This is a genomic window from Pseudomonas sp. A39 (genome assembly GCF_058145955.1).
This window is the reverse complement of the sequence record NZ_JBYVMD010000022.1, coordinates 1-54,236: the sequence shown is the minus strand read 5'-3', so window position 1 is coordinate 54,236 and position 54,236 is coordinate 1. Positions and strand designations below refer to the sequence as shown.

58 protein-coding genes and 3 pseudogenes are annotated in these 54,236 nt (G+C 58.1%); 25 read left to right on the top strand and 36 right to left on the bottom strand.

The window, feature by feature from the left end; translation table 11 throughout:
* Window positions 1–72: 72 nt before the first annotated feature.
* The 8 genes from AC3ZU9_RS17810 to AC3ZU9_RS17775 form a co-directional block, all read right to left on the bottom strand.
* Window positions 73–558 carry a GNAT family N-acetyltransferase gene (locus AC3ZU9_RS17810; protein WP_490091136.1) on the bottom strand — a complete coding sequence of 162 codons (486 nt, stop codon included), beginning with the start codon at window positions 556–558 and terminating at the stop codon, window positions 73–75.
* Window positions 558–1,007: a GNAT family N-acetyltransferase gene (locus AC3ZU9_RS17805; RefSeq protein WP_490091125.1), complete on the bottom strand. Its 450-nt coding sequence runs from the start codon at window positions 1,005–1,007 to the stop codon at window positions 558–560. The genes AC3ZU9_RS17810 and AC3ZU9_RS17805 overlap by 1 nt, the downstream gene beginning before the upstream one ends.
* On the bottom strand, window positions 1,004–2,044 hold the full coding sequence (locus AC3ZU9_RS17800) for a hypothetical protein (RefSeq protein WP_490091124.1): 1,041 nt from the start codon (window positions 2,042–2,044) through the stop codon (window positions 1,004–1,006). The genes AC3ZU9_RS17805 and AC3ZU9_RS17800 overlap by 4 nt, the downstream gene beginning before the upstream one ends.
* A 22-nt stretch (window positions 2,045–2,066) precedes the next feature.
* The gene (locus AC3ZU9_RS17795; protein WP_490091123.1) at window positions 2,067–3,011 is read right to left on the bottom strand and encodes an alpha/beta hydrolase fold domain-containing protein; all 945 of its coding nucleotides are present in this window, start codon (window positions 3,009–3,011) and stop codon (window positions 2,067–2,069) included.
* Window positions 3,011–3,451, bottom strand: coding sequence for a tryptophan-rich sensory protein TspO (gene tspO, locus AC3ZU9_RS17790; RefSeq protein ID WP_046036618.1), 441 nt, complete (start codon window positions 3,449–3,451; stop codon window positions 3,011–3,013). Before tspO ends, AC3ZU9_RS17795 begins: the two co-directional genes overlap by 1 nt.
* A gap of 65 nt (window positions 3,452–3,516) precedes the next feature.
* The gene (locus AC3ZU9_RS17785; protein WP_046036617.1) at window positions 3,517–4,077 is read right to left on the bottom strand and encodes a nucleotidyltransferase family protein; all 561 of its coding nucleotides are present in this window, start codon (window positions 4,075–4,077) and stop codon (window positions 3,517–3,519) included.
* A 184-nt stretch (window positions 4,078–4,261) separates the two neighbouring features.
* The gene (locus AC3ZU9_RS17780; protein WP_046036616.1) at window positions 4,262–4,495 is read right to left on the bottom strand and encodes a hypothetical protein; all 234 of its coding nucleotides are present in this window, start codon (window positions 4,493–4,495) and stop codon (window positions 4,262–4,264) included.
* Between the two features lie 106 nt (window positions 4,496–4,601).
* On the bottom strand, window positions 4,602–5,543 hold the full coding sequence (locus AC3ZU9_RS17775) for a hypothetical protein (protein WP_490091122.1): 942 nt from the start codon (window positions 5,541–5,543) through the stop codon (window positions 4,602–4,604).
* A 128-nt stretch (window positions 5,544–5,671) separates the two neighbouring features.
* On the opposite strand from AC3ZU9_RS17775, the gene AC3ZU9_RS17770 reads away from it, so the two are divergent.
* The 4 genes from AC3ZU9_RS17770 (at window position 5,672) to AC3ZU9_RS17755 (ending at window position 8,181) form a co-directional block, all read left to right on the top strand.
* Window positions 5,672–6,103, top strand: coding sequence for a YeeE/YedE family protein (locus AC3ZU9_RS17770; RefSeq protein WP_490091121.1), 432 nt, complete (start codon window positions 5,672–5,674; stop codon window positions 6,101–6,103).
* A 2-nt stretch (window positions 6,104–6,105) separates the two neighbouring features.
* On the top strand, window positions 6,106–6,531 hold the full coding sequence (locus tag AC3ZU9_RS17765) for a DUF6691 family protein (protein ID WP_155003000.1): 426 nt from the start codon (window positions 6,106–6,108) through the stop codon (window positions 6,529–6,531).
* An 85-nt stretch (window positions 6,532–6,616) separates the two neighbouring features.
* The gene (locus tag AC3ZU9_RS17760) at window positions 6,617–7,606 is read left to right on the top strand and encodes a zinc-dependent alcohol dehydrogenase family protein (RefSeq protein ID WP_490091120.1); all 990 of its coding nucleotides are present in this window, start codon (window positions 6,617–6,619) and stop codon (window positions 7,604–7,606) included.
* A gap of 335 nt (window positions 7,607–7,941) precedes the next feature.
* Complete coding sequence (locus tag AC3ZU9_RS17755) at window positions 7,942–8,181, top strand: DUF6124 family protein (protein ID WP_490091119.1); 240 nt, start codon at window positions 7,942–7,944, stop codon at window positions 8,179–8,181.
* Window positions 8,182–8,609: 428 nt separating this feature from the next.
* Here AC3ZU9_RS17755 and AC3ZU9_RS17750 read toward each other — a convergent pair whose 3' ends face one another.
* On the bottom strand, window positions 8,610–9,692 hold the full coding sequence (locus AC3ZU9_RS17750) for a hypothetical protein (RefSeq protein WP_490091118.1): 1,083 nt from the start codon (window positions 9,690–9,692) through the stop codon (window positions 8,610–8,612).
* 501 nt (window positions 9,693–10,193) lie between these two features.
* Window positions 10,194–10,436, bottom strand: coding sequence for a hypothetical protein (locus AC3ZU9_RS17745; protein WP_490091117.1), 243 nt, complete (start codon window positions 10,434–10,436; stop codon window positions 10,194–10,196).
* 59 nt (window positions 10,437–10,495) lie between these two features.
* Between AC3ZU9_RS17745 and AC3ZU9_RS17740 the strand changes: the two genes are divergently transcribed.
* Window positions 10,496–11,146 (top strand): hypothetical protein, encoded by a 651-nt coding sequence (locus tag AC3ZU9_RS17740; protein ID WP_490091116.1) that lies wholly within the window; start codon window positions 10,496–10,498, stop codon window positions 11,144–11,146.
* 243 nt (window positions 11,147–11,389) lie between these two features.
* Entirely contained in the window at window positions 11,390–12,289 is a 900-nt protein-coding gene (locus AC3ZU9_RS17735; RefSeq protein ID WP_122811182.1) for an alpha/beta fold hydrolase, read from the top strand.
* A 154-nt stretch (window positions 12,290–12,443) separates the two neighbouring features.
* Here AC3ZU9_RS17735 and AC3ZU9_RS17730 read toward each other — a convergent pair whose 3' ends face one another.
* Together AC3ZU9_RS17730 and AC3ZU9_RS17725 are read right to left on the bottom strand one after the other, a co-directional pair.
* Window positions 12,444–12,875, bottom strand: coding sequence for a bleomycin resistance protein (locus AC3ZU9_RS17730; protein WP_046036605.1), 432 nt, complete (start codon window positions 12,873–12,875; stop codon window positions 12,444–12,446).
* 282 nt (window positions 12,876–13,157) lie between these two features.
* A complete protein-coding gene (locus AC3ZU9_RS17725) occupies window positions 13,158–13,445 on the bottom strand; it encodes a barstar family protein (RefSeq protein ID WP_093541140.1) in 288 nt (95 codons plus the stop codon).
* A gap of 123 nt (window positions 13,446–13,568) precedes the next feature.
* Here AC3ZU9_RS17725 and AC3ZU9_RS17720 point away from each other — a divergent pair.
* Window positions 13,569–13,697, top strand: a pseudogene (locus AC3ZU9_RS17720) (hypothetical protein); the annotation flags it as partial.
* Window positions 13,698–13,822: 125 nt separating this feature from the next.
* On the opposite strand, the gene AC3ZU9_RS17715 reads toward AC3ZU9_RS17720, so the two are convergent.
* Window positions 13,823–14,506 (bottom strand): hypothetical protein, encoded by a 684-nt coding sequence (locus AC3ZU9_RS17715; protein ID WP_490091135.1) that lies wholly within the window; start codon window positions 14,504–14,506, stop codon window positions 13,823–13,825.
* 148 nt (window positions 14,507–14,654) lie between these two features.
* Between AC3ZU9_RS17715 and AC3ZU9_RS17710 the strand changes: the two genes are divergently transcribed.
* Together AC3ZU9_RS17710 and AC3ZU9_RS17705 are read left to right on the top strand one after the other, a co-directional pair.
* Entirely contained in the window at window positions 14,655–14,897 is a 243-nt protein-coding gene (locus AC3ZU9_RS17710; RefSeq protein WP_490091115.1) for a hypothetical protein, read from the top strand.
* A gap of 38 nt (window positions 14,898–14,935) precedes the next feature.
* Window positions 14,936–15,472 (top strand): hypothetical protein, encoded by a 537-nt coding sequence (locus AC3ZU9_RS17705; RefSeq protein WP_244159495.1) that lies wholly within the window; start codon window positions 14,936–14,938, stop codon window positions 15,470–15,472.
* A 14-nt stretch (window positions 15,473–15,486) separates the two neighbouring features.
* On the opposite strand, the gene AC3ZU9_RS17700 is transcribed toward AC3ZU9_RS17705, so the two are convergent.
* Window positions 15,487–16,041, bottom strand: coding sequence for a LysE family translocator (locus tag AC3ZU9_RS17700; RefSeq protein ID WP_490091114.1), 555 nt, complete (start codon window positions 16,039–16,041; stop codon window positions 15,487–15,489).
* A 165-nt stretch (window positions 16,042–16,206) separates the two neighbouring features.
* On the opposite strand from AC3ZU9_RS17700, the gene AC3ZU9_RS17695 reads away from it, so the two are divergent.
* The 3 genes from AC3ZU9_RS17695 (at window position 16,207) to AC3ZU9_RS17685 (ending at window position 18,281) form a co-directional block, all read left to right on the top strand.
* Window positions 16,207–17,070, top strand: coding sequence for a LysR family transcriptional regulator (locus AC3ZU9_RS17695; protein ID WP_093541130.1), 864 nt, complete (start codon window positions 16,207–16,209; stop codon window positions 17,068–17,070).
* A 40-nt stretch (window positions 17,071–17,110) separates the two neighbouring features.
* Complete coding sequence (locus tag AC3ZU9_RS17690) at window positions 17,111–17,806, top strand: DUF1963 domain-containing protein (protein ID WP_490091113.1); 696 nt, start codon at window positions 17,111–17,113, stop codon at window positions 17,804–17,806.
* 94 nt (window positions 17,807–17,900) lie between these two features.
* The gene (locus AC3ZU9_RS17685) at window positions 17,901–18,281 is read left to right on the top strand and encodes a hypothetical protein (protein WP_490091112.1); all 381 of its coding nucleotides are present in this window, start codon (window positions 17,901–17,903) and stop codon (window positions 18,279–18,281) included.
* On the opposite strand, the gene AC3ZU9_RS17680 is transcribed toward AC3ZU9_RS17685, so the two are convergent.
* On the bottom strand, window positions 18,265–18,984 hold the full coding sequence (locus tag AC3ZU9_RS17680) for a hypothetical protein (RefSeq protein ID WP_490091111.1): 720 nt from the start codon (window positions 18,982–18,984) through the stop codon (window positions 18,265–18,267). The genes AC3ZU9_RS17685 and AC3ZU9_RS17680 overlap by 17 nt on opposite strands.
* Before the next feature lie 148 nt (window positions 18,985–19,132).
* Here AC3ZU9_RS17680 and AC3ZU9_RS17675 point away from each other — a divergent pair, with 148 nt between their 5' ends.
* Window positions 19,133–20,380: a hypothetical protein gene (locus tag AC3ZU9_RS17675; protein ID WP_490091110.1), complete on the top strand. Its 1,248-nt coding sequence runs from the start codon at window positions 19,133–19,135 to the stop codon at window positions 20,378–20,380.
* A 279-nt stretch (window positions 20,381–20,659) separates the two neighbouring features.
* On the opposite strand, the gene AC3ZU9_RS17670 is transcribed toward AC3ZU9_RS17675, so the two are convergent.
* From AC3ZU9_RS17670 to AC3ZU9_RS17655, 4 genes are all read right to left on the bottom strand, one after another.
* Entirely contained in the window at window positions 20,660–21,385 is a 726-nt protein-coding gene (locus tag AC3ZU9_RS17670) for a BPL-N domain-containing protein (protein WP_490091109.1), read from the bottom strand.
* 127 nt (window positions 21,386–21,512) lie between these two features.
* Window positions 21,513–22,139, bottom strand: a complete 627-nt coding sequence (locus tag AC3ZU9_RS17665) for a glutathione S-transferase family protein (protein WP_093541122.1) — start codon at window positions 22,137–22,139, stop codon at window positions 21,513–21,515.
* Between the two features lie 135 nt (window positions 22,140–22,274).
* Entirely contained in the window at window positions 22,275–24,017 is a 1,743-nt protein-coding gene (locus AC3ZU9_RS17660; RefSeq protein ID WP_490091108.1) for an OPT family oligopeptide transporter, read from the bottom strand.
* 375 nt (window positions 24,018–24,392) lie between these two features.
* Window positions 24,393–24,851: an REP-associated tyrosine transposase gene (locus AC3ZU9_RS17655; protein ID WP_122811193.1), complete on the bottom strand. Its 459-nt coding sequence runs from the start codon at window positions 24,849–24,851 to the stop codon at window positions 24,393–24,395.
* A 479-nt stretch (window positions 24,852–25,330) separates the two neighbouring features.
* On the opposite strand from AC3ZU9_RS17655, the gene AC3ZU9_RS17650 reads away from it, so the two are divergent.
* Window positions 25,331–26,452 (top strand): lactonase family protein, encoded by a 1,122-nt coding sequence (locus AC3ZU9_RS17650; RefSeq protein ID WP_093541118.1) that lies wholly within the window; start codon window positions 25,331–25,333, stop codon window positions 26,450–26,452.
* A gap of 3 nt (window positions 26,453–26,455) precedes the next feature.
* Here the strand turns inward: AC3ZU9_RS17650 and AC3ZU9_RS17645 are convergent, their stop codons facing one another.
* The 3 genes from AC3ZU9_RS17645 to AC3ZU9_RS17635 form a co-directional block, all read right to left on the bottom strand.
* On the bottom strand, window positions 26,456–28,513 hold the full coding sequence (locus AC3ZU9_RS17645; protein ID WP_490091107.1) for a methyl-accepting chemotaxis protein: 2,058 nt from the start codon (window positions 28,511–28,513) through the stop codon (window positions 26,456–26,458).
* Window positions 28,514–28,915: 402 nt separating this feature from the next.
* Complete coding sequence (locus AC3ZU9_RS17640; protein ID WP_490091106.1) at window positions 28,916–29,611, bottom strand: tRNA (adenine(22)-N(1))-methyltransferase; 696 nt, start codon at window positions 29,609–29,611, stop codon at window positions 28,916–28,918.
* The gene (locus AC3ZU9_RS17635; RefSeq protein WP_046036683.1) at window positions 29,608–30,327 is read right to left on the bottom strand and encodes a FadR/GntR family transcriptional regulator; all 720 of its coding nucleotides are present in this window, start codon (window positions 30,325–30,327) and stop codon (window positions 29,608–29,610) included. Before AC3ZU9_RS17635 ends, AC3ZU9_RS17640 begins: the two co-directional genes overlap by 4 nt.
* A 325-nt stretch (window positions 30,328–30,652) precedes the next feature.
* On the opposite strand from AC3ZU9_RS17635, the gene AC3ZU9_RS17630 reads away from it, so the two are divergent.
* Both AC3ZU9_RS17630 and gudD read left to right on the top strand, forming a co-directional pair.
* Window positions 30,653–32,011: an MFS transporter gene (locus AC3ZU9_RS17630; RefSeq protein ID WP_015885037.1), complete on the top strand. Its 1,359-nt coding sequence runs from the start codon at window positions 30,653–30,655 to the stop codon at window positions 32,009–32,011.
* Window positions 32,012–32,030: 19 nt separating this feature from the next.
* Window positions 32,031–33,356 (top strand): glucarate dehydratase, encoded by a 1,326-nt coding sequence (gene gudD, locus AC3ZU9_RS17625; RefSeq protein ID WP_015885038.1) that lies wholly within the window; start codon window positions 32,031–32,033, stop codon window positions 33,354–33,356.
* Window positions 33,357–33,466: 110 nt separating this feature from the next.
* On the opposite strand, the pseudogene AC3ZU9_RS17620 reads toward gudD, so the two are convergent.
* From AC3ZU9_RS17620 to AC3ZU9_RS17610, 3 genes and pseudogenes are all read right to left on the bottom strand, one after another.
* Window positions 33,467–33,688: pseudogene (locus AC3ZU9_RS17620) on the bottom strand (helix-turn-helix domain-containing transcriptional regulator); the annotation flags it as partial.
* Between the two features lies 1 nt (window position 33,689).
* A pseudogene (locus AC3ZU9_RS17615) lies at window positions 33,690–33,764 on the bottom strand (type II toxin-antitoxin system RelE/ParE family toxin); the annotation flags it as partial.
* A 134-nt stretch (window positions 33,765–33,898) separates the two neighbouring features.
* The gene (locus AC3ZU9_RS17610) at window positions 33,899–34,825 is read right to left on the bottom strand and encodes an ABC transporter substrate-binding protein (protein ID WP_490091105.1); all 927 of its coding nucleotides are present in this window, start codon (window positions 34,823–34,825) and stop codon (window positions 33,899–33,901) included.
* Window positions 34,826–35,066: 241 nt separating this feature from the next.
* Between AC3ZU9_RS17610 and AC3ZU9_RS17605 the strand changes: the two genes are divergently transcribed.
* The 3 genes from AC3ZU9_RS17605 (at window position 35,067) to AC3ZU9_RS17595 (ending at window position 38,206) form a co-directional block, all read left to right on the top strand.
* A complete protein-coding gene (locus AC3ZU9_RS17605) occupies window positions 35,067–36,308 on the top strand; it encodes an acyl-CoA dehydrogenase family protein (protein ID WP_490091104.1) in 1,242 nt (413 codons plus the stop codon).
* Entirely contained in the window at window positions 36,309–36,917 is a 609-nt protein-coding gene (locus AC3ZU9_RS17600; protein ID WP_490091103.1) for an HAD-IA family hydrolase, read from the top strand. It begins immediately after the preceding gene.
* A 308-nt stretch (window positions 36,918–37,225) separates the two neighbouring features.
* Window positions 37,226–38,206, top strand: a complete 981-nt coding sequence (locus AC3ZU9_RS17595) for a hypothetical protein (RefSeq protein ID WP_490091102.1) — start codon at window positions 37,226–37,228, stop codon at window positions 38,204–38,206.
* Between the two features lie 327 nt (window positions 38,207–38,533).
* Here AC3ZU9_RS17595 and AC3ZU9_RS17590 read toward each other — a convergent pair whose 3' ends face one another.
* Genes AC3ZU9_RS17590 through AC3ZU9_RS17580 form a run of 3 tightly spaced genes read right to left on the bottom strand, consistent with a single transcriptional unit; the run spans window position 38,534 to window position 40,671 of the window.
* A complete protein-coding gene (locus AC3ZU9_RS17590; RefSeq protein WP_490091101.1) occupies window positions 38,534–39,511 on the bottom strand; it encodes a saccharopine dehydrogenase family protein in 978 nt (325 codons plus the stop codon).
* Window positions 39,508–39,909: a VOC family protein gene (locus AC3ZU9_RS17585; RefSeq protein WP_102062131.1), complete on the bottom strand. Its 402-nt coding sequence runs from the start codon at window positions 39,907–39,909 to the stop codon at window positions 39,508–39,510. The genes AC3ZU9_RS17590 and AC3ZU9_RS17585 overlap by 4 nt, the downstream gene beginning before the upstream one ends.
* Window positions 39,910–39,927: 18 nt before the next feature.
* Window positions 39,928–40,671 (bottom strand): SDR family NAD(P)-dependent oxidoreductase, encoded by a 744-nt coding sequence (locus AC3ZU9_RS17580; RefSeq protein WP_490091100.1) that lies wholly within the window; start codon window positions 40,669–40,671, stop codon window positions 39,928–39,930.
* Between the two features lie 138 nt (window positions 40,672–40,809).
* Between AC3ZU9_RS17580 and AC3ZU9_RS17575 the strand changes: the two genes are divergently transcribed.
* The gene (locus AC3ZU9_RS17575) at window positions 40,810–41,703 is read left to right on the top strand and encodes an AraC family transcriptional regulator (protein WP_102062091.1); all 894 of its coding nucleotides are present in this window, start codon (window positions 40,810–40,812) and stop codon (window positions 41,701–41,703) included.
* A 157-nt stretch (window positions 41,704–41,860) separates the two neighbouring features.
* Here AC3ZU9_RS17575 and AC3ZU9_RS17570 read toward each other — a convergent pair whose 3' ends face one another.
* Genes AC3ZU9_RS17570 through AC3ZU9_RS17560 form a run of 3 tightly spaced genes read right to left on the bottom strand, consistent with a single transcriptional unit; the run spans window position 41,861 to window position 44,551 of the window.
* On the bottom strand, window positions 41,861–42,544 hold the full coding sequence (locus AC3ZU9_RS17570) for an HAD hydrolase-like protein (protein ID WP_490091099.1): 684 nt from the start codon (window positions 42,542–42,544) through the stop codon (window positions 41,861–41,863).
* Between the two features lie 30 nt (window positions 42,545–42,574).
* Window positions 42,575–44,089 (bottom strand): MFS transporter, encoded by a 1,515-nt coding sequence (locus tag AC3ZU9_RS17565; protein ID WP_490091098.1) that lies wholly within the window; start codon window positions 44,087–44,089, stop codon window positions 42,575–42,577.
* 57 nt (window positions 44,090–44,146) lie between these two features.
* Window positions 44,147–44,551 (bottom strand): GlcG/HbpS family heme-binding protein, encoded by a 405-nt coding sequence (locus AC3ZU9_RS17560; protein WP_082893894.1) that lies wholly within the window; start codon window positions 44,549–44,551, stop codon window positions 44,147–44,149.
* Window positions 44,552–44,746: 195 nt separating this feature from the next.
* Here AC3ZU9_RS17560 and AC3ZU9_RS17555 point away from each other — a divergent pair, with 195 nt between their 5' ends.
* The 4 genes from AC3ZU9_RS17555 (at window position 44,747) to AC3ZU9_RS17540 (ending at window position 49,826) form a co-directional block, all read left to right on the top strand.
* On the top strand, window positions 44,747–45,670 hold the full coding sequence (locus AC3ZU9_RS17555; protein WP_490091097.1) for a LysR family transcriptional regulator: 924 nt from the start codon (window positions 44,747–44,749) through the stop codon (window positions 45,668–45,670).
* A 156-nt stretch (window positions 45,671–45,826) separates the two neighbouring features.
* Window positions 45,827–46,336 carry a sigma-70 family RNA polymerase sigma factor gene (locus tag AC3ZU9_RS17550; protein WP_102062087.1) on the top strand — a complete coding sequence of 170 codons (510 nt, stop codon included), beginning with the start codon at window positions 45,827–45,829 and terminating at the stop codon, window positions 46,334–46,336.
* A 3-nt stretch (window positions 46,337–46,339) separates the two neighbouring features.
* Window positions 46,340–47,278 (top strand): FecR domain-containing protein, encoded by a 939-nt coding sequence (locus AC3ZU9_RS17545; RefSeq protein WP_102062086.1) that lies wholly within the window; start codon window positions 46,340–46,342, stop codon window positions 47,276–47,278.
* A 121-nt stretch (window positions 47,279–47,399) separates the two neighbouring features.
* Complete coding sequence (locus AC3ZU9_RS17540; protein WP_102062085.1) at window positions 47,400–49,826, top strand: TonB-dependent siderophore receptor; 2,427 nt, start codon at window positions 47,400–47,402, stop codon at window positions 49,824–49,826.
* 245 nt (window positions 49,827–50,071) lie between these two features.
* Here the strand turns inward: AC3ZU9_RS17540 and AC3ZU9_RS17535 are convergent, their stop codons facing one another.
* Window positions 50,072–50,674, bottom strand: a complete 603-nt coding sequence (locus AC3ZU9_RS17535) for a hypothetical protein (protein ID WP_102062084.1) — start codon at window positions 50,672–50,674, stop codon at window positions 50,072–50,074.
* Between the two features lie 371 nt (window positions 50,675–51,045).
* Complete coding sequence (locus AC3ZU9_RS17530) at window positions 51,046–51,423, bottom strand: hypothetical protein (RefSeq protein WP_102061921.1); 378 nt, start codon at window positions 51,421–51,423, stop codon at window positions 51,046–51,048.
* Window positions 51,424–51,501: 78 nt separating this feature from the next.
* On the opposite strand from AC3ZU9_RS17530, the gene AC3ZU9_RS17525 reads away from it, so the two are divergent.
* The gene (locus tag AC3ZU9_RS17525; protein WP_177410687.1) at window positions 51,502–51,651 is read left to right on the top strand and encodes a hypothetical protein; all 150 of its coding nucleotides are present in this window, start codon (window positions 51,502–51,504) and stop codon (window positions 51,649–51,651) included.
* A 237-nt stretch (window positions 51,652–51,888) separates the two neighbouring features.
* Here AC3ZU9_RS17525 and AC3ZU9_RS17520 read toward each other — a convergent pair whose 3' ends face one another.
* The 3 genes from AC3ZU9_RS17520 to AC3ZU9_RS17510 form a co-directional block, all read right to left on the bottom strand.
* On the bottom strand, window positions 51,889–52,296 hold the full coding sequence (locus tag AC3ZU9_RS17520) for a hypothetical protein (RefSeq protein ID WP_490091096.1): 408 nt from the start codon (window positions 52,294–52,296) through the stop codon (window positions 51,889–51,891).
* Between the two features lie 251 nt (window positions 52,297–52,547).
* The gene (locus AC3ZU9_RS17515) at window positions 52,548–53,042 is read right to left on the bottom strand and encodes a hypothetical protein (RefSeq protein WP_490091095.1); all 495 of its coding nucleotides are present in this window, start codon (window positions 53,040–53,042) and stop codon (window positions 52,548–52,550) included.
* A 168-nt stretch (window positions 53,043–53,210) separates the two neighbouring features.
* Window positions 53,211–53,972: an EcsC family protein gene (locus tag AC3ZU9_RS17510; protein WP_256581569.1), complete on the bottom strand. Its 762-nt coding sequence runs from the start codon at window positions 53,970–53,972 to the stop codon at window positions 53,211–53,213.
* Between the last annotated feature and the right edge of the window lie 264 nt (window positions 53,973–54,236).

Sequence of the window (54,236 nt, the reverse complement as noted above, 5' to 3'; positions counted from 1 at the left end):
CAGCCCAGCGCGGGGCAAGCCCGCTCACTACAACAAGCCCCCCAGAGCAATAACCCCCCCCGGAGCATTGATCTATAAAGCCCTGTGCATATGCGTCGTCCGCCACACCGGGTCTGCTTCCACATCCACGACCTCAAACCCCTGCCGAACCCAAAATTCAATTGCCCCCGGCAAAAACGGATGGGTATGCAAGTACATCACCTCCACCCGATCGGCTTTCGCCATCGCTTCCAACGCACGGTACAACTGCCCCGCCAAGCCAAAACGGCGAAACGCTGGTGCTACAAACAAGCGCACCACTTCCACCGTCTTGCGGCCTTGGTAATTCAACTGCGCAAAACGCCCGTCATAGGGCAGATAACCCATGGCGGCAACGATTTGGCCTTGTTGGCGCGCAATCAAAAACCGCCCGTCACCGTGAAGATAGATGGCCTCAAACTGCGCCAAATCAGCCGGTAGACCGGTTGCGCTGAGCTTGGGGAAGAGTTCGGCACGGGCCTGCAGAACAAAATCCAGCACGTCGGAAATGTCGCCGGTGGTTACTGCGTGAACGTCCATCATCCGGCCACTCGCACATAACGCAGGTAGCCATTGGAGCCAGTGCCCACACACACGAACCCCGCGCCCTCGTACAACCTGCGCGCGGGATTATCCGGGTGCACGCTCAAACGCCATCGGGTAAAACCCGCCCGCCCCGCTGCCAGCACATAGGCGTCCAACAGCACGCGGCCAATGCCCTGGCGCCGGAACGCTGCGCCGACATTGATCGTGCTCAGTTCGGCAGAATCGTCCTCGGCAGCCCACAGCGAATATCCGGCGAGCTGCCCGTCCCACATCGCGATGGTCATACGCTCAAAGTTATCGACCCAACGGGTCAGGTGACGCTCCATCTGACGCCGCCATCCGACCATGTGGGCCGGCTCCCATTGCTGGATATAGCCCATTTCGCCGCGATAGATCGACGGGAGGTCAGTCACCAAGGCCGGGCGCAATACCAGTGCCGTCAATTGTTATTCCTAAACGTGGAAATTAACCGCCTTCGGGTAGCCAAATAACGCTTGTACTCCGCCTGGTATTCGAGAATGGCCGTGGGGTCGCTACCAAAGGTAATAACCTCGGCCAACTCCGATAACTCGGCATCCGGCAAAATGGCATTAAGGGCCGCCTTTCTGGAATCCATAGCGACGTAATTTCCAGAACTCAAGATATCGAGAATAAACACCGACAAACTCAACGAATCATGTACAGCATTCGTCTTGGACACCGATCCTTCTGAGATAACAGTCGCGACGCTTTTTACGGTAGCGAATCGCGGTTCCGGCAAATCATTTTGCGAGTCACAATGATAAAAAATAAATGAAGGATTGCACTTTGATTTCGCCAGGACAGCCAACTGCGGCCCGGACTCGGCATTTGACTGACTGATATCCACGTCAACGGAGTCGGTTCTTTTAGCCTGAAAAATCACTGGGCACACCTTCAGATTACCCTGCACATCTTTCCACTCGAAAAGCAATGCGAAGTCTCCGCCGGTTTTCTTCTCCCTTTTCTTGACCTGCAGCTCCAGCTTTTGAACATTAAGCCGAGCGCCCGATGCAGCAAAATATTTCTCATACCGAAGTTGCACAAGGTCAGACTTGGAGGCCAGCAGTTGGATCAAGTGCCCGGAGAGTTGCACTTCAATATTCTTCTTGGAGCAAACTTCTATAAATGCCAACTCCGCTTCTTGCACCACTTGAATAATGGCCCACATTTCAAATGAAACGAACGCAATCGGGCAGGACAAGTACTCTCTGTAATAGCGCAAAAAGTCACGTGCCTCTTTGATCAACTCTCGCAAAAAAATCTTTCCCGGCTCAGCCGTGATACTGATCGAGCGACGTATCGCTTTTACTGTATGTTCTGCCAACTGCGGATGTTGTTTATAACAGTTCAAAAACGTGCGTGAACGTGGCGTTTTCAAAAAATCGACAACCACTCTATCCCAAAGTGCGTCCATCTCATCGAAGTCAAGCTCAATCCCTGATAGTTCGATTTTCTCCATTTCAACAGCCTCTGCGCGTACTTTAGTCTTCCAATCGGTTCCGCGAACTCAGGTCATCCATCTGTGCCGTAATCCACCGGCGACTATATTCCAACACCTCGCCCCCCATCGCCACCGGAAAATGAATAAACCCATGCGCCGCCTCCGGCAACAGGTGCGCCTCAGCCCCCGGCCACCGCTCAGCGATCAACAGCGTGTCGTCTTTCAACGGGTCCAACTCACCCACAAACATCAACGCCGGCGGCAAGCCTTCGAAATCGCCATACAACGGTGACAACGGCGGCTGGCGACGTTCCTCATCGCTCAACCCCGGCGTCAGCCTGCGCAGTGCCTCGACCATGCCCGGCCCGTCCAGCAACAACGTGTGCGGCCCCGCCGTGCGCACGCTCGGGGTACCGGTCAGGTCGTAGACGCCGTAATACAGCACCGCTGCGCTCACCCGCTTGAGCACGTCCGGCCATTGCTTCAACGCCAGCAACGTCGCCGCCGCCAAATGCCCACCGGCCGATTCGCCGACGACGATCACCGGCAGGTCGGCAAATTCATCGGTGGTCAGCAACCAGCGGGCGGCCGCCAGGCAGTCGTCCATCAGGCCCTCGACCGGCGTGTCGACTGCCAGCCGATAGTCCACCGACACCACCGTCACGTCGCAGGCGTTGACCATGCCGAGGTTGAGGTCGTCGTTCATCTGCGCATTGCCGATCACCCAGCCGCCGCCGTGGATGTCCAGCACCACGCCCTTGGGCTTGCCGCTCGGCCGCAGGATGCGCACCGGGACTGACCCCACGAGTCGGGTCTCAGCCACCGGCGCCCGCTTGATCTTTTGACTGGCGCGCAACAACGCCTGGATCAGGCGCGGCGTAACGCGATTGCGGATTTTAAAACGTGGCATCCACGCGAGTTTCTGGTTGAAACGGCGCATCTCGGCCCGTTCAGGCTCACTGGCGGGCCAGGGTGTGTAGGCCATCAACGGTTATTCCGCAGGATCGAGAAATTCAGCGCTGCCGCTACACACAGCCACGCCAGGTAAGGGAACAGGATCAAGCCGGTGATCAGGTCCAGGCGCACCGCCAGCACCACCATCGCCGCCACGGTCACCCACAGCACCGCGATAATCACCATCCCCGCCAGTAAGCGATGGGCGCCGAAGAACACCGGCGTCCACAGCGTATTCAACGCGATCTGCGCCGCCCACAGGGCCAACACCATTTGGCTACCTGGGATAAGACTCAGGCGATAACCGGCCCAAGCCAGCAATAGGTAGATGATCGTCCACGCCACCGGGAACAGCCAATTGGGCGGGGTGAAGCTGGGTTTGACCAGGGATTCGTACCAGGCGCCGGGTTTGAAGATGATGCCGGTACTGGCAGCGGCGGCGCAGGCGAGCAGGAAGATGAAGAAGGTCATGGTCGGTCCTTGGCTGGGCATTTCAAGCTTGGACGCGCAGGACACGGGTAAAAGTTCACTGCAATTCAGGGCATCACGATGTTCAGCCAAGGCCACCGCGCCTGATAACTGCGGGCCTTCTGCACAAACAACTCCCGCTCCGGATGCAGCGGGTTGATGCGCAGCACACCCTGCTCCACATCCTCCAAACCATACGGCGCATACACCTCACCCGTCGCAATCTCCAAGCCGATGCACGTACCCGCCACCAGGTAACGATCAATCCCCTGCTTGGCCGTGTGCAACTGCGGATACGGCCGACCAAACCGCTGGCCATACCACAGATGAACCCGCGCCTGGTTCTTCACTTCAACATTCACGCCCAGGTCCTTGAACAGCACCTCGGCCGCACGGATCACCGCATCCTCAGCCTCGTAGGACAGGTCCGTATCGAAGTAGAAAACGTCGTAGTCCTTGACGCCCTGGTCAGCAGGCAGGTTCGACTGATGATTCCACACCGCCTGGAACAGGCAGCCCGCCGTGAGAAAGCACTGGTCCACGCCAAGGTCGGGCAGGCGCGCGGTAATCTCGGCATTGATGGGGTTGGCCATGGCCAGGTTGAGCAAAGCGTCGACGGTCAATGTCATGCGCATTCCTTCTTGAACTTACCCGCCGCGCCCCTTGTGGCGAGGGAGCTTGCTCCCGTTGGGGCGCGAAGCGGCCCTCATCGGCGTCCGTGTTTTGCCTGATAACCCGCGTCAGCCGGTTTTGGGGCTGCTGCGCAGCCCATCGGGAGCAAGCGCCCTCGCCACCAGGAGGACCGACCGATGATCAAGCCTTCAACTCACCCGCACGGTGAGTCGCTGCGTCATCGTAAACCACATACAACGACTCGGCGACCTGGCTTTTGATGGCCTTGGTCGACTCAAGACCCAGCACAAAACCCTCAGCTTTACCGCCGGCACGGTTGAGTTCTTCAGGCGTGGCGGCGCCGGTGATGGCGTCGAAAAGCTTGGTGGCGTGGGGGCCTACGCCTTTGGGCAGGCTGATCTGGTCGATGGACATGGGCGATACCTTAAAAGAGAGAGATCGGTAGCGCGTGGAACCACTGCCGGGGGTGGCATGGTAGACCGGCTGGAACAGAAAGGGGCGGCTTTTGATTAACCTGCGCTCAGGGCGCCGACTTGAACCGGCCTTGAAACGCGATGCGCAGGCATGCCCAGGCGATATAGCCCACGATCACCACCTCGACCACGCCGATAAGCAGGTTGAATGAAAAGGTGACGGGTTGCTCCGCCCAATAAAAGGTCGTTGCACGGGATCGAAAACCACTGACCCGCAGCCGACCCGTGAACAGCGCGGGCACCAGTGCGAAGAGCTGCGACAGCTCCAACACCGCCAAAAACGCCCCCAGCAGGCCCAGCAGACCGCGTGCGGGCATGCCGACAGCCTCGGTCGATGCCGCTGAAGGCGCAGGCTCTTTTGCTTTTTGCGCGCGGGCGACCTTGGCCGGGGATGGCGCAGGCCTATAAGGCGGCTTGCGCGGCGCCGACGCATCGATCACGTCGGTTGGCACCGCCATGTTCAGGTAGCCGGCCACTTCCGCCAGCCACCGCTCGGTGCGCGGGCTGCCCGGCACCACCGGAACGTTGTCGGTGGTCAGGCGGTGCTCGCTGCCGTCACGCATCACCAACCACAGCTGGGTGTAAATCGGCTCGGCCTGTGGGCGGCGGCGCAGTTCGAGGGCGTGTGGGTGATCGAGTCGAAACGCCTGACGCACCCGCTCGCGGCGCCCAAACGCGTTGCGGGTCAGGCGTTGCCCCTCCCCGTCGTGTCGCGACAAGCGCAAGGTCTCGCGAATGCCGGTGTACACCATCAGGAACAGCCCCATGGCCGGCATCAACAGCAACGCGAGCACGATCAGCAGCGAGGACAGCGGGTGCAGGCCCACCAGCGGCAAATAGCCCTCGATGATCCCGCACACCACGAACACCACCGGCACGCTCAAGGCCAGCCCGCCTACCCACCACACGACAGCACTCTGCACAGGGTTGTGCGAGTGGATGAGCAAATCATCCTGCACCGTTCGCTCGAACCGATGGCCAATCCACATGCCGCTCTCCTGATGTGCGTGCGTGGCCCCGGATGATACGTGAGCGCGCCCATTTGTTTCATGACCCTCCCCACAAAACCGTGATATCGATAAGCTTGATCCCCCACCCGCCGCGCAGGCCCCGCACCATGACCCTCTCTCCCGACTTCACCCCCTGGGCCTCCCTGCTCGGCGGCGCACTGATCGGCCTCAGCGCCGGCCTGTTCATCCTGCTCAACGGCCGCATCGCCGGCATCAGCGGCCTGCTCGGCAGCCTGCTGGCCAAACATGGCGAAGGGCGCGCTGAAAAAGGCCTGTTCCTGCTCGGCCTGCTCGCCTCGCCCTGGCTCTGGTCACTGTTCGGCACCCTGCCCAGCGTGTCGATCCAGGCCGGTGGTGCTGCGTTGGTGCTGGCGGGGCTGCTGGTCGGCATCGGCACACGGTATGGCGCCGGGTGTACCAGCGGGCATGGGATCTGCGGGCTGTCGCGTCTGTCGTTGCGCTCGCTGGTGGCGGTGGGTTGCTTCATGGGCAGCGGGTTTGCCGCTGTCTACGTGACTCGCCACCTGATAGGAGCCTGAGCATGCGCAAACTGACCGCATTAATCGCCGGCCTGATCTTTGGCCTGGGGCTGTACCTCAGCGGCATGACCAACCCGGCAAAGGTGCTGGGGTTTCTCGACCTGGCCGGTGAATGGGACCCTTCCCTGGCGCTCGTCATGCTCGGTGCGCTCGTGGTCAGCAGCGTGTTCTTCTACTTCGCCAGGCACCGACGCACCTCGTTACTGGGCGCGCCGATGCAGATGCCGACCCACCGCACAATCAACCGGCGGCTGGTGCTCGGCAGCGTGGTGTTCGGGGTTGGCTGGGGGATCGCCGGGTTGTGTCCGGGGCCTGCGGTGGCATTGTTGCTGACGGGGCAATGGCAGGTGGGGGTGTTCGTGCTGGCGATGGGGGTGGGAATGTGGGTATTTGAAGGAATGGAGTCGCGCAGGTCGGCCAAGGCTTGATACACGGGCAAGACGTTCTGCTTTATCTCACACCGTCCCCGGCCTACATTGAACGCCTCATGGATCAATACGGAGGTCAACATTCATGGCACGCATAGTCAGGATTCACGCCTACGGCGACGCCAGCGTCTTGAAACTGGAAGACGTGGACGTCCCCGCCCCCGCCGCCGATGAAGTGCAAATCGACGTCAAAGCCTTCGGCCTCAACCGCGCCGAAGTGATGTTCCGCAACCACGCCTATCTACAGGAAGCCGAATTCCCCAGCCGCCTGGGCTACGAAGCCGCCGGCGTGGTGATCGCAGTCGGCGCCGATGTCACCGACATTCAAGTGGGCGACGCCGTCAGCGTCATCCCTCCGCTGGACATCGCCCGCTGGGGCACCTATGGCGAAGTGGCCAACGTGCCCGCCCACCTCACCGTCAAACACCCGCAAACCCTCAGCTTTGTGCAAGCCGCCGCGTCCTGGATGCAATACGTCACCGCCTGGGGCGCGCTGGTGGAACAGGCCAAACTGACCCAGGGCGACGTGGTGTTGGTAACCGCCGCCTCCAGCAGCGTCGGCCTGGCCGCCTTCCAGATCGCCCGCAGCGTCGGCGCCACCGCGATCGCCGTGACCCGCACCCGCGCAAAAAAACAGGCGCTGCTGGATGCCGGCGCGGCCCATGTCATCGTCAGCGATGAAGAGGACCTGGTCGAACGCGTGATGCAATTGACCGACGGCCAAGGCGCCCGCGTGGTGTTCGACCCGATTGGCGGGCCGGGCTTCGAAGCGCTCACCCAGAGCATGGCCAGGGGCGGGATATTGCTGGAGTACGGCGCGCTGAGTTCGGAGCCGACACCGTTTCCATTGTTTACCGTGCTGGGCAAATGTTTGACGCTCAAGGGGTATCTCTACGCCGAGATCGTGGCTGACCCGGTGGTGTTGGCACGGGCCAAGGCGTTTATTTTGGAAGGGCTGGCGTCGGGGGCGTTGTCGCCGGTGATTGCGAAGACGTTTGGGTTGGATGAGGTGCAGGAAGCGCATCGGTTTTTGGAGGCGAACCAGCAAGTGGGCAAGGTGGTGGTGACGGTGTGAGGGCGGCGTCCTAGGACAATTCCCAAAGCTGGGGGATGGGTTGCCCGATTGCCTACGCGTGCGTCAGAATCCGCCGGCTTGTGCGCTGGGGTGGTCGAATCTAAGGTGGCGCGGTCGCTGAATTTCTCGGTGATCGGGTTTAGTAGCCCGGATCGGTTATCTAAATGTGCATGAGCTTCATCTGTCAGACATCGCGTCTGTGCTTGATGGCGGCTGTGCGCAGGGCGTCCTCGGACGCGCCGGCTTTAGATATCCACCGGTCTACTAACCTGCGTACAGCTGCCACCCACTCGTTTAGTAGCGGGGAGGTGGTGGCCTAATCCAGGATATCTTTTATGTTTAAGGTCGCACCGGATTCAACCGCGCTTTTCTGCGTTGCTCCAGACGCCAGCAATGAAACCCTCGTTACCAATAGCTACGAGACCTTCGCCTCGGTCAGCACCCTTCTGCTCGACCTCTCCGAAGGCCTGAGTGGCAAACAGCGTGACGTCGCGCTGGCAATTCACCAACTGAGTGAATTGGGCGTGTTACTCACAGCCAAGCTTCTTGATCGTGAGGCCCCCTCCGCTGGCTGATCATGGCTATCCAGAAGGCAAGGCGGATCAGTCGCTGAGTCGTAGTACGAAAAAAGGAGGACGGAGTGATCCATGAAGAATCGTTTCGTCCCCTTTTCAATGGTCTCAAAAAGGCCTTTCATGAATGGCTACTCTCGGCCAATTCTGTTGAAAAAGTCGGTTCTTCCAGACTGCCCTCATACTAACCGCTGAAAGCGCCTTTTTTACGCGCCGCTATGCGAAATCTGCCCCCGGAGCCGTCTGATCAAAGTAAAGATTTCAATCTCAAGCGCGTACTTTTCTGTCGTGGAAACCATGGCCTACTTTTTCAACAGAATCGGCCAGAAGCAGTCATTCGAATACGTGTATTAAAAACGGGGCGAGTCAGTCAGCCAATATTAAGAGTAATGGTGGAATGAACCCCGACTATGGAATGGATTTCTAATTTTCTATTTATTGGATTTTTCATTGCTCGTTTTTTCGATGAAATCTGGTACAAGCCTCTCGCTAAAGCCAGCAATAATGGCCAAGATTAGCAGCCTGCTATTACTTTCACTCATAAGATTCAGAAGCAAGCCTGCCTTGCATGCGATCAAAGAAATAACGCCGAACGCGCAACCGAGCCCAACGCGTACTATTCCTTGAAGAACAATTGTTCCATTATGTTCATAAAGGCTAATTTGTAGTTGCTGAGCACGCTGGAGCACTGATATTAGTGCGCCACAAACCCCTCCAAACAAACCAATTAAAAAGACATTAAGATTAGGAGTAGAAGGGGTTGAGAAGAGCTTATAAGTTATTCCTGAAAACAGCATGACGCTGAGCGATGCAAGCGCTACAAAAAGTATCAAATAATATGCCGCAATACTGTTTGCCGTTTTTTCAATATAAATAGTTACGGGATTGAAAATCACAGAAGGATCGACACTATCGCCTTTTAATTTGGACCTCAAACCAATTGTTAGGCACGTTGCGAGTTTTAAGTTTAGGAACTTTGTTCTGCTCGGGTGAACCGCGACTGCGCCCCATGCGCGCAATTTGTAAAACTCGTCAAGGACATCTGAGTTGTAAAGCTGCACATTTCTCACCCTGTGCTTTACTTGTTCGTCATGATCAATATATACGGTATAGTCTTTGTTGGTACCAATTATTAATATTGGTTTTGGTAGAGCCCCTATGCACACGGATAACTTTTCAAGTTCCGCATCGACACTTACTATATCGGCTTCTTCTAGACAGCTAGTGGCAAAGATGAGAGATAAAATTGAAATGGCATGACTGTCTATAGAGTCGGCATAAATATTCCCAAACTTATTAAAAGCTTGAGTTCTAAGCAGTTCTAGCTGATTTAATTTTGAAAGCGCTAGATTACTGTTGTCAGTCGACGAATATCTTAACTCGTTATTTCCTTTAAAAATAAAACATTTTTTACTGCTGAGTAAAATTTCATCAACTTTTACACCATCTAAATGGTCACCAACAGAAATATCTATGAAGGTATTTATGGTGTTGAGTGAGAAAAACTTGGACAAGACTAACTCCTTTGATCATGACCTTAGATTATAGTTTTGTTGAGTTTGTAGATATTTAGAGTAAGGGGTCAGGGCAAGCTGATGCAGCTTAACTAACGGAAAGGGAACTGACGCTTAGATCAAAAAGAAAATCCGGCTATCATGTTGGAAAGAAATTTTTCCTTTGCGTAGCTGGCTGCGAGGTCCGCATTGGAGTCGAGGACAGTGAACCCATTCGCAGATCTCTCGTAAGTCCAGTGGAGGACTTGCCTAATATTGTCTTGAATTATCAGCATCTTCAGTCCTGCGCGTAACTGATGGCGCTATGATGCCACAGGTGCGCAGGTATTTGTATCACTTTGCGTTGAGCAGTTTCTGCCCGAATCTCTCCTCAACTACACTGACAGCAGCGCTCCACCCATTAGTCTCTACCGTCGCGTGAGATAGGAAGCGACCCAATATAGATAATCCGTGTCGACTGCAACAAACCGTCGGGATCGATTACTCCCAGGATTGCAAGCGCTAAATAGCTTCGAGAAGCTGTCCGTCAAAGTACTCGGTTTCATCTCGCGACTGGTCTTTAATGCGGCGCTTCGCCTCGATCAGCAATTGTTCGGTCGCGATATTCTGATTCAAAAAAGTAGCGACCATAAGATCATCCAAACACTCTAGAGATGTGTTCCATGCCTTCCGGCAATGCTGCATGAGCCCTGTGAGGGCATCCCCACTCCATGGACCTAAAATATCCGAGACTGCCAGGGTCATAAGCCTGCTTTGAGAGAAATTGAACGGCTGGTAATTTCAAACGTTCAGGAGATAGATGAATGGCGAAATCGAATGGCGACTCTTGGCCAATTGCTGCCTTTCGCGACGGGCAGAAAACGGCCAGAAGCGGACGCAAAGGCGTTTGTGTAGTATCTGCCTCTGTTCCCACCTATATGAGAAACCTGATGTCTGGCCGCCGCTCCCCGTCCCCAGCAAGAGCTGTCCGAGACCTGCAAAACGTACGCTCGCTTTTGGGAAAGCACCTGAGCGAGCTGCTGCACGACCAATACTATTTCAACGATGAGAAAAACTTGAGAGACATAGGTTCTTTAGAGTGGCGGTTTGGCGAGCGAGAAGTTTTATCCATGTATCTATTGAGTGATGGCGAGAGAGTAGGCGCGGACTTACTGCCCTCTGATACGCCGGCTTCCTTTCAGATAGAACCGAACGCGACCTGCTCATGGAAGCGTGAAAACCTGCTTACAGGTTTATCAGCAACACACCTCGAGAACAAAAAAGTTTGTGCAGTTGAGGGGATTCTTGACTCTCTCTACGGGCAAGAGCCTTGGCTTGTCGGATTCAGAGTTAAGTTCGAGACAGGTGACTCCTTGATCTACCTTAACCAGGGCGACGACGCCGTCGTTTTGATTAATACGCTACCGCCAGTAAGTGTTGGCCTCGAAACCCGCTTCGTTACCTCAATTCAGTGACCGCTTCGGGTCGATTTCAGTCAGTCGAGGAGAATTGGGGTCAGACCACGCTTTCAATAATGGTGGTCTGACCCCTATTTCGCAAAGCGGACGCCAAAAATTGCAGGCCGGGATAGTTTTCTGGTGCCGATGGGCTCCGTATAGTGGCAATACTTTTTCGGTCAAAGGAGTGGCTATGAACTGGTTAAGCGGCCTACCTGTCGATGTAAATGTCATTACGCATTGCGCGAAAAGGGGAGCTCAATGCGTACAGGAATGATCCTTGCTGGGATCGGCACCATGCTGGCGCTGTCGTCTGCATCGCCAGCCCAGCCTGCACCCCTGCCGTCAGGAACTGTGAACCAGGGTGGTATCTCCGTGCTGGTACAAGGCTCGGGTACAGATATCATCTTAATTCCAGGATTTGCGTCGTCCTACGAAGTATGGACAGATTTGGCCTCCAGATTACGCCTCAGCCACCGTCTCCATCTTATACAGGTAGCTGGGTTTGCTGGCTCGCCTGCTGTATCCGACCCGGACGGGAGAGTAGTCGCGTCCACGGTCGAGGCGATCGCTGAATACATCCGCAGCCAGCGCATCGAGTCGCCGGTCATCATCGGTCATTCGTTGGGTGGTGAGGTGGCACTGATGCTAGGTGCTCGTCATCCCGATCAAGTGGGACGCCTGATGATTGTCGATGCGATGCCCTTTTATACTTTGCTGTTTGATCCCTCCGCGACCAGTGAAACGGCGGCCCCGTATGCTGCTGCGATGCGTGATGCAATGCTGGCGGCAACGCCTGAGCAGGCGGAAGCCATGCAACATGCCTCCATCGCCCGCCTCGCTAAAACTGAAGCGGTCAGACCAGGCCTAATCGCGGCGGGGATAAACTCGGACCGAAAGACTATGGCCGATGCCATGTATGAATTGATGGTCTCAGACCTCCGGCCTGAGCTTGGACGCATCAAGGTGCCCGTTGAAGTCGTCTATGCCTACGATCTGCTTTTCGGCGTAGAAGCGGCCCACGTCGATGCAATGTTCCGTAACGCCTATGCCTCTACCCCAAACATCAGCTTCAGGCGCATTGACGGCAGTTTTCACTTCATCATGCTTGATCAGCCAGAACTGTTCGCTAGTGCTGTCATCAGGTTCTTGAACCAGTGAACGGCGACGGAGTTGCTCGAGTGATGAGTCGCCGTAAAAGGGCACATGATTCGTTGCCGTGCTTGCAGGTCACCGACTGTCTGCTTTTGGCCGATTGCTGCCCGTCGCGAGCGGCGGCAATCGCCCCATAGCTGACGGTCGGCTTGGCTCAGATTCACATTGAGCAAGCCGGTCGCTCACCCAACCGCTCTACCAGCCTTACGAGATAACCGTCGGGATCCTGAACGATGAATTCGCGTTGGCCTACTTCTATATCGTCAGCCCGATACCAGGTGTCTTTGCATTCTCGATAGAGTGGACATCCAGCCTGAACAAGTTTTTGGATGATGGGTGCGACAGCCTCAACATCAATCTGTAGGTTGATGCCTCTTCCAAACGGTTTGGTCAACGGCGCAGTCAGCCATTGACCCGCGTCCGGATCAATCTGCTCCAGCATTACTTGAGCACCATTCAAATCAAGGTACGCAAATCCGTCATCCGACCGTTGATAAGCTACTTTGAACCCCAGACGAGAAACCCAAAAAGCCAGGCTGCTATCCAGGTTGGTGACCATTAACTCCGGAACCAGTTTGTTACGTTCGAACATGAGATGACTTCCATTTCAAAATGCTTGTTTTTATGGGCGGGCAGGTTCTGCACCTACGGCTTCGCTGCCAGGGCGAGATCGTGGTGAGCATGATGATGCACGGTTGGGTGGGAGTTATCGAGTCGCGTTGAGTGGCAGCTTCTGGCCCAGAGTGTGTAAAACAGATGGTGCAGCCAACCAACGGCAGTGAGCCAAAGATCTCACTGCGGGATCTACTGAAAATTTTCCAGAGGGAGGCTGGCGGTTTACTTGGCTCAGGCCAAATGTCGGCCTAAAAATCGTTTAGTCGAACTCCACATCTGGTGCGAGTTCTGGATACTCGATCTTCATGTCTTCAAGGATTTTTTGCATCAGCTTCGCATCCCCCGGTAAACGTCTGGATAAAGTATTCCACCCTGAGATTTTCAAGTGTATGGGCATTTCAACAAGTGCCGTAATTGCGTCCCAGAAAGCATCCCAATTACAGCCGTACCAGCCAGGGAATCCGAGTTCATCTTTCAAGATGGAATGGAGTTCGTCAGAACTCGTCACCTCACTTAAGTCAATCTTTACAACCTGTAAGCGGGCCATCGTCAGCACCTCCAAAATTGTTCGCCAGTAAGAGGGGTAACTGGAGTCCGCCTCTGTCAGGGAGCCTATGCCGCTATACACCTTTGCTATGATTTTCCGAGGTATTTAACTCAGGAATCGTCAATGAAGCGCTTCATTCAAGGCGAACATCGCGGCCAAAGCACCTTGCTTCCCGAGAGCCTTGACGACTACGTCAGCGATACCAACCCGGTGCGCGTAGTCGACGTCTTCGTCGATGAACTCGACCTAGGGGAATAGGGGTCAGACCACATTTTCAATAATGGTGGTCTGACCCCTATTTCATTGTTCACCTTCAGACCCCTCGTATTGCCAGCTCAATAACACATGGGCTCTGACCGTTTTTTTTCACGCACGGCTTACAACCCAAGTCCGTACTGAAACAACGCCATGTCCATCACCCGCGCCGTAGGATACGGCAGTTCCAGGCGTCCCGTTTTCAACGGCAGGGGTGAAAGATTCAGTTGCTCCACCACACCCACCAACGCCGTCAGCCCCTTCCCGCTGGCGGTGGTGATGAATGCGCGGCGGGGGAACAGATCGCGGCAGGCCGCAATGTAGAAACGGTCCAGCGCCGGGCACTCCCCCCACACCCCCATCAGGATTTTGGTCTTGAGCGTATCGGTCCAGGAGACGTTGGTGGCTAAGGTCTCCATGGAGGCCAATACCCTGTCCAACAGGGTTTGGTTATAGGCCAGGTCCGGTGCGCCGGGTGCGAAATTATCCAGGGAGAGTTCAAACAACTCCGGACCCTGGCCGGTAAAAAGGCACTTGGCCAACGCTTTCATCAGGTCCAGGTTGCTGTTCTGCAGCAGGCCCGAGGAGCCACGGAACATCCCCCAGTTCGCCAGGTAGAACCCAATATGCAGGGCTGTCGTGTCTATGTGTTCTTCGCTGATGAGGTCAGCCCACCGAGGGCGGGATTCGTCCCAGATGTATTCATAGAGAAACTCCCACGCCTTGAGTCGCGGGTAGTCGTTACCCGGTGAGGGCTGGATATTCTGGTAGTAGATTTGGGCATAGCGATTGACATCAAAAATCATCATCTGGCTTCCTGCGCACGGCGTTCCTGTTGATCACCTCAGCAGAGGTTATCGACAGCGCGGTCGAGATATTGAATACGCAGCCCCCAAGGACCCGCCCCACGTTTACACTGGCACCTTTTGCGCCGCTCACTCAGGGAAGCACTCGATGTCCACCGATCCGCTATGCCTGGTTTTTGTCCCCGCCCTTGTAGCTGTGCTCACCGCCGCCGAGGCGAAAAAGGGCGAGCCGTTGACCGAAGCTGAAGCGTGTGAAATCCGCGATGCAGCCACCTGTATTGCGCTGCCGTTCAGCACCGCGCTGGCGATGAAAACCGAGCGGGGTTATCCGGATATCGTCGCCGAGGACTGCTGGAATGAATGGCAACGGGTGCGTGTTTCGGTTGCCTAACCATGCTTATCGACCCCCTTATGAATGGAATCGACACCATGAACAACTCCCCGCGCCTGCTCAAACCTCTCATCTGCCTTACCCTCCTCGCCGCCCTCACCGGCTGCGGCGCATTGACGGATGTGCGCTCCTTCTCCACGCCCTACGCCACGCCCACCAGCGCTGAAACCGTGCGCCTGCGTGTGATGAGCGATGGCATGGTGCGCGCCGTGCCCAATTCCAACTGCATCAACTTCCGCCTGCCCGGCGCGGGGGTGATGGTGGTCAATCGAGATGGCTACGCAGACCGCAATGGCGAAAGCTTGGGCATGGCGCCCGTCGAGCGGGGTTCGGATGCCACGGTGATGAGTGAGCTACGGGTGCCGGCCGGGCAGCCCATCGCGTTTCATTACATCGGCAATCGTTGCTACAACATGTTCACTTTCGTGCCGGAGGCGGGGATGGATTACGAACTGGATGCAGCGGGTCGCTATAAGTGCGGGGTGACGCTCAAGCGCATGTTGGTCGGCAAGACTGAGGGCACCCGGGTGCCGTTAGGTGAGAGCAAGTTGTGCAACTGGGGCGATAACTTCTGAGTCACGTCTCGCCCTCAGCTATGCAACGGCAACGCCACCCCAAACAACACGAAGAACCCACCACAGACTTTATTGAACCGCCGCCCCGTGCGAGCCAACCAGGGCCGTACCCGGTGCGCGGCGCTGGCCACCAAGTATTCGACCACAAACTCCACCACGGCGTAGGTCAGCGCGATGATGGCAGTCTGCGTGATGATGTTTCTGTGGGGGTCCAGGAAGGGTGGGATAAACGCGGTGAACAGCAGCAGCGCCTTGGGGTTTGAGAGGGCCGAGACCAACCCTTGGCGGAACAGCGACCAGCGTCGCAGGCCGGTGGTAGCCGGCGTTTCCAGGGTGACGGGGGCGGCGCGCCACAGTCCGTAGCCCAGCCAGATCAGGTAGAGCCCGCCGGCGATCTTCAAGGCCGCGAACCCACTGGCCGAGGCCTGGATCAGTGCGCCCAGGCCCAGCGCGCACAGCGCAAGCACCAGGGCAAAGCCGAGCGCGCCGCCGCTGATGGTGAACAGGGTTCTGCGACTGCCGTGCAGCGCGCCATGGGTCAGCACCAGTAACGCATTCGGGCCTGGCACCACGGATATCCCGCAGCAGGTGAACAGGTAGAGCAACCAGGTCTGAAGGGCATGATCAGGTCCTTAATGGGTAGGTTCTGGCCGCTATCTTGCGAATGAACAACTACCGTGAAAAGCGCATAATTCACGGCGCAGCCATTCGATTAACGAATAAAGGTAACCACCATGTCCTCCAGCGATTTGCAGATCGATTGGCTCAAGTGCTTTGTGGCCGTGGTGGACGCTGGCTCGCTGTCGGGTGCGGCCCATGAGGTCAATCGATCGCAGTCCGCCGTCAGCATGCAGATGAAAAAACTTGAGGCGGCGCTGGGCCGGCCCTTACTGAACCGTGGCCCCCGGCACCTTCAACTGACCGACGACGGCCAGACGTTGCTGGGCTATGCCCGCCGCATGCTCGCCTTGCACGCCGAAACCCAGGCGGCGTTTCACGGTGAAGCGTTGACCGGGCGCATCCGCCTTGGCGTCGCCGAGGACTACGCGGCCAAGTACCTCACGCCAGTGCTGAAACGGTTTGCGCCACGGTATGCAGGGGTGGACATCGAGCTGACCTGTGAACAGTCGACCGCCCTGATCCCACGTGTGCGCAGTGGCGACCTCGATCTTGCGTTGGTGTCCAGGGACTCGGCGCACACGGGGACTTTTCTGTTCAAGGAGCCGATGGTCTGGGTAGGTTCCCCGCAGTTCGAACTGTGGCGACGAGACCCGGTGCCTATCGCCGTCTACGAAAGCGAAAGCCTGGCGCGCCGGTACGCGGTGAATTCACTGGCGCAACAGGGCCGTCAATTCAAGGTGGTGTACAACAGCTCCAGCCTGGCCGGCCAGGTCGCCGCCGTGGAAGGTGGGCTGGCGATTGCTGCGATTACCCAATGCACCGTGCAGCCATCCTTGCAGGTCTTGAGCGGCGAACACGGCTTGGGCGCTATCGAACCCATGGAGGTGTCGATTCTACGTAGTAGGGCCTCGCGCGGGTCCAAGGCCGTCAACAGCCTGCATGGGTTTATCATCAGTGCACTTAGAGCTCAGGCATAGCCCTGTCGCGTACCGCTATCAAAAGGAAGGTTCACACCTTATGGATATCCAAGACCTCAAACGACGCCTGGCCCGCCCGGCGCTCAAACTCATCGCCGGCGGTTTTCGCCCTGCGGGCACTGATGAAGAAAGCTGGCTGGGTAACGTCTTTCTGTTCCGCGCCGATGAAGGCATCCCCACCAATAAGGCCGGGGAACCGTTGCTGCCCTACGCGCAGTTCTACTTGCCCGCCCTGCCCTTCAACAGCCCGGCGCTGAAGGGCGTTCGGGTGTTGACGCTGTTTGTGTCGAACCCGTTCCCCGAGCATTTTGAACCCATGGGGGATAACTGGCTGATACGCGAATACGGACCGGACGATGTGCTGGTGCGTAAAACCATGCCGGTGCCGGGCGCGTTTCTCAAGCCGTTCCCCTTGAAGGCGGAACCCGTGCCGGAGGATTACCCGTTGTGGGATGGCGGCGGTGTGCCTGCTGAGCTTGAGCAGGAAATACTCAAGCTGGAACGCGCCGGGGAGATACAGAGTTACTACGACCTGGTGACCCACACCTATGAGCATAAGCTCGGCGGCTATCCGTCGTTCTGCCAATCGGGTGTCGATCCCGGTGAGGGGTTCGAGTTTGTGTTCCAGATTTCGTCGGACGCAAAAATCCAGCTGAATGTGGTGGATAGCGGGAGCTTGATGTTCTGGAAGCACCGCGTCACGGGGGAGTGGGCGCTTTATTATGATTTTTATTGAGCGGGATGCGACACACAGGCTGCGGAAGATGACCCCATCGCGGCCTCGCGCAAGCTCGACAACGCCCACAATTGATCTGCATTCGGAGCATTACATGGCCCTGTCCAAACGTGAAATCGCCGGTATTGAACGCCAACTGGTCGCCGCGCTGACTGAGGCCTGCGAAACGGCCAAGGCTGAAATCCCGGGGTTCGAATGGCTGACGCATACGGTCAACTACGCCGCGTTCCCCCAGAGCCTGCGCATCACCTGGGTATTCGACACGCGCGCCAGCAAGGACCACGCCCTGGCCAGCGGCGTCGACCAGCGCATGCGCGCGTTGACCGCCACTGCGTTGCAGGACGCTGACGTCCCCGCCGTGCCGTTGGACCGCTGCGTGCACTTCGACTCCGAAGAGGAATGCCACGTGCAGCACGGCGGCGATTGGGGTGTGCGGCTGGCTCGCGCGGCCAGTGTTGTCAGGCCTGTGCGGTAAACCGCTGCGCGCCACGCCGCTCAAGCATCGCCGCTTCCGTCTCGCGTGTGGCGACTGTGCCTTTGTTGGCCAGTTGGTTTATAAACAGCCCGGCGGAATATTCCTTGGGCGGCAAAGAGCCGGGGCGATTGAACAGTGCGGCCAGGTCAAGCGTGGCGGCGAAGTTTTCCTGGGTCAGGCTGTAGTAACCCATCAGGTTTCCCGACCAGGGCGAGTCAGCGTCCAGCATATCGATCGTCGCCTCGCGGTATTGGATCGACGCGGGCTTCAGGTCGCGGGACTGATTAAGCAGGTCGCTGAGCCGTTGAGTGTCCGAAGGGCTGAGCTGGCCCGCCGTGTCGAGCACCTTCAGCGTGTCATTGGACTCGACGGTGAAGCCGAACTTTTTGTTGGCCAGGTCTGCCGGCAGTGTGGCCCGAAAGGTCTCAACTGCGGCTTTCAGCGTGCTTGTTGCGCCCTGGTAACGTTGTACGAATCGAGGCAAGTCCGGCGATGCCGAGCGGCCGACCCACGTGTCGATGACTTCCAGGGGTTGCGCGGTGATCGAGGTGTTTTCGCTGGGGTGGTAGACAGCCGCCGGGGCCGCGTTGGCCAAGGCTGCCTTGGCGGCGTCCGTCATCGGCTCGGGCGTGAGCTTTTGGCCGGAAGGCTTTAGGGCGGTATTGGCAGGTGGGATAGAGGCAGAGCTGAGGATAAGGGCCATTTAATCAGTCCATGATTGGCGGGGTCTTTCGGGTTATCGGCGGCGACGGGGCAAGTCTTAAGTCAGTCGTCACTGATAAGCGCTAGAGCCCACTCGACAATCTCTGGATAATGCCCCTCCTCCCGCCTCGATACGGAAATCCCACGCTATGAAGTTGCCCGCGTCCGCCGTCGCCCTCGCCGCAGCCTTGCTGTTGCCTTCCCTCGCCCACGCCGACGACGCCGCACTGGTCGACACCCTCAAGGCCTTCACCCGCTGCGACGCGAGTTTTTTCAGCAGCCTGAACACCCACCGCGACGCCTGGCGGGCCTACGCCCCGCTCAAGCAAGAGAAGGACTTCAGCTGGATCGCGGTGCGCGATCGCACCGACCCCAAGGCCACCGCAGTGCCGGTGAGCGCGCCGGCCATCGCTGGTTTGAAGTTGCTGTCCTACAACGATGAGGTCAGCGATCTTGGCCCGTTGGGCCTGTATTACTTCTGGGGTTTCACGGTAGATGGCAACATTGATGACGTCGCCCAGCGCTTCGCGGCACTGCTGGACCCACCCGGTGCGCTGCAAAAAGGCGAGGGGCAATACACGCGCAGCGAACTCAAGGTGGGCAACAGTTGGCAGGCGATCAAGCCGATGCCGGGCAAGGCGCCGGGGCTGCGCCATGTGGAGCGGGTGCTGATCGTGGAGCCGGAGGGTAATCATTCCCGCGTGAGCTGTTCGGTGCAGGGCGGTGTGACGCCCGGCTTGGTGGCGCTGCTGCGGCCGGACATTGCGCCGGTCGATTACCCGCGCACGGTGGCCGACACGAATCTCGCCGATGTGCCGGTGCCGCCCACTGTGCTCCAGGGCCTCGATGCACCGTTGTTGCAGCCCAAGTTCAAGACGCTGAATTACACTTATCTGTCAAAAAATGACGCGGGCAAGGAGGCGCCGATCACCATCCGGTTCAAGGCCGAAGGCGGTTTGCTGGTCAAGAATGAGGCCTATGGCAACGCCTTCAATGTAGACCGGTTAATGGTGGCGGACCTGATCCAGCTGAAATCGAAAATGAACGGTGTCGGTGAAGGCCAGGTGCTGCAAACACGCGAGGCCGAGGTCAAACTACCGACCCGTTGGGCGCCGGGCCAGACCTTGAGTGCCCACCTGAAGATGGCCAATGTGCCGGTCAAGCCCACTGACAAACCGACCGAGACCACCTTGACCTGTAAGGTCGGCGAGCGCTTCCCGGCGCGCGAGGTGTTCGCGTCGTTGACGGGTGATGCCATCCGGCTGGCCTGTGAGCAGGACGGCTACACGTCCTCACGCGCGTTTATCGAGGACCTGGGCGTCGCCCTGACGCTGGAGTCGACGTCGAGCCAGACCCACTATGTGAATGAAATCCAGGTGCTGGATGTGGTGCGCTGACTAAAGCTCCACACCACGCAAGAACACATCGACATGGCGGTTGAACGCCCATTGTGTTTTAGCCGCGGTCGCACTCGTGGTGAGCGGGCTTGTTGTAGTGAACGGGCTTACTGTGGTGAGCGGGCTTGCCCCGCGCTGGGTGGCGCAGCCGCCCCAAACCCAGGCACCGCATTCTGTCGGAAAGAATGCGGTGTTTTTATTGGGGCGGCTGCGCCACCCAGCGCGGGGCAAGCCCGCTCACCACAGCAAGCCCGCTCACTACAGGAAATGGAGGGGCGGTTAGAAGTGGTGTATGAGCGCGCCAAACAGGTCGCCTTGCGGCATTTTGCTCAACGGGATGTCGGCATTCTCGAACCACTGCGCGCTGGCTTCGGGATGCGGGCCGCTCAGTATCACCACGCCCTTCTCGAAGGTATACCGCGCGGCCGCGACGTCGCCGTTGCGGTAGGTGGCGATGGCCGTGTAGGGCGCGACCTTGGGGAAGTAAGGGCCGTCCTGGAAGAACACCTGGTCAGGCTTGCCGTCCCACGTGACCTGCACGGCGGCGTCGGCGATGTCGGGCACTTCGAAGCCGGGGCGGCCGGCTTCGCCGTCGAGGTCCACCGGGATCAAACCGAGGTTGCTGTCATCCGCCAGGTAGGCGCCCATGCACAAGCCCAGGTAGCGCCCGCCGTTGGCCACGTAATCGCGAATCGCCTCGCTGCGCGCATCGCCCAGGCTGCGCAGGGCACCGGGAATGTCCTGGCCGCCGCCGGGTTGCACGTAGAGGTCGTAGCGCGCCAGGGTTTTCGGCGTGATGTCGATGGCCTCATCCGCGCCCACGTAATCGATCTGGTAGTCGGGGTTGAGGCGATGCAGGGCCTTCGCCACGTTCTCGGAACAGTCATCGCAGCCCGCCGGGCCCCGGTAGATGGCGACGTGGGTGATGGGCGTCGCAGCCTCGGCAGGCGAAGGCAGCAACAGCACGGATGCAAACAACGTGGCGGCGACAGCGCGTAGGCTCATGACCGAAGACTCCTGTACGGACAGGGCAAAGCCTATAACGACTGCGCCAATCAATCCGTTAACAGTTGTAAACACCGGTCACAATGGGCGCGCTGTTTATGGGCCTGGCGTGGCGCTGCCAAACCCTTCATTTGGCAAACGCATACTCCCCACCCTGCTCCACCGCCTTGCGATAAGCAGGCCGCGCCTGAAATTTTTTCACCCACGCCGCCAGGTTCGGGTAGGCCTGCAGCTTGCCTTGGGCCTTGGCGATTTCGCCGATGAAGCTCATCTGGATATCCGCGCCGCTCAACTCATCCCCCAGCAGATAGGACTTACCCGCCAGCTCGTCATTCAGGTAACCCAGATGGTTAGCCACTTCCGACTCGATACGCGGGTGCAGCGGCGCACCGGCGTCGCCCAAACGGCCGACGTAGAGGTTGAGCATCAGCGGCAGCATCGCCGAGCCTTCGGCAAAGTGCAGCCATTGCACGTAGGTGTCGTAGGCGGCGCTGGCAGGGTTCGGTTGCAGACGGCCCTGGCCGTGGTGGCGGATCAGGTAGTCGATAATGGCGGCGGATTCGATCAGCACCCGGCCGCCGTCTTCGATCACTGGGGATTTGCCCAACGGGTGGATGGCCTTGAGTTCAGGCGGCGCCAGGTTGGTTTTCAGGTCGCGTTGGTAACGCTTGATCTCGTAAGGCAGGCCGAGTTCTTCAAGCAGCCACAGGATGCGTTGCGAGCGTGAGTTGTTGAGGTGATGGACGATGATCATGGAGGCTCCGCTGGGCAAGAGTGGGTTGTGGATAAACAGACTACGCCACCGTCGCGCAGTGCCATCAAATAATTTTCCAAGTGACGAGCGCCATCGTTACCAGGGGCGTCGGTTGGAAAGAAGGCATTCAGCTGATCAGCCGTTCCCCACCATCGCCCACAACGAAGCCCCCACGCCCGTAATGCTCTCCCCCGCAATCAACCCCGCAGCAGCGGTGATCGCAAAGCGTTCGGTGATGCTTGGCCAGCGGCAGCTCACCAGCCAGGTGAGCACGGCCCCCAGGGCCATCATCAGCGAGACCGAGGCCGGCAATACAAAGGCCAGGCCCAAGGCGGCGGCGCTGGGCAGGTAGCGGGCGCGATGGGCCGCCAAGGTGCTGTCCAGCACGCCCAGCAACACGCCGACTAAGCCGCCGATAACGATTGCCCAGCGGATGCTCGTCGACAACGAATCCAGCCCGAGGGTCAGGGTTTGCGCCACGGCTTTCCAGGTGGCGACCGCCGGTGCCGGCCACTCTTCGGTGAGCAGCATGGAGTGGGGGTCGGGAATCAGCGCCAAGTAGGCGAACACGCCCACGATGCTGCCGACGAAAATCCCCAGGTTCTGCGCGATCACTTGCTTGTGCGGCGTGGCGCCAATGGCCTTGCCCACCTTGAAATCATTCATCAGGTCCGTGCATTGCCCGGCCGAACCACCGGCAGTGTTGGCGCTCATCAGGTTGATCGGCACCTGCCCCGGCGCGACGATGCCGAAGCTCAGCTGCGACAGTTGCCCGATGGCGCCGATGGGCGGAATACCCGTAGCACCGACGACGCGCGCGGCCACGGCGGCCAGGCAGATGGCCAACGGGATGGTCAGCAAGGCCATCCACAGGTTGATCCCGAATAACAGCGCCTGCAGGCCCACCACCAGCACAATCGACAGGGCGAAACCGGCGGCAGGTCCGGGCTTGGGGATACGCCAAGGGGTACCGCCATCGGCTTGGGTCGACCGGTGCAAGGCGCATAAACGGATGGCCAGCGAGGCCAAGGTGGAACACACCATCAGGCTCACCCCCGGCCACAGCAACCACTCCACCAGGGCGGCGAACTGGGGGCCGCTGCTGTCGGCCGGTAATGTCACCAGGCCTTGCGCCAACAGCCACGGCGCCAGGCCACCCCAGGCGAGCAAAGCACCGAGCAGCAGGGTCAGGCCCACACGAATACCGATGATCCCGCCGAAGCCCACCAGCAACAGCGATGGGTCGGCGGTGAAGGTCAGGCGCTCCCACGAGGCGCTCGGTGACCAGCGCGGGAAGGCCCAGATAAAGGTATCCACCCACTTGACCGAGCCGGACAGTAACGCCGCACTGAGCAACACCTTCAATCGCGTCGCGGCTTCGCGGCCGTGGTTGTAGATGTGCAGCAGGGTTTCCAGGGTGGCCATGCCCTCGGGGAATTTCAGTGCGTTGTCATTGAGCAGTGATGGGCGCAGGTACCAGGCGATCCAGATCCCCAGGAAGCTCACCGAGAACACCCAGGCGATCATCGGGAGAGCGTCCAGCTGGTTGCCCGTGAGCAAGGTGTAAGCCGGGATCGGCGCCACCAGCCCGCCGGAAATGATCGACGCCGCTGCCGAGGCGACGGTCTGGTTGATGTTGCTTTCATGCAGCGTCCACGGCAGCTGCCCGGAGGAGCGCTTGGACAGGCCTTGCCAGATCGCGTAGCCGACCAGCAACGCGATGATCGACATGTTGAACGACCAGCCGATCTTCAACCCGGCGTACACGTTGGAAGGCGTGAGCAGAATGCCAAGGACAGTGCCGGTGATCACGGCGCGCAGGCTGAGCTCACGTTCGACAGGGGCGTGCATGGGGAGCGTTGGCAAGGTCGAGGGCATGCGGATTCCTTTCGGCAGGGAACGGGGCGACCAGACAAGTGAGCCCTGCGGGGGGCTGAAGGTTCCTGAGTTAATGCGCCGGGTCGGCCTTTTGTAGTGAGCGGGCTTGTCGAATCGTCGCACCGCCCGCGCTGGGCTGCGAAGCGGCCCTAATGCGACCGGTGCGTTGAATCAGGCAGAGCGCGTGGCCAGGTTGGGGGCTGCTGCGCAGCCCAGCGCGGGGCAAGCCCGCTCACCACAAAAGCCCGCTCACCACGAAAGCTCGACCATCACAAAAGCTTGCTCATCCCAAAAGCTTGCTTGCCAGAGAAGTCCGCTCATCAAAAACAGGGTGAGCCGAACGGGCGGTCTTGCTGGAAAAACCTCCGTTTCAGCTTAAAGCCACGCCGCATCCCATAATGAATAATCCCCTACCCGCTCCACCAAGCCGGCTCGCAATGGGTTGGCAATGATGTAGCGGGCCATTTTGCGAATATCGTCCTCTTCCCGCACCGCCCTGTCGTGATAGCCCGGTTGCCAGACACGTTCTTTGCTTTGACGGCGTCGGTTGATGGTCAATGTGCTACGCGACTTAATGCGTCGCACCACGTCGGCCAAGGTCATCTGCTTCAACTCAAACAACCAGTGAATGTGGTCAGGCATGATGACCCAGGCCAGAGAGTCGACCAGTCCCCGCTCATGAGCCTGCCGGAATTCAGCAACCAGCAGACGCCCCAGGGAAAGGTCTGTGAATAGACGCTGACGGTGATGAACGACGACGGTAATCAGGTAGCTGCGTCCGTGTTCCGAATAGCGACCGTGACGCAGACGATGGGATTGGGGTGTGGGGCGCATTCCGTTGCTCTTGGTGAACGTCCTGAAGAGCAATAACGCTAGCGTGCGGTGTGCGGGGGGCCAGTATCACTTGATGACTGAATGTATCTGGGCCTATTGCGGCGCTTAAGATCGTTGGGGTAAGCAGGGTGAGGCGGTTAGCAATTTTTTGTGGTGAGCGGGCTTGTCGAATCGTCGCACCGCCCGCGCTGGGCTGCGCAGCAGCCCCAATGCGACCAGTGCGTTGAATCAGGCAGAGCGCGTGGTCAGGTTTTGGGGCTGCTTCGCAGCCCAGCGCGGGGCAAGCCCGCTCACCACAAAAGCCCTCTCACCACAAAAGCTCGATCACCAGATGAGGCCGGCAAGGGAGCGAGGCGATCGCCTGACAGCCCTTGTGCGCAGAGGTACATGACCCCATCGCGTTAAAAAAACAACCATTGCCGAGATCCATTTACAGTCATACGATGACTGACCACAATCATAAAAATAAGGCTTCCGCAGTGAATAAACCTCTCCTCCTGGCCGCCGCCGTTGTCTGCGGCTTCAGTGCACACGGCAACGCCGCCACCTTTGCGTATATCTCCAGCCCCGGTGACGGGATGATTTCCCAGTACCGCCTCGACGAAGACAACGGTGCGCTGAAGCTGATCAATCAAGTCAACGCCGGCGACCAGGTCAACCCCATGGCCCTCAGCCCTGACGGCAAAACGCTGTTCGCCGCCTTGCGGGTCAAGCCGTTTCAGGTCCAGGGTTTCAGCATTGACCCCACCAGCGGGCATTTGACGCCGCAGTCCAAGGCGCCGCTGGCCGAGAGCATGGCGTACCTGGCCACCGACCGCGCCGGGCGTTACTTGCTCGCCGCGTCTTACGGTGCAGACACCCTCAGCGTGCAGCCCGTCGACAAGGCCGACAAGATCCTCACCTACAAGACCGGCCCCCACGCGCATTCGCTGCGCACCGACCCGAGCAATCGCTTTGCCTACGCGGGCAATCTGGGTGCGGACCATGTGCTGCAATACCGCTTCGACGCCGACACCGGCGCACTCACGCCCATCGGTACAGGCTACGTGAGTGTCCCGGCCAACACCGGGCCTCGGCACCTGGCGTTTTCGGCCAACGGTAAATACCTGTACGTGGTCGGGGAAATGAGCGGCACCGTCACCGCATTTTCCATCGATGACCGCAGCGGCGCGTTGACCCCGATTGGCGTGGCCAACGGCATTCCCGATCGCTTGAAACTGGCCCACGGCGAAGTGCGGGATGCGCGCAACAACGACTTGAAAGACGACCCGACGCCGCGCATCTGGGCGGCCGACCTGCGCCTCTCGCCGGATGGCAAGCTGCTGCTGATGAGTGAGCGCACCAGCAGTTCGGTATCGGCCTTTGCGGTGGATGCCGCTACCGGCGGCCTGCGTTTTCTCGACAACTACCCGGTAGAAGAGAAACAGCCGCGCAATATCGCCTTCTCACCCAATGGGCAGTGGCTGCTGGTGACGGGTGAAAAAAGCGACACCGTTGGCACCTATGCCGTCAGCGACACAGGTGCCTTGAAGCGGGTGAGCGAAGCACCGTCGGGCAAAGGCGCGCTGTGGATTGAAGTGCTGCATACCGCAGCGAAATAACCCTCAGCTCAACCGGAACCGCGCGGTGTTGTCACTCAACGCCTGGCTGCCCTTGCTCAGGGTGTCCGCCGCGCGGTTGACCGCTCGCGCACCCTCCAGCAAGCGCCCCGCCGCCTGGTCCACTTGCTGGATGTTGCCGCTCACCTCGTCCGCCGTCGCGGCCTGCTCCTCGACCGCCGTGGCGATCTGCGCCAGCGTGTCGGTGACGTTCTGCACCGCGCCGGCGATTTCGCCTAAGCGCGCGCCCAGCCCGGTGACGGACTCGGCGTCGGTCAGCGCCTGATCGCACGCGGCCCCCATCAGGGTGACCGCCTGGCTGACGGTGGCGCGCAGGCTGTCCACGGTGCCGGCGATCTGCGCGGTGGAGGCCTGGGTGCGTTGCGACAGGCTGCGCACTTCATCGGCAACCACGGCAAACCCCCGGCCCTGCTCGCCGGCACGCGCCGCTTCAATGGCGGCGTTCAGTGCCAGCAGGTTGGTCTGCTCGGCAATGCCGCGAATGGTGTCGACCACCGACTGAATCTGCTGGCCCTGCTGGCTCACTTGTTCCAATGCATTGGCGGTGTCGGTCAGGCGTTGGTTGAGCTGTTGGATGCTGGCGGTGGTGCGCTGGCTGTCGCGACTGCTGTCTTCGGCGATGCGCCGGGTTTGCTGGGCACTGCCCGAGGCTTGTTCACAACTTTGGGCGACGCCCAGGGAGGTGGCGGCCAACTGCGTGGCGGCGGCGGCAATCTGGCTGATCTGGTGCTGCTGGTCTTCGACTTCGGTGAGGGTGCTGCCCGACTGCGAATTGAGGGTGAGCACCGCCGAGCCGAGCTGCTGGGTTTCGTGATTGACCCCGAGCAGGCTGGTGCGCAATTGCACCACCGCGACGTTCAGCGCGGTGCTGATGGCGGCGAGTTCGTCGCGCCCCTCCACCGCCACTTCCACACACAGGTTGCCATCGCGCAAAGACTCGGCGAGCGTGGTGATGCCGCTGGCGCTGCGGCGGATGGAAGTTTGCAGGCACATGAACAGGTACAGCGCCGCCAAGGCCAGCAGGCCGAACGTCAGCGCCAGCGGGATGAACTGCTGGCTCGCGCGGTCGTGGTAGTAGCTCAGGCGCGCATCCATGGACTTCAGCGACTGAATGCGCAGCGCGCCGAGCGAGTCGAGCATCGCGTCGATACTGCGTTCGAAACCGGCCGTGTCGAGCTTGATGCTGCCGCCGAATACGCCGTCGTCGAGCACTTTGAGTTCGTTATCCAGCAACTGCAGGCTGGTGTCGTACTGCGCTGTCCACGGTTCCATCCCGGCGTATTGCTTGGCCTTGAGCGAGGCGGCGGCCTTGGCCAACTGGTCCCGCGCATCGCCGATGCGGCTGCGCAGGTCGCGCAGTTGCAACCGGCTTTGCAAAGTGAACTGTCCCGAAGAAATAGACGACTGCCCGACGCTGGCCATCCGGCCGACCCGCTCTATCAGGTCAGGGGTGTGCTGGGTGCCCATCTGCATGAGCATGTAGGTTTCCAGCCACGGATCGAGGATCAGCCCGGCGTCCAGGGTGATCTGCTCGCGCAGGGTTTGCATCGCCGTCAGGGCCGCGGTGAAACGATCATAACCGTCCGGCCACCAGCCTACGGTGCGCAGGGATTGGGAGTCCATGCCCTTGACCGTGGCCTGCAACGCCTCGAAGCGCGACAGGGTGTCAGCGCTGGCGTTCTGGGTTTTCAACGAATCGCCCAAGGCTTGCAGGCTTTGCTGGATCACTGGGAAATTCGCATCGACCTTGTCCATCGCGGCCTTCGCCGCCGGCGTCGGGGCGTGCAGGATGTCTGCCGCTTTCCAGCGCGCGGCCAGGTTGCGCTGAGCCGTCAACTGGCCATCTAACGCGTCCAGCGCTAACAGCTGCCGAAGGCCGGACTGCTCGCTGGAAATCACGCTTAATTTGTCGCGATAGTCGGACCCCATCATCCACAGGCTACCCGCCAGGGGCAGCATGAACAGGAAAAACAGGACCTGGAACTTACGCGCAAAGCCGAAACGCCCGAGCAGGCGGATACCGGGTGACAAAAGGCTGTGCATGTACGACAACTCCCCAAAACAACCCACACGGTGCGACGGTGGGCGAATGCTTGAAATGACTAACGGCAAAATGCCATGTCATTGATTGAGAAGGCCCAAGCAAGATACGGGCCGCTGCTGCACAGCCCTGAAACAGGGCGGGCGGTGCACCAGCAGCCTCCTCTGCGTGCTCGAAAATGGGGCGAAAACACTCAGCATCGACAACGGCGCTGTCACCGTCGGAGACGACTGCCCGAGACGCGTTCCAAAACACCCTTAATCACAGGCATCCTATCGGCCGCTCCCCAACCGAACTTGAGGGCCCGCAAACTTACTGGTGGTGAGCGGGCTTGCCCCGCGCTGGACTGCACAGCAGCCCCGAAAAGAACGTTGGCCACCTGACGCTTTTAACCCTTCACCCGCTCACGCCAGCAATTGAGCAATCCACCCCGCCTGCCGGGCAATCTCTTGCACCTTGTCCTCCGGCACCGCCTGCCGCGCGTGTTCCAGGCTCGCCAGGGTCTTCTGCTTCTGATGCAACATGCGCTGCCACTTGGCGATGAACGCCGGGCTACGCGCCTGCATCTGCAAGGGGCCGAAGTACAGCTGTTCAGCGCTATACAGCACCGGCCCGGCGCGCTCGGCAACGATGATCTCGTAATAGAAACGGTTCTCCCGCAGCAGCTCTTCACTGCGGATCGAATAACCGTTGTCCATCAGCCACTGACGCAACGGCTGCTCACCGCCGTTGGGTTGCAGGACCAGCCGCTCCTGGCCGCTCAGATGCGCCTTGCCGCTTTCCAGGATGTCCCGGATCGTCTCGCCGCCCATGCCGCAGACGCTGATCGCGGTGATCCCGTCCGACGCCTCGATGGCCGCCAGACCATCGGCCAGGCGCACGGTGATGTGCTGCTCCAGGCCGTTGTCACGCACGGTGCGTTGCGCTGCATGAAAAGGCGTCGTCGCCACCTCCCCCGCCACTGCCGCAGCGATCACCCCCCGGCGCATCAACGCGACCGGCAGGTAAGCGTGGTCGGAACCGATATCGGCCAGGCGCGCGCCATGGGGCACGTTCGCCGCCACGCGCTCCAGGCGCAGGGATAAAGTGTGTTCGTTCACCGGTCTTGCTCCCCCGAAAAACGATCCCGGCTGTTGGTCAGGTGCAGCACCATAGCGGCGCGGGCGGCGTCCGGGTCCTGGCGTTTGATCGCATTGAAGATCGCCTCGTGTTCCAGGTTCGCCAACTGACCCAGTTTGGCAAAGTCGGCACCGCCACGTTCATCGCCCTTCACTTGGGTGCGCGGGATCATCGCATTGCCCAGGTGCAGCATGATTTCAGTGAAGAAGGTATTGCCGGTGGCCTCGGCAATCAGTTGGTGAAAGCGTTTGTCTTCCTCCACGCAGCTGTCGTTGTTGGCCAGGGAGGCTTGGTAGTCATCCAGCGCTTGGCGCATGTGCGCGAGTTGTTCCCCGGTTCGGCGCAAGGCCGCCAGCGCCACGGCTTGCACCTCCAGGCCCAGGCGCAGTTCGAGCATGTTGCGCACGCTGGCCACCGTGTCCACGTGCAGGCGCAGCCCTTGTTGAGCCTGTTGCGCCAGCACAAAGGTACCGATGCCATGACGCGTCTCGACCAACCCGGACGCCTGCAACTTCGAAAGCGCCTCGCGGACCACGGTACGGCTCACCCCATGCTCAAGCACGATGGTGGATTCCGACGGCAGTTTTTCACCGGGCTTCAACTGGCCGAGCAGGATGCGCTGGGTCAGGGCATCGACCACGCCTTGGGCCAGGTTGGTGGAGCGTCTACGGGGAGGGGCTGCGCTATCAATCGGCATTACGGCGGGTCCACGGGGTTGGGCTGGGGGGAGCTTAACACCGCCTGGACGGGCAAGGTCCTGCAAATCAAAAATACGCCAAACTTGTATGACAACCAACCTGAACCGCCGATTTAGTAATAATTTCAGAAATGCGCCTCCCCTTTCGCCAAACGCGCAAAAAACCCGTAAACACTGGAAAATAACCAGAACACACAATCAGGCAGGCCCCTTATAAGAACAAAAATAGCCCCCATGCATTGCGATAAAAAGAAAACAACTTGTATGATGTCTATCAACAAAACACGCAAACCCGCATAAAAATAATCAGGGGGAGTTTTGAATTGTGAACAATTCAAGCCATGCATCTGCCGCACCAGAAAGTGATTCGGTCCTCGCGCGCGCCGTGAGCAAAGTGAAGGGCCATGTGCTCCCACTGTTCGTGATCATGTTCATCCTCAACTACATCGACCGGGTCAATATCGGCTTTGTACGCACGCACATGGAACATGACCTGGGCATCGGCGCCGCCGCCTATGGGTTCGGCGCCGGGTTGTTCTTCATCGGCTACGCCCTCTTCGAAGTGCCCTCTAACATGCTGCTGCAAAAGGTCGGGGCACGTATCTGGCTGACCCGCATCATGTTCACCTGGGGCATCGTCGCGACGATGATGGCGTTCATCCAGAACGAAACCCACTTCTACATCCTGCGTTTTCTGTTGGGCGTGGCCGAAGCCGGTTTCTTCCCTGGGGTGATCTACTATTTCACTCGCTGGCTGCCGGGCGTGGAGCGCGGTAAAGCCATCGCGATTTTCCTCAGTGGTTCTGCGGTGGCCTCGCTGATTTCCGGCCCGCTGTCGGGGGTGCTGTTGCAGATCGAAGGGTTTGGCTTTCACGGCTGGCAGTGGATGTTTGCCATTGAAGGCCTGGCCTCGGTGGTGATCGGTTTTTTTGTGTGGTTCTGGCTGGACTCCAAGCCCCACGACGCCAAATGGATGACCCGCGAAGAACAGGACGCACTGGTCAACGCTATCGACCAGGAACAGCGCGAACGTGAAGCCCTCACCACCGTCAAACCGACGATTGGCAAGCTGCTCAAGGACCGTCAGATCCTGCTGTTTTGCGCCCTGTACTTTTGCATCCAACTGACGATTTACGCGGCGACCTTCTGGCTGCCGAGCATCATCAAGAAAATGGGAGACTTGAGTGATGTGCAGGTCGGTTTTTTCAACTCGATTCCCTGGCTGATTTCGATCATCGCCATGTACGCCTTCGCTTCGCTGTCGGGCAAGTTCAAGTTCCAGCAGGCCTGGGTGGCGGCAGCGCTGTTGATTGCAGCGGCCGGCATGTTCATGTCCACCACCGGTGGGCCGGTGTTTGCCTTTGTGGCGATCTGTTTTGCGGCCATTGGCTTCAAGTCGGCATCGTCGCTGTTCTGGCCAATCCCCCAGGGCTACCTGGATGTGCGCATCGCCGCAGCGGTGATCGCGTTGATCAACTCCATCGGCAACCTGGGCGGCTTCGTTGCGCCGACCACCTTCGGCTTTCTCGAACAGACCACCGGTTCGATCCAGGGCGGCCTCTACGGCCTGGCCGGCACCTCGGTGCTCGCCGCGATCCTGGTGTTCTTCGCCAAGACGTCGCCGTCTGCCGTGTTGACGTCGCCCAGCGCGCCAACAGGCGCTGCCATCAGCAAACCTCTCTGAGCCCCTTTAGGAACCTGCCATGAATACTCCCGTCGTCACTCACTTCCAGGTCATCCCCGTCGCCGGCCACGACAGCATGCTGCTCAACCTCAGCGGCGCGCATGGCCCCTACTTCACGCGCAATATCGTCATCCTCAAGGACAGCAGCGGTAATACCGGCGTGGGTGAAGTCCCCGGCGGCGAGCGTATCCGCGAAACGCTCGAAGACGCCCGCAGCCTGGTGGTGGGCCAGCCGATCGGCCAGTACCAGCGTGTCCTCAACCAGATGCGCAGCACCTTTGCCTCACGGGATGCGGCCGGCCGCGGCCTGCAAACCTTCGACCTGCGCATCACCATCCACGCCGTCACCGCCGTGGAAGCCGCGCTGCTCGACCTGCTGGGTCAGTTCCTCGAAGTCCCCGTAGCCGCCTTGCTCGGTGAAGGGCAGCAGCGCGATGCGGTGAAAATGCTCGGCTACCTGTTCTATGTCGGCGACCGCAACGCGACCGACCTGGCCTACCGCAACGAAGCCGACAGCGACGATGAATGGTTCCGCCTGCGTCACGAAAAGGCCCTGACCAGCGACGCCGTGGTGCGCCTGGCCGAAGCCGCCCAAGCCAAGTACGGCTTCAATGACTTCAAGCTCAAGGGCGGCGTGCTCAGTGGCGATGCCGAAATCGAAGCCGTCACCGCCCTGGCCGAACGTTTCCCCGACGCACGCATCACCCTCGACCCGAATGGTGCCTGGTCATTGAAAGAAGCCATCCGCCTGTGCCGCGACCAGCACCACGTACTCGCCTACGCCGAAGACCCCTGCGGTGCAGAGAACGGCTACTCGGGCCGCGAGGTCATGGCCGAATTCCGCCGCGCCACCGGCCTCAAGACCGCCACCAATATGATTGCCACCGACTGGCGCGAAATGGGCCATGCGATCCAGTTGCAATCGGTGGACATCCCCCTCGCCGACCCACACTTCTGGACCCTGCAGGGCTCGGTGCGCGTGGCGCAGATGTGCAACGACTGGGGCCTCACCTGGGGCTCGCACTCCAACAACCACTTTGATATTTCCCTGGCGATGTTCACCCAGGTCGCCGCCGCCGCCCCCGGCGACATCACCGCCATCGACACCCATTGGATCTGGCAGGACGGCCAACGCCTGACCAAGGCACCGCTGAAAATCGAAGGCGGCTACGTGAAAGTGCCGAGCAAGCCAGGCCTGGGTGTGGAGATCGACATGGACGCGGTGGCCAAGGCCCACGAGGTATACAAAGGCATGGGCCTCGGCGCGCGGGATGACAGCGTGGCGATGCAGTTCCTGATTCCGGGATGGCGCTTCAACAACAAGCAGCCGTGCCTGGTGCGGTAATTCCCTAAGGGAACTTAGGTCAATGTGGGAGCTGTCGAGCGCCCACAGTTGACCTTGGTTATTTTGCCGATTGTGGTCGTTTGATGGGCTGTACGGTCAGCTCAACCCCTAACGCCTGCCGCCTCGGCAACGTTGTTCACGCCTTGCGCTTTGCCGACCTCGGCAAGCGCCTTCATGAGCACCTGCGGATCTTGGGCCATCATGCTTTGCGCAAGATACGCACTGATGGTTTCCGGGCTATCGAGGAAGCGCGACGCTTCATAAACGCTGGTACCGGACGTATCAAGATCGAGGATCGGCATGTCCTCGGGTTTGAATTTCGACTCGTTCATGTCATCTACCTCTCAGGGCATCAAGAATCTCTTTTGCGCGCTTGATTCCTCGCTTCTGGTCGGTTTTATCCCCCCCTCAAACCGTCGAGCCCTGTATCAAACTCAGGCGTCCTGCCAATCAAATCAGTCACAGAATCACTTGTAGCCTGATGGCTACTCCCTGTCGATGCCAGTGATTTTTTGTTTCCGATGAGCCCCGGAAGAAAAATCCTAGTTCAGCACCCGATCAAACAACGGCGCCACGTCATACCGCTGCTTCAGCATCTGGGCATCTACCAGGAAATCCGCCGTGGCCTGGGCCTCGCTGACAATCGTCGGCGAGATCGGGAGTACCTTGATCGCGTCGCGCTTGAACCACACCTTGGCGATTTCCGGCGCCGACTGGTTGGCCTTGGACCAGGCTTCGGCGTACTCATCGATGTGCTTGTTGCTCCACTCCCGAGCGCGGGTGAGGCGGGCAATAAAGTCTTTGATGATCGCGCTTTTCTGCGCCAGGGCCGGCTCGTACGCCACGATGTAGGTGGGCGCGCTCATCAAGCCTTTGGCGTTGCGGATCAGGCTGCTGCCTTCTTTTTCCTGCAACGACACGTAGGGTTCCCAGGTGCCGAAGGCGTCGATGTCGCCTTGGGTCAACGCCAGGCTCGCCTCCGCCGGCAGCAGGTACTTGAAGTGGACGCTGCTGCGCGGCACACCGGCCTCATCCAACGCCTTGTACGCCAACTGTTGGCTCCACGAACCGTTCCAGATGGCGACGGTCTTGCCCTTGAGGTCGGCCACTGAATGAATGCCCTTGCGCGCCACAATGCCGACGCCGTCGAGGCTGGTCTGGGTACTGGCGACCACCTTCACCGGCGCGCCATTCGCGGCCAGGCTGATCACCGGGGTATCGCCGACGATGCCCACGTCCAGCGCACCGCTGGCCACTGCCGAGGCCACGGGGGAGCCGGTGTTGAAACGCTTGAAATCGATGGTGTACGGCAGGTCTTTCAGCTCCCCGGACAGCTCCAGCACGATGCGGTTGGAGAAGAACTGGTCGCCCACCGTCAGGGTCAGCGGCTCCGCTGCCCAGGCGGAAGGGCCCTGCAGGGTCAGGGAAGCAAGGCCCAGCAAAGAAAGCAGTGTTCGGCGGTTGATCATAAAAATTCCCACACGGTTAGATGGCTGTTTCAACCATCTGTGGGCATGCAGTCTGGTCGTTCAGCGTAGAAGCTATCGCAATAAGAGGGCGAGGTTTAATACTGTTGCGCACTATCGATAGAACCGTCGTACAGGTCGCTAGCTGCTTTTCGTATTAAAAACTTGGCCGCCCCTGAGTTAGGGTGACGTCACCAGACCACTGGACCCCAGCACCTGAACCACTTTCTGCAAGGTCCATTGCATGCCGACTTCCGCTTTGAATATCTGGGGCACGCCGCCCACTGCCCGCTACGAACACCTGGCCGCGCCGTTTCGGCCGCTGTTTGCGCACATCCTCGCGCAGGCCGCCGAGGCGGATCAGACACGCGCCAGCCTCGCCACGGTGATCCAGCAACTGAACGCCCTGGGCTTACCGCGCTGGCGTCTGCCGGCCAGCTATGGCGGCCAGGACGCCACGCTGGTCGAGCTGCTCACCTTGCTCACCGAGTTATCCGCCGCTGATTCCAACATCACTCAGGCCCTGCGTGGCCACTTTGGTTTTTGCGAAGACGTGCTCAGCGCCAAGGACCGCGACTGGCGCGCCAAATGGCTGGACCGGCTCGGCCAGGGCGCCCTGCTGTCGCCGGGCAGCACCGAAGTCGGCAGCCAGGCCCGTGGCGATTTCGACACCCGCCTGCACCGTGACGACGCCGGTGCGCTGCGTATCAGCGGCAAAAAGTTCTACACCACCGGCGCGCTCTACAGCGACCTGATCAACACCATCGCCACTGGCGAAGACGGCACGGTCTACAGCGTGGTCGTCGACCTCAAGGCCCCCGGCGTGCAGATCATCGATGACTGGAACGGCTTCGGCCAACGCCTCACCGCCAGCGGTACCTGCATCTTCGACAACGCACCGGTGGTGGACGACGATGTGCGCCTCACCCACCAGCGCTTTGGCCATGGGCAATCATTCTTCCAGCTCTACCACCTCAGCACCCTCGCCGGCATCGCTCGGCGTGCCGCGCTCAGTGGTGCCGAAGAACTCAGCAAACGCGCCCGCACCTTCACCACCGGCAACGCCGACACCGCAGGCCACGACGTGCAGCTGCTGCAAGTGATCGGCGAAGTCGCCAGCCAAGCCTATGCCGCGCAAGCCATCACCCAACAAGCGGCGCAACGCCTGGAACACACCGCGCAGTATGTGATTGCCCACGACCAACCGCTGCAGGATGACGACCCCCAGGTGGCCTTGGCGGAGCTGGAAGTGTGCCTGGCGGTCAACCCGGTGGTCGACGCAACGCTTGCGGCAACCACGGCGCTGTTCGATGCACTGGGTGCCAGTGCCACCGCCAGCGACAAAGCGCTGGACCGGCTGTGGCGCAATGCGCGCACCCTGGCGAACCACAACCCGCGCGTGTACAAGTCGCGGATTGTGGGGAATTACCTGGTGAACGGGATTTTGCCGCCGGCGCAGTGGCGGGTGGGTGTGGCGAAGGGATAGATGATCAAGGCAATCATGGTCGATGTGGATGGTGTCCTGGTCCACGGCCGCCCAGCCGATGGCAAACCTTGGGCGGCGTCCATAGAGGCTGACCTCGGTGTAAACAGCGCGGACTTGCAGCGGGCATTTTTTACACCGTATTGGCACGCCATTGTCACTGGGCGTGTAGACCTAAAAAGCGCATTGGAGCCAGTCCTTGCTCGCATTGCACCTGGCCTCTGCACTGAGGTGTTCATCGCCTATTGGTTCAAAAACGATGCACGGTTAGACACTCGCTTACTCAGCCAGCTCAACCGGCAACGACAGACGGGAGTCAAGGTGTATCTGGCGACCAATCAGGAACACCTGCGCGCGTCGTTTCTGGTTGAGCAGCTTGGGCTGGGAGAGCGTTGTGATGGGGTCTACTATTCGGCTGCGCTAGGCTGCAAGAAACCTGACGTGGGGTTTTACGAAAAAATCATTAATCTTTCAGGGTTCCTTCCGGGCGAGTTGCTATTGCTGGACGACACGCCTGGCAACGTCCTCGCCGCAAAAAAACTGGGGTGGAATGCCGTCGAGTGGACCCAAAAGAGTAACTTTTCAGCAATATTGGCCAGTGTCCAACAGTGAGCCCGCTTTAACCGTGAGTTGGTGACTTTGTTGGTGGATGGCGTTACCGAAGCTGGCGGTCAGCATTTAAGCGCGCTCATCAAATAGACCGCCGATTCGTCGCAGCCCACTTACGCCGAATCGACAATTTTCCAGGGTACTGTTGCTTCACCATCAGAACGCGCGAGAACGCACTTCCTGATGCGCTCAATGCCAAGCAAGGGAGTACAAAATAAGAAAGACTCTATTGAAGGCCCGTTGCCAGCACTCTCGTCATTTGCATCTATACTGGCTGGTGGCCATTAACGGCCTTACAAGGAGCGCTACCAATGAACGCCACGAATGGTTTCTCCATTTTCTGCTTGATAGCAATGACAACAGCTTGCTCCAGCATAAAGTCTATCAGCAACCCAGACCCGGAAAACCTGGATGGACTAGTTTATTACATGCCGAGTAAAGACTTTTTCGTGACGGTCACTACAGGTGCCGATAACAAGCCAGAAAAAGTAGAAATAAAAGAGTCATTAGCCTATGCAGACACGTCGCAAAGATTCGTCTTACACCATCAAAATAATTTACTTGGAAAAAATGAATTAAGTGTAGGCTTGGGCGTAAACGGTTTATTGCAAACAACCAAATCAACAACAACCAGTGGTGTTTCCGAGGCATTTCAAAACCTCGCAACAAGCGCCGCCTACATCTATTCGATTGCTCCCACCACGCAATGCACCAAAGGCACGCACACGACAATAGTAGCTCCGAGCGCAGCCAATACTCCATTCGACTTCTGTGACATCAACATAACCCTGATACCCCGCAGCAACGTTCCGCAAACCGGAAGCAAAAAATTTGTCGCCAACAGCAGCAAAAAAGAGGAGTCCGGAGTGTTCTATCGACAAAATATTCCTTACCAATTAACAACATCAAGCAACGACAAGTCCATAAACATAACACAACTCGTCTCCTCGCCTTCCGCTTCCCCCATATATTTCATGCCGGTCTCAGGAACGGTATTTTCCAATAACATGGCGAATTTTGCATTTACCGATGGAGTACCAACAACCTATGAGCAAACCACAGAAGGCGAGCTTATTGCACTGGCTAAATTACCCGCCGATGTCATAGGCGCTTACTTCGGCGCAGTCGGAAAAGTGTTTGACTCTTTCAGCAGCAACGACAAAAAAGAGGCTACAGCGCTCACCGATGAATATAATTTGGCAGTAGAAAAGCAAAAATTCAAACTCTGCATGAATGCTTTAAAGTCAGGAAAGACCACTGCTGAATTGAATGACTTGGGATGCGAAAGCTAGCACGATAGCCTCTTACATAGATGAGCCGGTGTCAGACCACACTATAAAATTCGCCAACATGTGGTCTGATCCCGATCAGACACGCAGACGCACGAAAAAGAGGTGTTTTTATCCATCAGTATTCAAGCGTTTTGGGCAAACCGACTTTTTCAACAGAATCGGCCAAAAGCGGACGGTCACCTATACAGTGGGGTATGAAGGTGCCTCGCAATTCAAACGAGCGTACTCGGCCTTATGGCCTGCCGTCTGCGCACTATACGACAAGGTTTAGGCCACCCGCCTTCGCCCGAGAGCGCACTGCAACCATCTGAATCGCCAGCACCAACCTTAAACGTTGGTAATTACCGTCCCGGCAATGCTCTCGGCAAATCCATCGCCGAAGACCGTGGCCGGTGTCGCAAAGCCCGTGCGTCGTTCGCCGTTCAGTACACGGCGCGCAGCTTCCACCGCTGCCAAGGGTGTATAGGAATAGCCGTTCACGGTTTCGATCACAGACCTTGCGATTGTTCCATCAGCACCTATGACCTCAACCACTGCGCGGGCGCGATGTGCATCCCGCTGCTCTGCCGTGGGCCCGTCAGGCAGTTGCGACAGATCACCGTCTGGAAACGCATCGCCCGCGATATGCACAAACATCGCGATATTAGGAATGCCCGTCGAATGCCAACCTGTGACCAGGTCACCAAAGGAAAGCGGCGCGCAAAGGACCGGCCCCTGACCAAAGTCAAAGTGCCGTGGCGTCGCATCGGGCGCCATAACCAATTCGCCGTCCACCCTGGTGAGTAGGCCGGCACCGATGATCTCACTGACGCTCATGGCAGACCCACGGGACATTGACCCTGGGACCTGAAGTGCAATGCTCAGCGCCAGCGGCTGTTCAACGCGCCTGGCAACCTGCACCGCCAGCGAATCAGTGGGGACGACGTCCCAACCAACGCCTGGCAACAGCATCACCTGATTGGCAGCGGCTTGAACGCCCAGTCTCTCAGCCAGCCGGTAAACGTTGATCTCGGCGGTGATGTCCAGATAGTCGACGCCAGCCTTGATGCACGCGTGTATCAATGGTTCTGCCGTTTGCGCGAATGGCCCCGCGAAGTTTAGTAATACCGCGATGCCAGACAGATCAGTGTCGGTCACTGCGCCCGTATCGAACACTCGATATGGCACGCCCAATTGCGCGGCAAGGGTGGCAAGCCGCTGCTCGCTGCGTCCGGCGATTTCAACATTCAGCTCAAGCGCTTTTGCCCGCTGGGCCGCCATACGACCGGTGTAGCCCGTGGCTCCGTAGATCAGAAGTGTGCTCATTGGGCGTGCTGCCATTTTTTATAGACGAATTCCAGGCTGTACCCATCCGGGTCCAGTACATTGGCTGCGTAGTAATCGGGGTCGTAGTGTAAGCGGGCGCCCGGCGCGCCATTATCGATGGCGCCCTGCGCTATGGCCGCGGCGTAGGCAGCATCAACTTCGGCCTTGTTGTTCGCGACGAAACCCACGTGCACAGCCCGCCCTTCAGACACACCTTCGCGCAACCAGAAAAAGATGCGGCCATTGGCGCCAAAACCTTTCAGGTCTGGATGCCCCGGTGGACCGTCCTTGCCGTCGTAGTCCAAACGCGCGGTGATGCCCAGCGGCGTCAGTGCAGCCTCATAGAAACGGATAGAGCGTGCGATATCGCTTACCGACAAAAAAATATGATCAAGCATGGTTTACACCCCGTATGTTCAGATGTTGTAGCCGCCGGCGACTTCAATCGTCTGGGCATTGATCCAAGCGCCCTCTTCGGACAGCAGCATGGCAATCACCCGCGCGACATCTTCGGGCTCACCCACCCTTCCGAGTGCTGTTTGCGCCGCCAGCATCGCTTCGAACTCGTCGTTCAGCCCGCCACCCAGCTCGGTACGGATAGCACCCGGTGATACGGCATTGGCCCGTATGTGCCGCTCACCAAACTCTTTGGCCATATAGCGAGTGAGCACTTCGAGCCCGCCCTTGAACGCGGCGTACGGTGCAACGCCAGCGGTGGCTACACGAGTAGTGGCGCTGGTCAGGTTGACGATACTGGCGCCTTCCGCCAGCAGCGGCAGCAATGCCTGAGTGAGAAAAAACGGACCTTTGAGATGCACTTTGAACAAGTCATCGAACTGCGCCTCGCTGACGGAAGCCAACGGGTTGAACAACCCATAACCTGCGTTGTTGACCAGGCCACTCAGCGCAGTGGCATTCCACGTCTCCCGCAGGGCTACCACGACTGCCTCGCGAAATGCCTCGAAACTGCCAACGTCCGAGACATCGAGCTTGAGCGCTACGGCTTTCCCACCCGCGTCCTCAATGTGCTTCACCACCGACGCCGCCGCCTGGGGGTTGGCGTTATAGGTCAGGATGACGCCCATCCCTTTTTTGGCAATATGCTCAGCGGCACTGGCACCGATTCCGCGACTGCCGCCTGTGATCACGATGACGCCCATATCCGTTTCCTCTGTGCTTGGAATGTGCATCCAGAGTAATAATCAGCGCCTGGCAGGTCATATCCGTTCCTACTCGAAACCTGCCTGTTTCTGCTTTTTGCTTGCGCGTGGAGCCGTTATGCCTTCAGCATGCCAACCATGGACAACTCACTCAAAGAACTCAGATCACTGGCGGCCGGCGCTGAAAACCGCCGAACCGAAACAGGCATCCCGCGCGTAGCGATGGTTCAAGGCAAGATCCCCGAGCACCTGCTGGCGGCGGTCTATGACCCCATGATCAATTTGATTCTGCAAGGCAGCAAAAGCATGACCGTGGGTAATCGCACGCTTAGGTATGATTCTGCGACCTACTTCGTCATGTCCATCGATTTACCCGCCGTGGGTTTAGTACATCCCGCCGCATCAGGCGAGCCTTATCTGGCAGTCAGCCTGACGCTTGATCCGGTGGTGCTGTCGACATTATTCGCCGACCTGCCCAAACCTGCAGCCCGCATGGAAAATAATCCCGGCTTTTCGGTGGCCTCGGTTACGACCGAGTTGATGGACGCATGGGTACGCATGCTCCGACTGATGGGCGATCCAGAGGCCATCGCAGCGTTGGCCCCGGTTTACGAGCGGGAGATCATCTTCCGCGTCCTACAGGGGCCGCATGGCTGGATGCTCAGAGAAATCGCAGCGCCTGATACCGCAATGGCCCGCGTTAACATGGCTATCCAATGGATTCGCCGCGACTTTGCCGAGCCCATCGGCGTAGAACGGTTGGCGGAACGAGCATCGATGAGCGTCTCGGCATTTCATCGCCATTTCAAGGCTGTCACCAACTTGAGCCCCTTGCAGTATCAGAAACGCGTGCGCTTGCTACAGGCGCGAACATTGATGGTTGCAAGTTCCATGAGCGTCATGGCTGCAGCCTTCGAGGTTGGCTACGAAAGCGCCACGCAATTCAGTCGAGATTATGCCCGGGTGTTCGGGCTATCCCCTGCAAAAGATGCTGGGCGGATCCTCAGCGATACGAGAGACGTCAGACGCTAGTCGGTGACAGCACTCAACCGAACCGTACGCGCGGTGCCACTCGCGCGGTGACCGATATGAGCGCCGCCCACCCTTGGAAAACCGCTGACCTTAGTGCGTGCAAAGGGCCCGGAATTTAGTAGACCGACAAGGACGAGAGCCCATCCTTAGCTGCTGCTCAGTGCCCATGCAAGCCAACGATGCCGAGAATATCTCTGAATTTTATGAGATTAACGGCTGTGCAATCGTCAGGCAGGGATCCATAGCCCCAACTGGCAAAGGCAAACGGTATTCCGTATCCGCGTGCGGCTTCAAAATCGTTCTTATTGTCGCCTATCATTATTTTGGGAAGCGTTGCGTAATCGGCACGCGCTACCAACGCACCCAGGTGTCCGGGGTCAGGCTTCTTGAACGACACGGTATCCCCGCCGCACACCCTATCAATAAACCTCAACAGGTCGGTTTGCTTAAGAATATCGATGGCAATCGATTCGTCTTTGTTGGTACAGACAGACATTCTCCACCCCGCTTCTTGCAACACGCCAAGGGTTTCCATCACCCCGTCATAAGGCTTTGTCATCGGATGGTCGGTGTGTTCGTAGCGCGAGATGAAGGTATTGATCGCTTCTTCCATATTATTCATCCCTCGCAAACAGAACGCTCGCCTGGCAAATGACCGCAGCCCGTCACCGAGGAACTTTGAAGCTGTTGCGACCAAAAGAGGCTCAAGATCCGACTCGATAAGAAGGGTGTTCAGTTGTGCTGTCATGTCGCCCGCTGAATCGACGAGCGTGCCGTCGAGGTCAAAAATGATCGCGCCTGTCTCTACCGGGTGTGCAATGTTCAGGTCGTTTATCGGCATGGGCTTTACTCGCGTTTTGCAGGACTCTGGTTAGATTGCAGGATTCTGGCTACAGCGTCGTTTGCTGCGCATCAGCCCATACACCGCAGCGGATGCGAGTAGCGAGAACATAGCGGCAATCACAAATGCGCCGGCAAACCCCTGGCTGTAACTCTGCTGGGCAAGCCCACTCAACGTTTCGTTTAAGTCGTGGGGATACAGTGCGATAGCACGTTCGAAGTCGCCTGCCATGACGTATTCGGAAAATCCGGGTTGAGCAGAAACTCCCGCGTCTATTAGTTTGCTTTCAATCGCCGATTTCACGCCGCTGGCCAGTACCGCTCCGAGTCCAGCGAAACCCAACAATATGCCGGTGAATCTGGAGGTAGTGCTAATGCCGGACGCCATTCCGGCGCGACTTCGAGGAACCGTGCCCATGATGGCCTTCTGGGTTTCGCCATTCAGTAATCCACCGCCTGTTCCCAGAATTGCCATGCCGCAAATCAGCAACAGTGCTCCCTGCTGAACGGCGGCGAACATCAGGATAAGGTTACCAAGTGCAACGATTAAGAGGCCCAGCGCCAGGATGCCCGCGCTCTCAAGGTAAGGCGAAAGTCGCCTACCTACTTGCGGAAAAATCAGCATCGCAACGGCAAATGGAAGCATGGCGATACCCGCTTGGAGGACCCCGTTGCCACGGCCATTTTGTAGAAAGAGCGGTAACAGCGATGCCATGACTTGAGCAGACGAGGCATAGGCTAGCATCGCGAGTACGGCGCCAACGAAGGGCCTGGCGGTGAACAATTCGAGATCCAGCATCGGGTGGGGCCGACGTTTTTCGACCCAGACAAAGACTGCGAACAACAGCAGCCCCCCGATCATGCTCATGAGGACAGGGATACTCGACCATCCATGACTGGGACCGGCGATGAGTGCCCATGTGGCACTGAACATCCCCAGCGCGAAAAGCGCAATTCCCGGGATGTCCAGCGTTCTCGGCGTGGGATCACGAGATTCATCCACCAGCGTCACGACCGCTGCCGCCAGCAATACGCAGACGGGGATGTTGATATAGAACGCCCAGCGCCATCCAAGTGAACTACTGATCACTCCACCTATGAGCGGCGAGACAACCATGGTGAGTCCCATGATGCCGCCCCATATCGCCCAAGCGTGGCTGCGCGATTTTTCATCGTGAAACGTGTGCCCGATGATGGCGAGGGCAGGAGCAAGCAGGAAAGCGGCTCCGACGCCCTGTACCGCTCGCGCCAGATACAGGCCTGCCGCTGAAGGCGCCAAACCACAGGCCAGGGAAGAGGCTGCAAAGAGCGCTATTCCGAACAGAAAGACGCGTCGCCGGCCGTACCGGTCAGCGATGGAGCCCGCCGGAAGCAGGAGGGCAGCGAAGCACAGCACATAGGTGCTTATGACCCACTCGACCTCTGCAAACGAGGCTTGAAGATCCCTGGCAATGGTTGGCAAAACGATGCCCACGACGTTCGTATCTAGAACGGTCATGGCACAGCCCGCCGACGCGACAACCAGTATGGCCGCTTCTTTTCTCATGGAATGACAGTCTCTTCTAATAGCGGGAGCGGTAACTGCACGTTTTCAACAGGGCATTTATTTAAATGCAGCCAGCCCGGCTTGAGCGATCTCTTCATCGTGCTGGGGTGTGTCCGCAGATACCCCTACCGCCCCAACGGTGTGTCCGTTGACGATGATCGGAAAACCACCACGCATCAGCACAAAGCCTTGGGCGGTGATCGCGGCAGGTCGGGGGCCGTTGATGGCATCTTCCAAGGCGCCGCTGGGACGTCGGAACAGAGCGGCGGTACGCGCTTTTCCGGGGGCGAGCTCAACACCCGCTGGCACAGCGGCGTTGTCCATGCGAACGAGGAGAATGGGCAGACCAGCACTATCGACAACGGAGATGACGCACGGCCACCCAGCCGTTTGCGCCTTCGTTTGCGCCGCTGTGAGGATCTGTTGAGCGGCGGCAAGCGTCAGAACTGGCTGGTTGGGCAAATCTAATGCGGCGGCTGGCAAGGAAACAAGTGCGAGGGATCCCGCTAGGCCAACAGCGATTGCGACGTGGAGAAGACGGAACACGGTGAACTCCTGGGAAAGTGAGTCCAACGATTGAAACAGGAGAGACAATTCAGAACAATAAAGCCTATCAGCTATATAATTCAGAAGAACTGAATATTGGAATCAAGTGACATGGACATTCGCCATCTTCGCGCCTTCGTCACCGTTGCGGAAAATCTACATTTTTCACGCTCAGCTGAGCAGTTGGGCGTTTCGGCCCCAACGCTCACTGCGCAGATCCAGGAAGTAGAGCGCTTGTTAGATGCTCGGCTGTTTAATAGAACAAAGCGGTCTGTCGTTTTGACGCCGGCTGGGGAAGCGTTTCTGACAGAAGCCCGCTCTACCCTTGAGCAATTTGAGAGGGCTATTAACGTGGGCCAACGTGCAGGCCGAGGCCAGGTTGGCCGAGTGGAAATCGGCTACGTTGGCTCAGCCGCCTTTTTCGGGGTACTCCAGGACCAAGTCCAGCGCTTTCGCAATCAGTGGCCAGACGTCATGGTGAACACCAAGGAACTCCCTACCGAGCACCTCACGGCACTTCTTGAGGATGGGCGGATTGATGTGGCCTTTGTACGAATGCCCGTGCATCTACCTGATGCAATCTCCAGCCGTATTTTGGCGCGCGACCGCTTCTGCCTGGCGTTGCCAGCTGACCATGTCTTGGCAAAGACAGATGATGCCATTCGCCCGAGTGCGCTTGCGAGCGAGTCATTTGTGCTGCCTGAACAAGCGCTAGGGGTGCGTGAGGTGGCCAAGCGCGGGAGATTCGATCCATACATTGTCTCGGCGCCTGGAAGTCTGGTCGCAGTGCTGACACACGTGGCACTGGGCGTGGGTATAGCAGTCATTCCCAGCGTTCTGATTCAAACGATTCAACTGCCAAATGTGGTCTTTCGGGAGATCGCCGGGCCTCCCATTTTTTCAGAGGTGGGGGCTTTGTTTCGCCGCCATGAGAGGCTGCCGATTGTGTGCAACCTGATTAGCCAGATCCTTGAGACCGATGAACGCGTGTGGAACGGCGATCCTCTGCGGAGTGCGCAGCAAGAAATGCCCTGAAGGGTAGGCGTCCCTTGGGCTATAGGGCGACATGGTTATTTCTCCAGGGGCTCCAGCCGCAACGACGCCGCCTGCCCCAATTTCCAGCCTTGCAAAATCATCCAGCAAACACGAAAATGAGATTGATTATCATATAAACCTTTTCAGGTTTGAGCCATGTCCTCCGTCGACCGCCTGCACCAACAGACCGTACACACCCTCTACGCCGATCATCATCGCTGGCTGTGTGGCTGGCTGCGCAAACGCCTGGGCTGTGTCGATCACGCAGCGGACATGGCTCAAGATACCTTCATGCGGGTACTGACCCAACGAAAAGCGCCTGAACTACGTGAGCCGCGTGCGTATTTGAGCACCATCGCGCGCAGCCTGATGATTGATATGTTCCGGCGCCGGACGGTGGAACAGGCGTATTTGGAAACCCTGGCATCCCGACCCGAAGCGCTGGATATCTCGCCGGAAACACGCTTTCTGATCATTGAAACCTTGCTGGAAATCGACCGGATTCTGAATGGCCTGGGCGCTCGCACTCGGCAGATTTTCCTGATGGCCCAGCTGGATGGCTTGAGCTATGTGGAGATCGGCCGACAACTGCACGTGTCGGTCAACACCGTCAAGAAACACGCGGTGCGCGCGTTGATGCACTGCCTGCTGGCCACCGAGGAGTAAGGCGTGGCACTGGATCACGCAACCCTTGAAGCCGCCGCACGCTGGTACGTCGACTTGCGATGTGATGACGCCGATGAAACCACCCAGGAAGCGCATCGGCGCTGGCTTGAGGGTGCGCCTGGACATCGTCAGGCCTGGGAACGGCTGATCCAACTGCAGGAACGCTTTGATCGGGTCGGCTCCGGTATCGCTCGGCCAACGCTCAACAGTGCACGGGTCAAGCGCCGTGAAGTGCTCAAGGTGCTGTCGCTATTACTTGCGGCCGGTGGGGCCGGCACGTTGGCCTGGCGCACCACTGCACTGCCGTCACTGGTGGCAGACCAGCGCACCGTGACGGGGGAAAGCAAAAGCCTGCGCCTGGAAGATGGCAGTCGGGTACGCCTCAATACCGCCACCGCAATGAATATTCACTTCAGCCCAAGCCTTCGCGAGCTGCAATTGCTCAGCGGGGAAATCTTTGTAGAAACCGCGCGTGATGCCCAGGCCCGGCCCTTTGTGGTGCACACCCGCGAAGGCAGTGTCCGTGCGCTGGGAACACGCTTTATCGTGCGCTGCGAAGACGCTCAAACCCGGGTCTGTGTGCTTGAACATGCCGTCGAAGTGCGCAGCGCAACCCACACGCCGACAGTGCGGGTGGAGGCGGGCCAGCAGGTGTGGTTCAGCCAGGACCAGGTGGCTGACGTGCAGCCTGCGAGCCCCGACGCCGATGCCTGGACCCACGGCATGTTGGTGGTCAACAACTGGCGCTTGGAGGATTTGATCCTTGAACTCCAACGCTACCGTCCTGGGCACCTGGGCTGCCAAGCGCAGGTCGCGGGGCTGCGTATTTCGGGGGCGTTTCATTTGAACAATATCGATACGATCCTGGAAAACCTGTCCGCTACCCTGCCTGTGCGCATCCGCCAATTCAGTCGCTATTGGACGCGCGTGGAGTCGGTCTGAACAAGCGCCAGAAAATAAATGCCCGCCAGGGGTTGTTGATTCAATTTCTCATTCGACTTGGTAGATAGAGGCGCATCAGACGCCGCTCTCACTCTACTGCCACTGGGCGAAAGGAAACGGTATGTCCGTACACAAGCCAACCACTCAACGACCCCCTTCACTGACCCGCATCGTGCGCCGCACGCTGCTCGGCATGGCCCTGGGCGCGCCGCTGACCTCGATCATGGTTGCCGCGCCCGCCTGGGCGCAGACGGCCGCGACCCAGTTCGACATCCCCTCCGGCTCGGTCAACACCGCACTGGCACAGTTTGCAGCCACGGCGGGGGTCAATATTTCGTTCGACCCTGCCCAGGCGCAAGGGCAACGCTCGCCTGGTTTACACGGCGCCTACACGGTGGACTCAGGCTTGCGCCAGCTGCTGGCCGGCAGCAAGTTGCAGGCCGTGTCGCTGAGTAACGGCAGCTACTCGCTGATCCCTGCCGTCGACGCAACGCTGCAATTGGACCCCACGAGCATCACCGGCCAATCGGTTGAGTCAGCCGCAGGCCCAGTGGAAGGTTACGTGGCCACCCGCAGCAGCGCAGGTACCAAGACCGATACACCGATCATCGAAATCCCGCAGTCGATCTCGGTGATCACCCGCCAGCAAATGCAGGCCCAAGGCGCGCAGACTGTCACCGACGCGTTGCGCTACGTACCCGGCGTCAAGGTGGAAGCCTACGGCTTGGACCCCAAGGGTTTTGACTGGTTGTACATTCGAGGCTTCAACGGCCAGGCCAGCAGTGACTACCTCAATGGGCTGCGTCAGCAAAACAACAGCTACGCGTTTTTCCGCAGCGAACCTTACTCGCTGGACCGCATAGACGTTGTGCGTGGCCCGGCCTCCAGCCTGTTCGGCCAAGGGGATGCGGGCGGCATTGTCAACCGGGTCAGCAAAAAGCCCGAGGCCAATCACGTCAACGAAGTGCAGTTGACCGGCGGTAACCATGATCGCCTGCAAGGCCAGTTTGATATCGGCGGCGTGCTGAGTGACGAGCAACACCTGCTCTACCGCGTAGTCGGCCTGGCCCGTGAAGCCGATACCCAAGTGGATTATGCGGACGGCCACGCGCTGAAAGACGACCGCCTGTACATCGCGCCGTCCCTCACCTGGGCGCCGGATGAAGACACCAGCCTGACCCTGCTCAGTGACTTCATGCGCGATTCGAACGGCGGCTCGCTGTTCGCCTACAGCACGCCGAACGGCCACACCACCAACACGCTGATGGGCGATCACAGCTTCAACCATCTGGACCAGGAACAATTCAGCCTGGGCTACGAGTTTCGCCATCGGCTGGACGACACCTGGGAGTTCCGCCAGAACGCCCGCTACGGGCAGGTCGACCTGATCTTCCAGAATCTGCTGCCCACCGCCGTCGACACCAACACCGGCAACGTGACGCGGATCGCCGACCGCTTCGACCAGCACATGGACACGTTCAACCTGGACAACCAATTGCAGGCCGACTTCACCACCGGCCCGCTCAGCCACACCCTGTTGATGGGCGTCGACTATACCTGGCAAGACGCCGATATCTCGCGCTGGCGCACTCAAGCGCCAGGCCTGAACCTGAACGCGCCACAATATGGCTTGGCGATCGCTCGTCCCAACGCCGCCAACAGCCTGAGCTCAATTGATTACGACCAGACCATCGAACAGGTTGGCGGTTATATTCAAGACCAGATCAAGTTCGACGACCACTGGATCGTCACGGCCGGCGGGCGCTATGACTATGTTCGCAACGCTCTGGATAACCATGTCGGCGCGTCCTCCAACCAGAAAGACAATGCCTTCACCGGCCGGCTGGGCCTGACCTATCTCACCGAGTTCGGCCTGGCACCCTACGTCAGCTATGCCGAGTCGTTCACCCCCAACACCGGCACAGACCGCAACGGCAGTGCGTTCGACCCAAGCATGGCGCATCAATGGGAAGTGGGTGTGAAATACCAGCCCACCGACGCCATCCTGATGACTCTGGCCGCTTACGACCTGACCAAGACCAATGTGCTGACGACGGAAATCGTCGGCGGCGTGAACACCGGCTTCACCGTTGCGTCGGGCGAACAACAATCGCGCGGCATCGAAGCCGAGATCAAGGCGCGGCTGGATCAGCACTGGGATCTGATCGCGTCCTACACCTACACCCACGCCGAAATCACCAAGAGCAATCGCGGCGACGAAGGCAAACGCCCGGCCAACGTGCCCAGGCACATGGCGTCCACCTGGTTGAACTACACCTTCAACGACAGCCCGCTCAAAGGCCTGAGCTTGGGCGGCGGTGCCCGCTACACCGGCGTGCTGTATGGCGACAACGGCAATACCTACCACATCGACAACTACACACTGTTCGATGCGGGCGCCAGCTACCCGATCAACAAACACGTGACCGTCTCGGTCAATGCGCAAAACCTGTTGGACACTGAATATGTGGCCACCTGTGACGATTCCTATGAGTGCTACCCCGGGATGCGGCGCACGCTACTGACCAGCGTTAAATACTCCTGGTGATCAGATGCACATCATTGACTAAAAAGCGGCTTACCGAGAGGTAAGCCGTTTTTTATGCCCGAGTAAAAATGCTGGGGCAGCCTCATCCCAGCGCTGACGCCAATGTCGTTATATCGGACATCTTCCCATTGCTCCACAGACCCTCTGATGCTCGTTCGCCAAGCGTTAGCCAATACTTTCTGACACCCAATGAACGATTCCTTGTAGTCGTGTTGGCAGCCACAAGCGTGTGCTCGTTTGCCTATTTATAAAACGTCTATGCCGGGATAGAGATCCGCAGGTGGATGGTAATCGGGATCCTCAAAGCGGCTATTGTTGTAATGGGTTTTGGCCGTCGGCCCTTCGCCCTTGTACGTCACCTGCGTGTTTGGAGTGAGATGCCACCCGCCTCCGTCCTTGTCGCGCTCGATCAGCGACGGGTACAACGTACAGGTGCCTGATGAACCGGATGTCAGCCTGAACTGGTAAAGGCGCCCAGCTTGAGGCATGAACTTCGTCGTGACGTAGCAGGATTGCGTGCGCGCCCCTTCCCAGAACATACCCACGTGAGTTTCGATGCCGGGTCTGATCCGGGTTTCGTAATAGTCCGACGTGAGGTTTTGCCCTGCTTTCGGCATACCCTCATCCTGCGTACGGGTGAAAGGAAGCGGCCCACTGCGAATTACGCCGCCCGAACGTATACCGTTTTCGTATTGGTACAGATCGGCATGCTGAGTGAAGTTGACGATGCGTATCCAGGCAGGATTGGGCTCGTTTACAGGTGCAGTGAAGTAATTGGTGTGTGGGAAGTACTGGCAGCCTGCGAATAATGGCAGGGGCAGCAGGCAGAACGCAGCGCGTATCGACATGAAGCCTGTCCTTTTGCGGAGTCGGAGTAGAGACCACAAGAAAGGAGGAGCATTGCGTAACCGGTGAAAGATTTCGGGCCGTTAGCGACGCGCTTGATCATCCCTGTGCGAAGGCAACCGACGGATAATCAGCTGTCCTGAGGGGAGGTGTTCGGTCGATTCTGCTGGAAAAGTCGGTTCGCCCAAAACGCTTGAATACTGATGGGCAAAAACACCGCTTTTTGCGTGCTTTTGCATGAAATCACGAGTCGTGAACGTTCTGCCCAAAGCACAGATTTCTATTTCAGGCGCGAACTTTTCTGCCATCGGAACCGAAGCCGACTTTTTCAACAAAATTGGTGAAAATCAGCCGGCCAAAAACGTATAGGAAATCAGGAGCGATTCACTCCCTCAGAGGGCACAACCTCAGTTAGACACTTTTTACGAAGCTGTTCATCGATGGAAGCTGAGAGCTGATGCATGTCGTTGAGCACCTGTTTGGACAGATAAGAGGACGCGAGGCTCAGGTGGCGAGCCTCCAATCCCCGTCGATCAGCCAAGAGAATCTCCAGATAACGATGAAGCTTTTCAGTCGGCGTGGATGCTCTTTGCAGTTGCTTTTTTAAGGTTTCGGTGAAACGGGCCAAGGCAGTCTCATCATCCTCATCATGGTCCTCGATAAAGATCCTTTCGGCCAGTGCGGCCTGGCTGATCCCAAGCTCTTCGAGTTTCTGCCTAATCGTGGTTTGCAACTTCCTGACATCATCCATAACTGTCCCTGTTTGTCCCGTGTGACTGCTTAAAGTCGACCTTGCACCAAGCGTGGTGCTAACTCAAGGAGAACGTCAATGAGCAAGAAAACACCAATGACACCCGAGGCCGCTGCCCGGATTCACAGCGCTGAAGCCATCAAAGATAACGGCAAAGTCAGTACTGACTCGTTCACGAGCCGAGTTCAGAAAACCGTGGCAGAAGTAAAGCCGAAAACAACCAAGTAAAACCAGGGAGAGAAGAGTATGGCTAAGGTTAACGGCAGTATCGGTGGCAGCAAAGGTGGTAGTAGCCAGAGCGCTGGCGGCAAGGGCAGTTCGGGAACAGCCCCTGGTACTGGCTCTCAAGCCGGTAATTGGCCAAGTACAACCGGCAATCCATCTGGCGGAGGACGCGGAAACGCTCCCAGCAAAGGCTGATTGTTGATAACCCGAGCGCTGTAACATCGGCGCTCGGACTAATAACTAACCAGCACTACAGCGCTGAGTTGACACTGTCATGGCTTGCCTGAATTGGGCTGGTGCTTCTTTAAATTTTTTGAAATTTATACTTTTTTGAGCGTGCGTGAGCGCGCAGCTGCACAGTACAAATTTCTGTTCAGCCAGCCGCCAGTATTCAGAGCGCTTCGCACCCTGCACGCAACTTTCGACAAGTGCGTACTCAATTTCAACCGGATAACGGTTCGCCTCAAAAAAATTGTCCAATTGATGGCCAATTACTCCACCTATGGCTAGCGCCCCCACCGTCGGGACCAAAGTGGCCTTAACCACCAGACGGAGTGTACTAAAACTATTTTTGCAGTGTTCGCAGCTAATCGCATCAGTAACATTAAAATCAGTAATCTTGCTGCATTTTGGACATGTAATTTCCACGTTGCGTCCTTGCTCCATCGCTGTTAATTTCACCCTCATCTGGCTTTATCTGACTCGCGCCTAATATCACAACCCTCTTAGCTATGAATCGCACAACATTTTGTAGACACGACAAACTGTTTGTGGCCGATTACTGCCTGTCAAGATTGACTGCCGTCGACACCCAGCAGCCCTTCTCGAGTGACAGCTCGCACCCGAATGGGCACAAACTTATTAACTACCATTAAAAACTTGCCCTTCACTCACCAAATCTATCTATATTTAGAAATATGAACATCATTTTTCTTAAATCCAATCCGACCAGAACTCCACCAAGACAGCAAGGATAACAGTCTTAGCTTGACATAGTCCTTGCATGGAAACGTACTTGACACTACAAACGTTCTTCCGCAATCCAACTGAACACAGTAAGCATACTGCTTTGATTTTAAAGCGTAGTCACCAAGAATTACCCCTCGATACGTTGACTTGGCATGAACGCTTACAGGAAACTCAAAACTTTCATTGACTTTTCCATCGCATATCCTATCTATCCATTCAATTTTCCCGCCAAGCGGGAGATAGCCTATAGAGGATATGAACACCGAAAATGAGCTATCATTATTTATAGAAATGAAATCCGATAGTCCTGACGGCCCTTTATTCAAAGTCAACCTGATGTGGTGAGCATCTTTCTTAAAAGTAAAATACAACGCAACCAAAGAAATACCCAAAGCAAAAATCGAAACCCATTCAGAGACACTCATATACTTCCTAGTCATTCCAAGCAAGCGAGACTCTTCACAGTGACAAAAGTCACTATAAAGCTTTAGCAACTGGCGGATTCTATCTAATACAGTAAGAAAACAGATCCGCTCCCATTTGACTGCATTTCCCTGACTACAGGGAAATGCAAATTTTGCTAAGGCGGCCCGTTATGCAGTCGCTATTTCTTTTGGTGTAAACGTATCACGCGCTACGTTACCAATGGTGTTGGTCGTGTAGGCATCAAAACTCCCGCCAATCAAACCTCCCAGCAGTGGCACGGCTTTGCCGAGATTGATCACGCCTTTTTCGCCAAACTTGGTGAACAACTTGAAGCCTACCTTTTTGTTTATCTCTATCAGAGTCTTACCAGAAATTGACTTCACTGCGTTCATCGCCAGCTTGTTGCCGACGACAATGCCGATGTCTTTCAGCACCTCCTTGGCGGAGTTGGCAGTGAGGCAGGCGAAGACGAGGGTCTTCACCTTGTCATCCTTGACGTCGTAGCCGCCTAGATGGGCGATAGCGGCTATCATGCGAATTTGTACGAAAAGCACACTTGTGATGTTGGCAGGCAACGCGATGGGCAGTGTGATTAATCCACCCAGACCGGTAATGAAGCCTGAGGTAGCCGACTTGGTGTTCTGCCAGCGAATCAGGGAATTAGCTTGATCGAAGGCGAGCCTTTCTTCCTTGGCGTAGCTGGCCGCGAGCTCCTCGGCGGAATCAAGGCCGGTGAATCCATTCACAGATTTTTCGTAGGCCCAATCAAGGACTTGCATTATCTTTTCTTGACTTATCAGTTCCATCTTCAGTCTCAGCACATGAATAATGGCCTTATGATGCCACACCCGTTTGGTTGTGCGCATTACCTTCGTTGGAACAATTTCTCTCCCGTTCCTTACGCTGCTGCGGTTAAGGCAACACTTCACTCACTTAATAACTGCCTACAAATCACGACTGAACACTTGCGAATACTGGTTCGCCAAAGTGTGGAGATTCATGACGTTCTGACCCTAATTACTCCAGCTTTACGGCTGCTATGGCTAGTTGCCAGGCTAATCTGCTTTTAGTCGTCTTAACCTCCTAATCATTCAACTGACCGCTCTTGGCCGATAGTAGTCTGGAGATAGTAGGGATCCCCCCCTCCAACCGCGTCCATCGTGGTGCTGGGCTCGGGCCTGGGCCAACTGACC

Bases quoted from the DNA above. Each gene is read 5' to 3' on its own strand.
- AC3ZU9_RS17810 (WP_490091136.1), bottom strand. From the start codon at position 558: ATGGACGTTCACGCAGTAACCACCGGCGACATTTCCGACGTGCTGGAT.
- AC3ZU9_RS17800 (WP_490091124.1), bottom strand. From the start codon at position 2,044: ATGGAGAAAATCGAACTATCAGGGATTGAGCTTGACTTCGATGAGATG.
- AC3ZU9_RS17795 (WP_490091123.1), bottom strand. From the start codon at position 3,011: ATGGCCTACACACCCTGGCCCGCCAGTGAGCCTGAACGGGCCGAGATG.
- tspO (WP_046036618.1), bottom strand. From the start codon at position 3,451: ATGACCTTCTTCATCTTCCTGCTCGCCTGCGCCGCCGCTGCCAGTACC.
- AC3ZU9_RS17785 (WP_046036617.1), bottom strand. From the start codon at position 4,077: ATGACATTGACCGTCGACGCTTTGCTCAACCTGGCCATGGCCAACCCC.
- AC3ZU9_RS17780 (WP_046036616.1), bottom strand. From the start codon at position 4,495: ATGTCCATCGACCAGATCAGCCTGCCCAAAGGCGTAGGCCCCCACGCC.
- AC3ZU9_RS17775 (WP_490091122.1), bottom strand. From the start codon at position 5,543: ATGTGGATTGGCCATCGGTTCGAGCGAACGGTGCAGGATGATTTGCTC.
- AC3ZU9_RS17770 (WP_490091121.1), top strand. From the start codon at position 5,672: ATGACCCTCTCTCCCGACTTCACCCCCTGGGCCTCCCTGCTCGGCGGC.
- AC3ZU9_RS17765 (WP_155003000.1), top strand. From the start codon at position 6,106: ATGCGCAAACTGACCGCATTAATCGCCGGCCTGATCTTTGGCCTGGGG.
- AC3ZU9_RS17760 (WP_490091120.1), top strand. From the start codon at position 6,617: ATGGCACGCATAGTCAGGATTCACGCCTACGGCGACGCCAGCGTCTTG.
- AC3ZU9_RS17755 (WP_490091119.1), top strand. From the start codon at position 7,942: ATGTTTAAGGTCGCACCGGATTCAACCGCGCTTTTCTGCGTTGCTCCA.
- AC3ZU9_RS17745 (WP_490091117.1), bottom strand. From the start codon at position 10,436: ATGACCCTGGCAGTCTCGGATATTTTAGGTCCATGGAGTGGGGATGCC.
- AC3ZU9_RS17740 (WP_490091116.1), top strand. From the start codon at position 10,496: ATGGCGAAATCGAATGGCGACTCTTGGCCAATTGCTGCCTTTCGCGAC.
- AC3ZU9_RS17735 (WP_122811182.1), top strand. From the start codon at position 11,390: ATGCGTACAGGAATGATCCTTGCTGGGATCGGCACCATGCTGGCGCTG.
- AC3ZU9_RS17730 (WP_046036605.1), bottom strand. From the start codon at position 12,875: ATGTTCGAACGTAACAAACTGGTTCCGGAGTTAATGGTCACCAACCTG.
- AC3ZU9_RS17725 (WP_093541140.1), bottom strand. From the start codon at position 13,445: ATGGCCCGCTTACAGGTTGTAAAGATTGACTTAAGTGAGGTGACGAGT.
- AC3ZU9_RS17715 (WP_490091135.1), bottom strand. From the start codon at position 14,506: ATGATTTTTGATGTCAATCGCTATGCCCAAATCTACTACCAGAATATC.
- AC3ZU9_RS17710 (WP_490091115.1), top strand. From the start codon at position 14,655: ATGTCCACCGATCCGCTATGCCTGGTTTTTGTCCCCGCCCTTGTAGCT.
- AC3ZU9_RS17705 (WP_244159495.1), top strand. From the start codon at position 14,936: ATGAACAACTCCCCGCGCCTGCTCAAACCTCTCATCTGCCTTACCCTC.
- AC3ZU9_RS17695 (WP_093541130.1), top strand. From the start codon at position 16,207: ATGTCCTCCAGCGATTTGCAGATCGATTGGCTCAAGTGCTTTGTGGCC.
- AC3ZU9_RS17690 (WP_490091113.1), top strand. From the start codon at position 17,111: ATGGATATCCAAGACCTCAAACGACGCCTGGCCCGCCCGGCGCTCAAA.
- AC3ZU9_RS17685 (WP_490091112.1), top strand. From the start codon at position 17,901: ATGGCCCTGTCCAAACGTGAAATCGCCGGTATTGAACGCCAACTGGTC.
- AC3ZU9_RS17680 (WP_490091111.1), bottom strand. From the start codon at position 18,984: ATGGCCCTTATCCTCAGCTCTGCCTCTATCCCACCTGCCAATACCGCC.
- AC3ZU9_RS17675 (WP_490091110.1), top strand. From the start codon at position 19,133: ATGAAGTTGCCCGCGTCCGCCGTCGCCCTCGCCGCAGCCTTGCTGTTG.
- AC3ZU9_RS17670 (WP_490091109.1), bottom strand. From the start codon at position 21,385: ATGAGCCTACGCGCTGTCGCCGCCACGTTGTTTGCATCCGTGCTGTTG.
- AC3ZU9_RS17665 (WP_093541122.1), bottom strand. From the start codon at position 22,139: ATGATCATCGTCCATCACCTCAACAACTCACGCTCGCAACGCATCCTG.
- AC3ZU9_RS17660 (WP_490091108.1), bottom strand. From the start codon at position 24,017: ATGCCCTCGACCTTGCCAACGCTCCCCATGCACGCCCCTGTCGAACGT.
- AC3ZU9_RS17655 (WP_122811193.1), bottom strand. From the start codon at position 24,851: ATGCGCCCCACACCCCAATCCCATCGTCTGCGTCACGGTCGCTATTCG.
- AC3ZU9_RS17645 (WP_490091107.1), bottom strand. From the start codon at position 28,513: ATGCACAGCCTTTTGTCACCCGGTATCCGCCTGCTCGGGCGTTTCGGC.
- AC3ZU9_RS17635 (WP_046036683.1), bottom strand. From the start codon at position 30,327: ATGCCGATTGATAGCGCAGCCCCTCCCCGTAGACGCTCCACCAACCTG.
- gudD (WP_015885038.1), top strand. From the start codon at position 32,031: ATGAATACTCCCGTCGTCACTCACTTCCAGGTCATCCCCGTCGCCGGC.
- AC3ZU9_RS17610 (WP_490091105.1), bottom strand. From the start codon at position 34,825: ATGATCAACCGCCGAACACTGCTTTCTTTGCTGGGCCTTGCTTCCCTG.
- AC3ZU9_RS17605 (WP_490091104.1), top strand. From the start codon at position 35,067: ATGCCGACTTCCGCTTTGAATATCTGGGGCACGCCGCCCACTGCCCGC.
- AC3ZU9_RS17600 (WP_490091103.1), top strand. From the start codon at position 36,309: ATGATCAAGGCAATCATGGTCGATGTGGATGGTGTCCTGGTCCACGGC.
- AC3ZU9_RS17595 (WP_490091102.1), top strand. From the start codon at position 37,226: ATGAACGCCACGAATGGTTTCTCCATTTTCTGCTTGATAGCAATGACA.
- AC3ZU9_RS17590 (WP_490091101.1), bottom strand. From the start codon at position 39,511: ATGAGCACACTTCTGATCTACGGAGCCACGGGCTACACCGGTCGTATG.
- AC3ZU9_RS17585 (WP_102062131.1), bottom strand. From the start codon at position 39,909: ATGCTTGATCATATTTTTTTGTCGGTAAGCGATATCGCACGCTCTATC.
- AC3ZU9_RS17580 (WP_490091100.1), bottom strand. From the start codon at position 40,671: ATGGGCGTCATCGTGATCACAGGCGGCAGTCGCGGAATCGGTGCCAGT.
- AC3ZU9_RS17575 (WP_102062091.1), top strand. From the start codon at position 40,810: ATGGACAACTCACTCAAAGAACTCAGATCACTGGCGGCCGGCGCTGAA.
- AC3ZU9_RS17570 (WP_490091099.1), bottom strand. From the start codon at position 42,544: ATGCCGATAAACGACCTGAACATTGCACACCCGGTAGAGACAGGCGCG.
- AC3ZU9_RS17565 (WP_490091098.1), bottom strand. From the start codon at position 44,089: ATGAGAAAAGAAGCGGCCATACTGGTTGTCGCGTCGGCGGGCTGTGCC.
- AC3ZU9_RS17555 (WP_490091097.1), top strand. From the start codon at position 44,747: ATGGACATTCGCCATCTTCGCGCCTTCGTCACCGTTGCGGAAAATCTA.
- AC3ZU9_RS17550 (WP_102062087.1), top strand. From the start codon at position 45,827: ATGTCCTCCGTCGACCGCCTGCACCAACAGACCGTACACACCCTCTAC.
- AC3ZU9_RS17540 (WP_102062085.1), top strand. From the start codon at position 47,400: ATGTCCGTACACAAGCCAACCACTCAACGACCCCCTTCACTGACCCGC.
- AC3ZU9_RS17535 (WP_102062084.1), bottom strand. From the start codon at position 50,674: ATGTCGATACGCGCTGCGTTCTGCCTGCTGCCCCTGCCATTATTCGCA.
- AC3ZU9_RS17530 (WP_102061921.1), bottom strand. From the start codon at position 51,423: ATGGATGATGTCAGGAAGTTGCAAACCACGATTAGGCAGAAACTCGAA.
- AC3ZU9_RS17525 (WP_177410687.1), top strand. From the start codon at position 51,502: ATGAGCAAGAAAACACCAATGACACCCGAGGCCGCTGCCCGGATTCAC.
- AC3ZU9_RS17515 (WP_490091095.1), bottom strand. From the start codon at position 53,042: ATGAGTGTCTCTGAATGGGTTTCGATTTTTGCTTTGGGTATTTCTTTG.